This is a genomic window from Embleya sp. NPDC050493 (assembly GCF_044458105.1).
Taxonomy (GTDB): Bacteria; Actinomycetota; Actinomycetes; order Streptomycetales; family Streptomycetaceae; genus Embleya.
Genome location: NZ_JBITHP010000009.1, coordinates 55588 through 106225 on the forward strand (window position 1 = coordinate 55588; position 50638 = coordinate 106225).

The window sequence follows — 50638 nt, forward strand, 5'->3', positions numbered from 1 at the left end:
CCGCGCCGGGCCCGGGCCAAAGCCGCCCTGGTCACCGCGAGGCACGCGAGCACGTCGTTTCCGTCCACCCGAACCCCGGGAAAGCCGAATCCGGCGGCGCGCCGATACAGCGGCACCTTCGTCTGCCGTTCGGTGGGTTCGGAGATGGCCCATTGATTGTTCTGGCAGAAGAACACCACGGGCGCGTTGAACACCGCCGCGAAGGTGAATGCCTCGTTGACATCGCCCTGGCTGGAGGCGCCGTCACCGAAATACGTGACGACCGCGCCATCGCTGCCGTCGCGTTGCACGCCCATCGCGTATCCGACGCCGTGCAGGGTCTGGGCGCCGATGACGATCGTGTAGAGCTGGAAATTGTTCTCGCGCGGATCCCAACCGCCGTGGTTGACGCCGCGGAACATCCCGAGCAGATTCAGCGGGTCCACGCCGCGACACCAGGCGACGCCGTGTTCACGATAGGTGGGAAACACATAGTCGTCCGGACTCAGTGCCCGTCCGGACCCGATCTGCGCGGCTTCCTGGCCGAGCAGCGAGGCCCACAGGCCCAGTTCGCCCTGCCGTTGCAGCGCGGTGGCCTCGGCATCGAAGCGACGCACCAGAACCAGGTCGCGGTACAGACTCAGGTATTCGTCATCGGACAGGTCGATCGAGTAATCGGGATGCTCGACCCGCTCGCCCTCCGGGGTGAGCAACTGGATCAGTTCTGGACCGGCTCCGGAATCGGGCGGAAACAATGTTCCGTCCGTACTGTCCACTGCCACGTTCTCTCCTCCGTCTGTCCGGTCCGCGGGGTCGCCGTGGACCGGGTCCGGATCGCCGGGCCCGGTTCCGCGCGGGGTGTGCGCGGCTACCTTGATGTGCAGACACGGCGATTGGTGGCTGTACTTCCTAGGATTTCCTAGGAATTCCCGGGTGAATCCGGGAGGCACCTGCGCACAGGCATGCGGTTCGGAAACCGCACACCGCAACGTTACCCACCAGTCCCGCCGGCACGTAGTGGCGACCGGCCCGAACGTGGCGGCACTGTTTGTCGTTCCTCGACAAACAGCCGCGTGTCGGACCCGTCCGCCCCTTCCGGAGGCATCAACCGGGCACCCGGACGGTGTACATGCGAACCTGGACAAGTGAGCGATCAGGGAAGTATTCGGGTATTTCTCCTCGATGACCACGAGGTGGTCCGTCGCGGCGTCCACGAGTTGTTGTCGATCGAGGACGACATCGACGTGGTCGGCGAGGCGGGCACCGCCGCCGAGGCGCTGGCGCGCATCGCGGCGACCCGGCCACAGGTCGCGGTGCTCGACGTGCGGCTGCCGGACGGCAGCGGGGTCGAGGTGTGTCGCGAGATCCGGGCCCGACTGCCCGACGTGCGCTGTCTGATGCTCACGTCCTTCTCCGACGACGAGGCGCTGTTCGACGCGATCATGGCGGGCGCCTCCGGCTACGTACTGAAGGACATCCGCGGCTCCGACCTGGTCGGCGCGGTCCGCGACGTGGCCGCCGGCAAATCCCTGCTCGACCCGGCCGCCACCGCCCGCGTCCTGGAACGCCTGCGCGGCGGCACCCACGGCGACGAGCGCCTGGCGGCCCTGAGCGACCAGGAGCGCCGCATCCTCGACCTGATCGGCGAGGGCATGACGAACCGCCGGATCGGCACCGAGATGCACCTGGCGGAGAAGACGGTCAAGAACTACGTCTCCAGCCTGCTCGCGAAGCTGGGCATGGAACGCCGCACCCAGGCGGCCGCGTACGTGGCCCGGCAGAAGGCGGAGAAGCGGCGATAGGGGGCAGCGGGGGCCTCGGCGGCGGAGCGAGGATTCGCCCCGGCCCGGGTGCCGTCCGGCGTGGTCACGGGTGTCGGCGGGGTCTCGTCGATGTCGTGTCGGTGGCTCGGGGCAGGTGGGCGGGGGTCGCCGGCCGGGGCGGTCGGGGCGAGGGGCGCGCCGGTGAGCCCAGGGCAAGGGCGGTCATCAGGGCGGTACTTGCCCAGTGCGACGGGTTGGCAAGGGAGCGGTTCAGGGGCATGGCGGGGTCCCTTGAGCGGTCGCGGCGTCGGATGGTGGTGCGTCAGCGTGCGTCCGGGACCAGCACCACCTTGCCGGTGACCGTGCCCGACTCGGCCAGTGCGAGTGCGTCGGCGGCTCGGCTCAGCGGGATGCGGGCCGCGACCTGGGCGGTGATGGTGCCGGCGGCGAGCAGGGCGAAGACCTCGGTCAGGTCGGCGCGCAGGCGGGCCCGGAAGGTCGCCGGGCGGCGCTTGCCGGCCCAGATGTTGTAGAAGTGCGTGCGCCGGCCGTTGGGCAGCAGGTGCCACCACAGGAGACGGGCGATCAGCCGGAGCACGGGCAGCCGGGAGGAGCCGGGCTCGTTCTTGGTGGCGGCCGTCCCGTACGAGACGAGGGTGCCGCCGCGGGCGAGCAGCCCGAACGAGTCGACGATCCCCTTGCCGCCGACGTGGTCGAAGACGGCGTCGACACCGTGCGGGGCGTGCGCGCGGACCTGCGCGGGCAGGTCGGCGGCCCGGTAGTCCAGCGGGATCGCGCCCAGCGCACGGACCGCGTCGTTGTGGCGCGGCGAGGCGGTGCCGATGACCCGGACGCCGGCCTGCGTGGCCAACTGGACCAGGGTCGATCCCACGCCGCCGTTGGCGCCGTGCACCAGGATGGTCTGCCCGCGGCGGATCGCGGCCCGGCGGTGCAACATCTGCCACGCGGTGATCCCGTTGACGACCACCGTCTCGGCCTCGGCCGGGTCGATGCCCTCGGGTACCTCGACCAGGTCGGCGGCCGGAAGCACCGTCAGGCTCGCCCACCCGCCCACCTTGGTCAGCGCGGCGAACCGGCGGCCGACCAGCGCGGCATCGCCGCCGGGGCCGACCCGCAGGACCGTGCCGACCAGGTCGTAGCCGGGCACGAACGGGAAGGCCGGCTGGTCGTAGTACTTGCCGCGACGCATCTGCTGCTCGGCGAAGGAAACCCCCGACGCCTCGACCGCGAGCAGGACCTCCCCGACCGCCGGCTCCGGCGCCGGGCGCACCCGGACCTCCAGGCCGGAGGGCTCGACGATGCCCGGCAGCACGATCTCGGTGACCGAGTCGGCGGTGGTCTCGGCGGTGGTCTCGGTGGCGATGGCATTCATCACGACTCCAGGTGATTACCAGTAGTGTTTGTTATGCCCTCTAACTTAAGTGCATGCCACTAGCATGTCAAGCATCGATTCACGAACTTCCGGTCAGAGCGGTACCGACCAGGTCACCGTCGTCCCGCGGCCCCCCGGACCGGGCCCGAACTCCGCCCGGCCGCCCAGTTCCGTCGCGCGACCGGCCAGGTTGGCCAGGCCGCTGCGTCGACCGCCGGGCGGGATGCCCACGCCGTCGTCGGTGACCGTCAGGTCGACCGTGCCGCCGGCCACCGCCAGGTTCACCTCGACCCGGGACGCGTGCGCATGGCGCGAGGCATTGGAGAGGGCCTCGCGCAGTGCGGCGAGGAGTTGCTCGGCGATCTCGTCCGGCACGGTCGAGTCGACCGGACCCGCGAAGGTGACCGTCGGCTCGAAGCCGAGCGTGGCGGCCGACATGCTCGCCTCGCGCAGCACCCGGCCGCGGACCCCGACCGGCTCCTCGCGCGGCGAATTCTGCAACGCGAAGATGGTGCTGCGCACTTCGCGGATCGTCGCGTCGAGTTCGTCCACGGCCTGGTTGATCCGGACGGTCACGGCCGGCACCCGCGCCAAGCGGGCCGCGCCCTGGAGCATCATCCCGGTCGCGAACAGCCGCTGGATGACCAGGTCGTGCAGGTCTCGGGCGATCCGGTCGCGGTCCTCGAACACGGCCAGCCGTTCCCGGTCGCGCTGTGCGCTCGCCAGCATCAGTGCGATCGCCGCCTGACCGCCGAACGCCTGGGCCATCGAGCGCTCGGTCCGGTTGAACGGGACCGCGCCGATGCGCTTGTCCAACTCGAGCGCGCCCAGGATCCGCTCGCCGGCGATCAGCGGCACGAACAGGCCCGGCCCGAAGCAGCGGGACTGGTCCAGCATCACGTTCGGATCGGTGCTCATGTCCGCGATGAAGATGCTGCGACCGGTGTTGATCGCCTCCGCGATCGGGCTGCCCTGCGCGACCACCGTGCCGCCCAGCCCCGCGAGGTCCTCGCCGGAGGTGAACTCGACCAGGTAGGAGCCGTCCGGCTGGGGCAGGTACATCGCGGCGAAGTCCGCCTCGGCCAGGCTGCGGGCGTGCTCGGCCACCACGGCGAGTGCCTCGTCCGGGTCCTGCGTGGTCAGCAGCGCCGTGGTGACGTCCGCCGAGCCCATGATCCATTTCTCCCGGCGGGCCGCGCTCTCGAACAGGCGCGCGTTCTCGATGGCCACCCCGGCCGCCGCCGCGAGCGCCCGGACCACCTGCTTGTCCTCGACGCTGAAGTCCGGCCTGCCGCGCTTCTCGGTCAGGTACAGATTGCCGAACACCTCGTCGCGCACCCGGATCGGCACACCCAGGAACGAGTGCATCGCGGGGTGGTTCGGCGGAAATCCGTAGGACGCGGGATGCCGGCTCAGATCGTCCAGCCGCAGCGGCTCGGGGTGGTCGATCAGCAGACCCAGGATCCCCCGCCCGTGCGGAAGTTCGCCGATCCGCTCGCGGTCCTCCTCGGCGATGCCGACGGTGATGAAGTCGGACAGGTTGTGCTCGGTGCCGATCACCCCGAGCGCGGCGTAGCGCGCGTCCACCAGGTCGGCGGCGGCCTCGACGATCCGGCGCAGCGTGGTGTGCAGGTCCAGGTCGGCACCGACCGCGATCACCGCTTCGAGGAGGCCCTGGAGACGATCCCCGACCGCCGCCGCCGAGCCGAGCCGCTCGACCACCTCGGCCATCAGGTCGTCCAGACCGAGCGAGGCCCGGGCGGTTACGGCCGCTTCGGGCGTGCGGTCGGACCGATCCGTCCCGTCGGGCTCGTCGGCGCCGTCGGCACTGCTGCCGGTCGCGTTCACCATGGATGCAGCCTATGTGGGCAAATACTGATGAAAGCGACAAAACATCCCGGACACGCGTGCGGACCCCGCCCACGAATCACGGGTACCGGTCCGCACACGCAGATGCACGCGCATCCGGCCGCGCGTGCAACAAGCACACCTACGCGCACCCGAGCGGCACGCACCCGAAGCACCCGGACCCCGGACCCGCGTCCGGGCGTACCCGTTTCGGATCCGCGCGCCCGCCTCACGCCCCCGCCGCGACCGCCCCCACCGCGGACTCCCGGTCGAGCAGCGCCCGAAACGCCCCGGGCTCGGTACTCAACCGCCCCCACGTCCCGCGTTGCAGCACCCGCCCCTCGGCCAGCACGACGATCTCGTCCACCGCGTGCAACCCGGTGAGCCGATGGGTGACCAGCAGGGTGGTCCGTCCCCGGGTCGCGTCCAGCAGGTCGGCCGTCAGCGCGTCGGCCGTGGGCAGATCGAGGTGTTCGGCGGGCTCGTCCAGCAGCAGGATCTCGAAGTCGGCGAGCAGCGCGCGGGCCAGCGCGAGCCGTTGCCGCTGGCCGCCGGACAGCCGGGCGCCGTGTTCGCCGACCATCGTGTCCAGCCCCTGGGGCAGCGTGTCCACCCAGTCCAGCAGCCGGGCCCGGGCCAGCGCCGCGCGCATCGCGTCCTCGTCGCAGCCCGGTCGGGCCAGGCGCAGGTTCTCCCGCAGCGAGCTGTCGAAGACGTGCGCGTCCTGCGCACACAGCCCGATCACGCGCCGCACGTCGTCCCCGGCGAGGTCGGTGATCGGTACGCCGGCCAGGGTCACCGCGCCCGCCGCCGGGTCCAGGAAGCGCAGCAGCACGTGGGCCAGCGTGGTCTTGCCCGACCCGCTCGCGCCGACCACCGCGAGCCGCTTGCCCGGGGTGAGTTCGAGGTCGACGCCGGCGAGGGCGGGCGGGCCGTCCGGGGTCCAGCGCGCGTGCAGGTCGCGCACCAGCAACGGGCGCGGTGCGGCGGGCAGGGCGCGCGGCGCGGCGGGCTCGTGGACCGGCTCGGGCGCGTCGATCACCTCGAACACCCGGGCCGCGGCCCTACGCGAGCTCTCCAGATGCCGGCCGGCGGCGGGCAGCACGACGGTGGCCTCGAACGCGGCGAGCGGGGTGAGCACCACCAGCGCGAGCAACACACCGCTCAACCGGTCGGCGTGCACCGCCGCGACGCCCACCAGGGCGGATGCCCATACCGTCGCGCCGGACACCAGCGCCGCCAGCCCGGCCCCGACACCCGCGCCCCGGGCCTGCCCCGCCTCGGTCGCGCGCAACCGCGCGTCCACCTCGGCCACCTCGGCCAGCCGGGCGAGCGCACGGCCCGCCGCGATCAGTTCGGGCGTGCCGCGCAGCAGGTCGACCACGGCACCGGCGAGTTCGCCGCGGACCGCGGCGACCCGGCGTTCGGCCCGCCGGGCGACCCGGCCGGCCAGCCACGGCACCAGCACGCCTGCGGCGAGCAGACCGAGCAGCAACACCGCGCCGGCCTCGGGCAGCACCAGTGCGACGGTGAGCACCGCGCCCGCGCCGACCACGGCCGCCACACACGCGGGCAGGAGCGCGCGCAGGAAGAAGTCCTGTACCGCGTCCACGTCGGCGACCAGCCGGGAGAGCAGGTCACCGCGTCGGAAGGCGGGCAGACCGGCCGGCGCCAGCCGCTCCAGGCGTTCGTACACCCGCACCCGCAACCGGGCCAGGATCCGAAACGCCGCGTCGTGCCCGATCAGCCGCTCGGCGTAGCGGAACACCGCGCGGGAGACGCCGAAGGCCCGCACGCCGGTGACCGCGACCATCAGGGTGAGTACCGGCGGATGCTCGGACGCACGCGAGATCAGCCACGCCGAGGTGGCCATGAGGCCGACCGAGCTACCCAGCGCGAGTGCCCCGCACAACACCGCGAGCGCGAGTCGGGCGCGCAACGGCCGGGCCAGCGCGAGCAGTCGGCGGCCGGGCCCGGCCCCGGCGAGGACCGGCGGGTCCGCGAGGGCACGCTCGAAGGGTTGCTCCGTCGGCCGCTCGAAGGGCCGCTCCACGGCCGGGACGTCGTCCGCCGCCCGCGCCGCCTCGATCTCCGGTGCGGGCGCCCGGGCCGCGCCCGCCGGGTGTGCGCCCGCCGGATCCGACCCCGCCGCCCCCGCGCCCACGGCCACCACCCGATCGGCCAACGGCAGCAGCGCGGGCCGGTGTGCGACCAGCACGACCGTCCGCCCGACCGCCAGCCGGCGGACCGCCTCGACGATGGTCGCCTCGGCGTCGCCGTCCAGGTTCGAGGTCGGCTCGTCCAGCAGCAGGATCGGCCGGTCGGCCAGGAACGCCCGGGCCAGCGCGAGGCGTTGCCGCTGTCCGGCGGACAGGCCGGCGCCGTCCTCGCCGAGCGGCGCAGCCAGGCCCCCCGAGGCCGCCACGAAGTCCGCCGCACCGGCCGCGACCAGCGCGTCGTGCACCTCGGCGTCGCCTGCGTCCGGACGGGCCAGGCGCACGTTGGCGCCGATCGTGCCCGCGAACAGGTAGGGCCGCTGCGGGACCCACGCGATCCGGGCCCGCCACGCGTCGGGGTCCAGCTCGGCCAGGTCCACGCCGCCCACGGTGACCCGACCCGCCGTCGGCCGGGTAAAGCCGAGCAATACCGCGAGCACGGTGGACTTGCCGCACCCGCTGGGCCCGGTCAGCGCGATCGTCTCGCCCGGTCGTACGGTCAGATCCAGCTCGGCGGGCGCCGCGGCGGCCCGACCCTCGTGCCGCACGGTCAGGCCGGTCAGCACCAGCTCGGCCGAGCGCGGGTCGGGCACCGGCGCGGTCCCGGCGGGTGCGTCGGGGGTGGTCTCCAGGACGGCGAACACCCGGTCCGCGGCGCTCACCCCCTCGACGCTGGCGTGATACTCGGCACCGACCTGACGCAGCGGCAGATATGCCTCGGGTGCCAGGATCAGCACCACGAGCGCGGTCTCCAGGCTCAGCTCGCCGTCGACCAGGCGCAGGCCGACGCCGACCGCGACCAGCGCGACCGAGATGGTGGCGAGCAGTTCGAGCGCGAACGAGGACAGGAACGCGATCCGCAAGGTCTTGAGCGTGGCCCGGCGGTAGTCGTCGGTGATCGTGCGGATCGACCTCGCCTGGGCCTTGGCCCGGCCGAACACCTTGAGGGTGGGCAGTCCGGCGACCACGTCCAGGAAGTGCCCGGCCAGCCGGTTGAGCACCGTCCACTGCCGGTCCATGTACTTCTGGGTGGCCATCCCGATCAGCGCCATGAACAGCGGGATCAGCGGCAGGGTGACCACGATCGTCACCGCCGAGATCCAGTCGCCGAACACCACGCGCGCGAGCACCGCGACCGGCACGGTGACGGACAGGATCAACTGCGGCAGGTAGCGGGCGAAGTAGCCGTCGAGCGCGTCCACGCCGCGGGTGGCCAGCGTGGTCAGCTCACCGGAGCGCTCGTTGTTCGCCCAGGCCGGGCCGAGCCGGACCACGTGCGCGAGCAGTCGCGACCGCAGTTGCGACTTCACCGCCGCCGAGGTGCGGTGCGCGATCACCTCGGTGAGCCAGGAGATCGCCGAACGGGCCGCGATCACGCCGGCGAGCAGGCCCAGCTCCGGCCACAGGTCGTCGACCGCGGCCCCCTCCTCGAAGGCCGCCACGATCACCCGGGCGAGCAGGCCCGCCTGGACGAGCACGAGACCCGCGCCCGCCGTGCCCAGCACCACGGTCAGGGCCAGAAAGCCCCGGGTGGCACGGGCGTGGGTCAGCAGGCGCGGGTCTACAGGCTTCACGAGCCGCTCTTTCGTCGGTACGTCGTCGATGCGGTCCTACGCGGCGACCGGTGCCGGTCGCCGCGACGGGGTGAACGTCGCCGGGTGCGGCAACGGGTCCGCTACTTGCCGACCAGGTCGGCCGCGGCGGCACCGAAGGCCGGCTTGGTCGGGATGCTCCGGGTGCTGATCCGCTTGCGGAACACCCAGTACGTCCAGGCCTGGTAGCACAACACGATCGGGGTCATGAAGCCGGCGACCCAGGTCATGATCTTGAGCGTGTACGGCGTCGAGGACGCGTTGTGGATGGTCAGGTTCCACGCCGAGTCCAGGCTGGAGGGCATCACGTTCGGGAACAGCGACAGGAACAGCATCGCCACCGCGGCGATCACTGTCACGCCGGACAGGGCGAACGCCCAGCCCTCGCGGCCGATCCGGTTCATCCCCAGCGCGGCCACCAGGGCCACCACCGCGACGATCAGCGCGACCAGGGTGCGGCCGTTGCCGTGTTGCGCCTGGGTCCAGATCAGGAACGCCGCCGCCAGCACGGCGGTGGCCAGGCCCAGCCTCCCGGCCAGCGCGTTGGCCCGGACCCGGATGTCGCCGTTGGTCTTGAGCGCGACGAACACCGCACCGTGGAAGGTGAAGAGCACCGTGGTGACCACGCCGCCGAGCAGCGCGTACGGGTTGAGCAGGTCGAGCAGGTTGCCGACGTACTCCTTGTCCGCGTCGATCTTCACCCCGCGCGTGATGTTCGCGAACGCGACGCCCCACATGAAGGCGGGTACCAGCGAGCCCCAGAAGATCGCCTGTTCCCAGCCGCGCTTCCAGCGGTCCTCGTCGCGTTTGGCCCGGTACTCGAAAGCGACCCCGCGCAGGATCAGCGCGACCAGGATCAGCAACAGCGGCAGGTAGAAGCCGCTGAACAAGGTGGCGTACCACTCGGGGAACGCGGCGAAGGTGGCCCCGCCCGCGGTGATCAGCCAGACCTCGTTGCCGTCCCACACCGGGCCGATGGTGTTGATCAGCACCCGGCGCTCGGTCTCGTTCCGGGCCAGCACCCTGGTCAGGATGCCGACACCGAAGTCGAAGCCTTCGAGGAAGAAGTAGCCGATCCACAGGACGGCGATCAGCAGGAACCAGAATTCGTTGAGTCCCATGTCACTCTCCCCTCAGTACGCGAAGGCGAGCGGACGGTCGGCGTCCTCGCCCTCGTCCGACGGATCGTCGGGGTCCTTGCTCACGGGCACCTTGATCGGCTCGGGACCGGCCTTGACGTAGCGCCGGATCAGGCCCAGTTCGACCACCGCGAGCGCGCCGTACAGCAGCGTGAACACGATCAGCGAGGTCAGCACCTCACCGGTGGACACACTCGGCGACACCCCGGCCTCGGTCTTGAGCACGCCGAACACCAGCCACGGCTGGCGGCCCATCTCGGTGAAGATCCAGCCGAACGAGTTGGCCGCGAACGGGAACGCGATGGTCCACAGGCCGATCCGGTACACCCACGGGTTGGTCGGCAGCTCGCGCTTGCGCCGGGTCAGCCACAGGCCGACCAGGCCGATGCCCGCGGTGACCATGCCGACGCCGATCATCAGCCGGAACGACCAGTAGGTGACGAAGATGTTGGGCCGGTAGTCGCCGGGACCGAACTTGACCACCGACTGTTCCTGGAGGTCGTTGATCCCGGGCAACTCGGCGTCGAGATCGTTCTTGGCCAGGAAGGACAGCGCGCCGGGGACCTCGATGGCGACCTTGTTGTGACCCTTGTTGACGTCGCCGTAGGAGAAGATCGAGAACGGCGCCGGCTTCGAGGTCTCCCACAGGGCCTCGGCCGAGGCCATCTTCATCGGCTGCTGTTCGTACATCAGCTTGCCCTGCATGTCACCGGTGAGCGCCAGGCCCACACCCGCCAGCACCGAGACCCACAGGCCCAGCCGCAGCGACGGGCGGAACACCGCGACCTCGTTGCGCTTGCGCAGGTGCCAGCAGCTGATCCCGATCAGGAACCCGCCGGCGACCAGGAAGGCGGCCGGGAGGATGTGCAGGAAGGCGGCGATCGCGGTGTTGTTGGTGAGCACCGCCATGAAGTCAGTCAGCTCGGCGCGGCCGGTCTCCGGGTTGATCCGGTATCCGACCGGGTGCTGCATCCACGAGTTCGCGGCCAGGATGAAGTAGGCCGACAGGATCGTGCCGATCGCCGCGGCCCAGATCGTGGCCAGGTGGATCCTCTTCGGCAGCCGCTCCCAGCCGAAGATCCACAGGCCCAGGAACGTCGACTCCAGGAAGAAGGCGACCAGGGCCTCGATGGCGAGCGGGGCGCCGAAGATGTCGCCGACGAAGCGCGAGTAGTCGGACCAGTTCATCCCGAACTGGAACTCCTGCACGATGCCGGTGACCAGGCCGAGCGCGAAGTTGATCAGGAAGAGCTTGCCCCAGAACTTGGTGGCCCGGAGGTAGTGCTCCTTGCCGGTGCGCACCCACGCGGTCTGCAGACACGCGACCAGGATGGACAAACCCATCGTGAGCGGGACGAAGAGGAAGTGGTAGACGGTCGTGATGCCGAACTGCCACCGGGCTACGTCGAGTGTTTCGACGGCGAGGTCCATGGGCCCCTCATTCCTCCTGATCGCCGGACACGTCTCGCACGCGAGCGCACGTTTGGTTCACGATGCACACGGCGCTCCCGCGCACCCCGCCCGACACTCCGCCGGGCAAACCCGGAGGAACCGGGAGGGATGTTCGGCTTCACCGGGCTCGACTTTGTGAATGGGTTCACAAAGTCGAGCTTGTGCATCCGTTCACAAACACTAGCGAGCCCTCCCGGACACCCCTTGAGGGGGGTACCCGAGAGGGCTCGAAGTGGTCCGAACGGACCCAAACGACGACGGGCGACTCGGACCACGCGGCCGTGCGGGCGCAGTCGCCGACCGCACGTGCCCGCCGGGCGGCGCCGCCTACGCGTTCATGAACCGCGCGGCGGTCTCCAGGAAGATCGTGTTGGCCTCGGTCTCGCCGATGGTGATCCGGCAGCCCTCGCCCGCGAACGGCCGTACGGTGACCCCGGCCGCCTCGCACATCGCGGCGAACTCGTTCGTGCGCTCCCCCAGCCGCAACCAGACGAAGTTGGCCTGCGAGTCGAAGACCGTCCAGCCCTGGCCGATCAGCGTCTCCAGCACCCGCTCCCGCTCGGCGACCAACGCGTCGACGCGCTCCAGAAGTTCGCCCTCGGCGCCGATCGAGGCGATCGCCGCCACCTGGGCCAGCCGGTTCACCGAGAACGGCATCCCGGTCTTGCGCAGCTCGTCCGCGACCGGCTCGTGCGCGATCGCGAAGCCCACCCGCAGGCCGGCCAGACCGTACGCCTTCGAGAAGGTGCGCAGCACCACCACGTTGGGCCGGTCGCGGTAGATGTCCACGCCGTCCGGAACCTGCTCGTCCCGGATGAACTCGCGGTAGGCCTCGTCCAGCACGACCAGCACGTTGCGCGGCACCCGGTCCAGGAAACGTTCCAGCTCGGCACGGTGGATCACCGCGCCGGTCGGGTTGTTCGGGTTGCACACGAAGATCAGCCGGGTGCGCTCGGTGACGGCGGCGGCCATCGCGTCCAGGTCGTGGCTCTCGTCGGCGAGCAGCGGAATCTGCACCGGCGTCGCGCCCGCGAGCAGCACCAGGAGCGGGTACGCCTCGAACGAGCGCCACGCGAACACGACCTCGTCGCCCTCGCCGGCCGTCGCGTTCACCAGCTGCTGCGCGACGGTCACCGAACCGGTGCCCGCCACGATGTGCGACGCGGGCACCCCGAACCGCTCGGCGAGTGTCTGCGCCAACTCCGTGTTCGCCGGGTCCGGGTAGCGGTTCATCTCGCCGACGGCGTCCGCCACCACCTTGTGCACGCTGGGCAGCGGCGGGTACGGGTTCTCGTTGGAGGAGAGCTTGTACGCCGGTACGCCCTCCGCCGCCACCGGCGGTCGGCCCGCCTTGTAGACGGGCACCTCGGCCAGGACCGCCCGGAACCTCGGAATGCCGCTGTCGTCCGTGCCTGGGGCGTTGTGCTGGGTCACGCCCGTCCTCCTCGCATACTGGTCGGGGTGCCTGGGCGCACGTCCCGGTCGTCTCAACTCTATGGTCCGTCCGCTCGGGAGTGGACGGGCGGGCGGATCACGGCCTCCGCCGAACGTTCAGGGGCAGGTATGGGGGGATACGTTTCTTCGTAAAGCAATGACATGAACCGGGCCAGGGCGGCGCATTCGGCCTACTGTCGGGACGATGACAGCGCCAGATGTACCGCGTGTGGGGCGGCGGATCCGGGTGGGCATCCGGGACGTCGCAGCGGCCGCCGGGGTGTCGATCACGACCGTCTCCGACGCGCTCAACGGCAAGGGTCGGCTGCCCGACACGACCCGGCTGCACGTGCGCGAGGTCGCCGACCGGCTGGGCTACCGCCCCTCGGCCGCGGCCCGCACGCTGCGCACCGGCCGGTCCGGGCTGCTCGGGCTGACCACGACCATGCGCTCGACCGAGCCGTTCGCCCTCACCGAGTTCGCCTGGTTCGCCGAGCTGGTCCGCTCGGCCACCGCCACCGCCCTGGACCGGGGCTACGCGCTGGTGGTGTTGCCTGCCTCCTCGCCGCACGACGTGTGGGGCAACGTGGCGCTCGACGGCACGATCGTGGTCGACCCGGTGGACGACGATCCGCTCGTGCACGAGCTGCTGCGCCGGGGCGTGCCGGTGGTCAGCGGCGGCCATCCCGGCTCGACCCCGGTCTACGGCTGGGTGGACAACGACCATGTGGCCGCGGTGCGTTCCGTGCTCGACCACCTCGCCGAGGCCGGCGCCGGCCGGATCGCACTGCTCGCCGCCTCCGACGGGCCGGGCGCGGGCAAGGGCCTCGCGGGCTACCGCGCCTGGTGCGCGGACCGGGGTGTGGCGCCGATCACCGAGGAGTACGAGGCGCGCTGCCCCGGCGCCGGTCGGGCCGCCGCGACCCGGCTGCTGGATCGGGCGCCGGACGCGGTCTTCGGACTGCACGAGGGTTGTGCGGCGGAATTGCTCGCCGCGGCCCGGGCCCGCGAGCTGCGGGTGCCCGACGACCTGCTCCTGGCCTGCTGCGGCGAAGGGGCCGACCCGTCGGTGACCTCGCTGAGCCTGCAACCGGCACTGGCCGGCGCGTGGGCGGTGGAGCTGCTGGTGGGCGTGATCGAGGACGCCGGGGCGGGGTCGCTGCTGCCCGCCCAGCGCACCGTGCCCACCCGGTTGTCGGTGCGCGACTCCTCCACCCGACGCTGACCCGCGTGCGCCCGCCCGGCCCGGCCGGCCGCGGTCGGGGTCGCCGGGCGCGACCGGCACGGCGGCACGCACAATTGAGCGTGGTCCGTTCCGCCGTGCCCGCACGAGAGATACGGTCCAGGAATCATCCGAATCGGACCGGGTGAGCCGCAGCCGAACCCGGCTGTTGTGCGTCTTGGTTCACAACGGGTGTCGGCATCGCCGCCGTACGGTGGTGCGGATCGTGAAGAAAGGACCCTTCTGGTGAGCAACGTCTCGGCTACACCGGCCCCGATGGGCGCCGCAGCGGAGCAGGACGCCCCGCTGTACGTGGTCGGCGACGTCCACGGTCATCTGGAGGAGCTCAAGGCCGCCCTGCGCGCCCGGGATCTGATCGACGCCGACGCGCACTGGTGCGGCGGCCGGGCCCGGCTGTGGTTCCTGGGCGACTTCACCGATCGTGGTCCGGACGGCATCGGCGTGGTCGAACTGGCGATGGCGCTGGCCCGCGAGTCGGCCGAGGCCGGCGGCAGCACCCGGATGTTGCTCGGCAACCACGAGATCCTGCTGCTGGGTGTGTTCCGCTTCGGCGACCATCCGGTGCCGGTGGCCGGTGGGTCGACCACCTTCCGCGAGATCTGGCTGCGCAACGGCGGCATGCAGTCCGACCTGGACCGCTTCACCGACGAACAGGCCGACTGGCTGGCCGCACAGCCGGTCGCGGCCGTGGTCGACGGACACCTGCTGATCCACTCCGACAGCAACGCCTACCTCGAATACGGCGACACCATCGAGGAGGTGGACGGCGCGGTCGCGGACATACTGCGCGAGCCGGACCCGCTCGCGTGGTGGGACCTGTTCCGCAACCTGACCCGACGCGGCGCCTTCATGGGCGAGGTGGGCCCGTACGCGGCGGCCGACCTGCTCAGCGAGTTGGGCGGCCGACGGATCGTGCACGGTCACACCCCCATCCCGTACCAGACGGGCGAGGACCCCTCGACGATCGTCGAGCCGCGCGTGTACGCGGACGGACAGGTGGTCAACCTGGACGGCGGAATCTACCTGGGCGGCCCGTGCCTGGTCGCGCGCCTGCCGCTGACCGGCGCCCAACCGGGCGCGCTGCCGAGCGCGTTGGAGGAGACGCAGGGTCGGGTGTACGACCTGGGGGACCTCGGCGGAGAGCCGCAGTCGTAGCCGCAGCGGAGGGAACTCCCTGCCCAAAAGCCGGGGAAGCACCTTATCATCATTGGTATCCGCCTCGACACCGTCAGGTGCTTTTGCGGGTCGTTGATCCACCGACAGCTTGCACGGGTCCCCTGACGGGCCCGGCGGACGCGGGAAACGCCCGCGCGGCCTCATTCGGGGGATCCGATGCAACACTGGTTTGGAAGTGACGAGCACCGCCGTCAGTACGAGCAGTTCGTCGATGACGCACTGCACCTGGAGGAGACCCTCTCCGGTCTTGCGGCGGTACCCAACCTGAACGTCGAGCAGCTGCGGACGGCCACGTTGGACGCGACCCCGTCGATCGCGGACGCGGCACGCGACGAGTACGACCGCTACGAACGTACAGAGCAGCGTTTCGAGTCGGGGATCCGTCAGGACTTCGGCGCATCGATGATCGAGGCTGGCGAGAGCTTCGGCTGGTTCGCGCTCGCCACCGCGATGGCGGTGATCGTGGCCGGTATCTCGGCGGTCGTCTTCCTGATCGTGGGCTACGTGTTGTTGCCGCTCACGATGGACGACTCGACCATGCAGCACACGATGCAACTCGCCTCACTCGCGGCCGTGGGCATCTCGCTCGGGGCGGCGGCCATCGGGGGACTGGCGATGCTGGCGGTGGCCGCGCGCAATCGGGCCCGGCCGACCGGCGAGGTCGAGGTGTACCTGGCGCGCGAGGAATGGCGCCGGGCGATCCTGCACCGGGGCATCCTGCCGTTCATGCGCTCGCGCCTGCGTGAGGCATCCGACGAGGGCACCACCCTCCTCGGCTGACCGACGATCGGCGCCGGCTCTCCCCTCCGCTCGGGGTGGGAGGGCCGGATCACGCCGGCGGGATCCGGCTGGGCCACACAATGGGCGGCATGGGTGGCATGGTCGGCAAACGCGGGAAGGTCACCGGGGGAATCGGACCCGGGCTGGTGGGCGAGGTCATGATCGAGGTGCGCGGTGGGGTGGAGGCGTTCCTCGCGTACTCGGCATTGCCCGGCGAGGAGCATGCGGTGGGGACGTTGGTGGTGATCGTGGAGTACCTGCCGCCGCGCACGGTGTACGTGGCGGCGGCTTTCGGCTGAGGTCGAGCGGGGCGGCGGGGGCGGGCCGGGCCGCGACGGCGCGGGGGCGGAGGCGGGCGTGGGCCGGCCGGCGCGTGCGGACGGGCGGGTCGGCGCGCGTGCGGGTTCGGGGCCGCGCGGGCGGGTGTGGTCGGGTCTGCGCGGGGCCCGGGTGCAGGCCCGGATGCGGGCCCGGCGCGCGGGGGCAACCACCCCTGGGGAGCTCCCTCTTGGCGTCCACACCGGTGGCGAGGACACTCCGGAACAGGCCAAAGGGGGAATGCTCCGTGCTCTACACCGTGCTCGCCGTGCTCGGTCTGCTCGTGATCCTGATCGTGGTCTTCAAACTCATGTGGCGCGTCGCCGAGCCCAACGAGGCACTCGTCATCTCCGGCTCCCGGCACCACACCGAGGGCTTGGGCGAGGGCATGGGATTTCGCATCGTCACCGGACGCGGCACGCTCGTGTTGCCGTTCGTGCAGGCGGTACGCAAGCTCTCGCTCGATCTGAACGAAGCGGAACTCTCGGTCGAATGCGTCACGACCCAGGGCATTCCGCTGCGGGTGCAGAGCGTGGTGATCTTCAAGATCGGCGACGACTACGTCTCGATCGCCAACGCGGCCCGCCGCTTCCTGGACCAGCAGAAGCAGATGGAGTCCCGGGTCCGCAAGGTGCTGGCCGGTCATCTGCGCTCGATCGTCGGCGGGTTGACCGTCGAGGACATGATCCGCGACCGGGAGAAGCTGACCGCGCACGTCCGCGCCGCGTCCGGATCTGACATGGAGAAGCTCGGGCTGATCGTGGACAGCCTGCAGATCCAGGAGATCGAGGACCCGACCGGCTACATCAAGAACATGGCCGCACCGCACACCGCGGCGGTGATCCGGGACGCGCGGATCGCCGAGGCACTGGCCACCCGCAAGGCCACCGAGGCCGAGCAGGACGCCAAGGCGCGGATGGCCCAGGCGACCCGGGACAGCGAGATCCAGCAGGCCGGCTACCAGGCCGAGCGGGACGAGGCCACCGCGCGCTCGCGCCAGGCGGGCCCGCTGGCGGATGCCGCCGCCAAGCAGGAGGTGGTGGTCCAGGAGACCCGGGTGGCCGAGTTGGAGGCCATGCGGCGCGAGCAGCAGCTCCAGGCGGACGTGCGCAAGCCGGCCGACGCGCAGGCGTACGAGACCCGGACCCGGGCCCAGGCCGAGCGCGACGCGCGGATCTCGGCGGCCGAGGCGAGCGCCCGGGAGACCGAACTGGCCGCGATCGCCGACGCGGAGGCGACCAAGGTGCGCGGGCTGGCCGCGGCCGAGGCCACCCTGGCGACCGGCAAGGCCCAGGCCGAGGCGGCCAAGGCCAAGGGCCTCGCCGAGGCGGCCGCGATCGCCGCCCGGGCGGCGGCCCTGGCGGAGAACCAGGAGGCGGTCGTCGCCCAGCAACTCGCCGAGAACTGGCCGGAGATCGTCCGGGCCGGCGCCGAGGCCTTCGGCAACGTGGACCACATGGTCCTGCTCAACGGCGGCGACGGCATGGGCGACCTGTTCGCCAAGGCCCTGACCATGGGCGGCACGGGGTTGGGCATCGCCCGCCAACTCCTGGCAGGCGGCAACGCCAACACCAACGGCGCCAAGCCCGCGGCCGACATCGCACCCAAGGAGTCCGTCCGCATCGAAGTCGAGGTCGACCCGACCCCGGAACCGGAGCTTCGCCTCGCCAAGGACGCGGAGAACTGACCGCGCCGCATCTTCCGCAGCCGGCCCCGGGGACATGGGGGCCGGCTGCGGCCGAGGTTGTCGGGGCCAGCCGGGGGTTGCGGCTTCATCGGACCTTCGGCTATCGGTTTCCGGTCATCGTGAACGGCCTTGCCAATCCACGAGGTACCAGGTCGAAGCGGCACCAGACGGTCTTGCCGCCCGTGGCGACCGGCCCTCACGCAACGAGGTCCGACACCGCCTCGACCATCCGCAAGCCCCGCAACGAGCCCCCGATCCGCTCCGGTTCGGCCGGCGAGGGTCGCAACACCCCCGGCCCCGGCACCACCGGCAGACGGGGGTCGGCATCCCGCACCTCGATGGCCATCGCCCGCTTGGGCCAAAACGACAGCCGCACCGTGAACGTCCGCCACCACCAGTCCACATGCCGATCAGGCATCATCGCGTGCACGACGGCATTGGTCGCCAACTCCGACGCGCACAACATCGCCTCGTCGGTCAGTTCGAGCAGGTTCCGATCCGCCATGGCGGCCCACGTCAGCGCCCGCACTTCCCGCACGGCCGCCGGATGCGACTCCCACGCCCGCTGCCGAACCCACACCGGCTCCCACCCCGGCCCCCGGAGCACGGCCCCCAACCACCGCTCCCCCGGACTCACCCGCCCATCCGCCTTCGACCACGCCTCCGAAACGACGTCTCGCTCTTCCTTCGCCGGCGCCACCCGCCTGACCACGTGCCGTCGACCCGTTCGTCCTGTTTGTGTTCCAGCCATACACCGAGCATGGCCGGCCGAGATGTCCGTCATCAGCCCATGAAGGCGTACCTGCGATGGGTAGACTCGCGACATAGTGTGACGAGGCATGGACCAGGGGGTAGCCGGTCGTGACACGTGACGTATCACCGGCCGCGCTACCGCGCCGGGTGCTCGACCGCGACGACGTGCGCCAAGCCCTGCGTGATCACGACTTCGGCACCGTCTTCCGGCTGGCCCGCAAGTACGGCGGGATCAGCTACCAAAAGATCGCCGACGCCTGCGACATCAAGCCCGACCGAGTCGGCACACTCGCCCGAGGCGAAGGGCGTATCACCACCGTCGAGAAGGTCCGTCGGATCTCCGACGCCCTGCGTGTGCCGGGACTCATGGTCGGCATCGCGCCACGGGAGTGGGAATCGCGCTGCGATGCCGTGCACGGTGAAACGCCGACGCCCGTTTCGGCTGCCCACTCGGTGGAAATCCCGTCGATCGACGACGAAATGGATTCCCTGGAGTTGGGCCGACGTGCTGCGGCGAGCGATGTAGGAAACGAGACCCTGATCCGTTTGGAAAACGCCTTCGACACCTTGGCCGTCGACTACTCCAAGGTCCCCCCGCGCGACCTCCTCGCCCGGACGCGTCGCTTTCTGTCCTACACGACGCAACTCTTCGACGCCCGGAAGACACTGGCCGAGCATCGGCGGTTCGTGACCGTCGGAGGGCGACTCGCCCTGATGGGGGCGACGCTGCAGATCGATCTCGGTCGACAGGGTGCGGCGACGGCCGGCCTGAGAACTGCGGTGGGTCTGGCGAAACAAGCCGACCGGCCCGAACTCGAGGCGTGGTGCCATGAGACCGACGCGTGGAGATCCCTCGTGCAGGGGGACTACGCGCGATCGCTGGCACTTTCCGGTGCGGCTCGACGGCTTGCTCCAAAAGGGAGTTCGGTGGCCATCCAGGCAACCGCCCAAGAGGGAAGGGCATATGCCCGACTGGGCCGGTCGCGGGAAACCTACGACTCGATAGCGCGAGTGCACCGCTACGTATCGCGCCTGCCTGCGACGAACCGCCCGGAGCATCACTACCACTACGACCCCGACAAATCGACGTCGTATACCGCGACCACACTCTCCTGGTTGGGGGATCCGGCCGCCGAGGACTACGCCCGAGAGGTGATCGCTCGGCTCGCCCCCGCTCCCGGCGCGAGATTGACCCGCCGAGCGGCCGTGGCACATCTCGATCTGGCCCTGATCCTGCTCGCCCGCGACCACCTCGACGAGGCGTGTGGGACGGCTGAACGGGCAATCGGATCCCAGCGCGTCGTGCCCTCCAGCCATTGGCGAGCCCTCGAAGTCGTGAAGGCGGTCGAGAGCCGCCGCCTGCCGGAAGCCGCGAGCCTCAGAGCGGCGTACGAAAACCTGAGGCAACCCGGGACCACGATTACTTGATGGCCTGGCCTCGATCGGCTTCTCGGCTCCCGGCTCCTCCGCAAGTGGCAAGTCGGGTTTGATCCTTCGGTTGAAGACCGCGAGATCGGCGGCGCCGATGCTTGCGGCATGACTTCCGCGCCATCGAACACCGCAGCGATTGCGGTTCACGAGCTGACCAAGCGTTACGGGCGGACGACCGTGGTCGATCGGCTCTCCTTCACCGTGCGGGCGGGCGTGGTGACCGGGTTCCTCGGCCCCAACGGAGCCGGCAAGACGACCGTGTTGAAGGTCATCGTCGGGCTGGCCCGGCCCACCGCCGGTCACGTGTCCTTCCGGGGCGGCCCGGTGCCCTGCGACGCCCGAGTGCTGGGGGTGCACATCGAGCCGTGTGGGGCCCATCCCGGTCGCACCGGCCGCGCCCATCTCCGGGCGTTGGCGCTCCTGGCCGGGCTGCCGGCCGCCCGGGTCGACGAGGTGCTGGAGACCGTCGGACTGGAGCAGGCCGCCGGTCGGCGGGTCGGCAAGTACTCGCTGGGCATGCGCCAACGCCTCGGGCTGGCGGGCGCGTTGCTGGGCGATCCGGAGATCCTCATCCTGGACGAACCGGTGAACGGCCTGGACCCCCAGGCCATCCGCCACCTGCGCACGCTGCTGCGCGAACGCGCCGCACGCGGCCGTACCACCCTGCTCTCCAGCCACATGCTCGGCGAGGCCGCACAAACGGTCGACGACGTCGTCGTGATCGACAAGGGCCGACTGGTCCACACCGGCCCGATCGGAGATCTCGAACAGGGCGCCCTGTCGGTACGGACCCCCGAGCCCGAGCGGCTCTCGACCCTTGTCGAAAGCGCCGGCGGGCGGATCCGGCCCGCAGCCGCGGACGGCGGTCTGTGGATCGAGGGACTCCCGGCCGCGGAGGTCGCCCGCCTGGCCCTGCGCGAACACATCCCGCTGGAGGAGATCACCTCGCGGACCGCGTCCCTGGAGGACGTGTTCCTCGACCTGACGGAAGGCCGAAACGCATGAGCCGCCTGGTGCGAGGCGAGTTGCTCAAGACCCTCACCACCCGCTCGATCCACGCGTTCGTCGTCGGCGGAGTCGCCTACACCGTGCTCAACGTCATCATCGTCGCCGTCGCATCGGGCCGGCTGGACGAGGTGGGCGAGAAGGAGGAGGCCCTGTCCGGCCTGCCGGTCCTGTTGATGTTGTGGGGAATCGTGGGCGTGGCCGGCGAGTATCGCCACCGCACCGCCGCCCCGTCCGCGCTGGTGGCCCGGCGCGACCGCGGCACACTCCTGCTCGCCAGGATCGGCGCCTACGCGCTGACCGGCCTGCTGATCGGCGCACTCCTGGTCGCCGTATCGGTCGGACTCGCCGTGCCGCTGCTCGGCGACCATCCGGGAGCCGACCTCACCCCCGGCCAGGTCACCTCGGTCGCGACCGGCAACCTGGCCGCCTTCGTGCTCTCTGCGATCATGGGTGCCGCCGTCGGCGCGATGGTACGCAGTCCGGTCGTGGGGGTGGTCGTGGTGCTGCTGGTGAACTTCGCGGTGCTTCCGCTGGTCGCCGGCGTCGCCGAATCCGCAGCGAACCACACCCCGCTCGGAGCCGCCGGCGTGCTGTCCCGCTCGACCCATCACACGACGTCGTCGCCGGGTGCCGCCGCGGTGGTGCTGTCCGCCTGGGCGATCGTGTTCGTCATCGCCGCCGTCGCCGGCGAACGTCGGCGCGACCTGGCGTGAACGCGATATACCGAGCCGTCCGAGCGGCGCGCCGGTGGATCCACCCGCGCCGCTCGGCATTGTTCGACGCCATCGTCGCGGTGGTGACGACCATCGTCGAACTCGGTCTGACCTTCGACGACGCGACACCCGTTCGGCCGCACCTCGTCGTACTCGTCGTGTGCACCGGCGCGCTCCTGCTCGCCCGACGGCACGCACCACTCGCCGTGCTGCCGGCCGTCTGCGCAGTCGAGGCGCTGCTCGCGGCAACCGGCGGCAACCCCGGCGGCGCACCGGCATTGGCGGCCCTGTTCACCGTCGCCGAACTGCGCGAGCGACGGGTGTCGGTGGCCGCCCTCGTGCCGACGGCGGTGTTCCTGATGGTGGCGGACATCGTCTCGTTCCCCGTCACCGTCATCGCGTGGGCCCTGGGCAGCTACGCCCAGACCCGGCGCCGCTACACCGCCGCCCTGGAGGAACGCACCGCCCACTTGGAGCGCGAGCACGAGCAGCTCTCGGTCATCGTGGCCCAGCGCGAGCGCGCCGCGATCGCCCGCGAACTGCACGACATCATCGCCCACTCGGTCACCGTGACGCTGGTGGGCGTACGCGGCGCCCGCGACGTGCTGCGCACCACACCCGAGGTGGCCGACGACACGCTGGAGCGGGTCGAGACCAACGCCGAGCAGAGCCTGGTCGAGTTGCGCCGGATGTTGTTGCTGCTGCGCGAGACGGACCAGGGGGTACGGATGCGGCCACAACCCTCGCTGGCCCAACTGCCCTCGCTGGTCGCCTCGTACCGTGAGGCCGGGCTGCCGGCGCACCTGGAGGTCACCGGCACCTCCCGGCCGCTCGCCGGCGGCGTGGAGTTGTCGGTGTACCGCATCGTCGAGGAGGCACTGACCAACGTGCTCAAGCACGCCCGACCCACCCACGTCGCGGTGACCCTGGACTTCGGCCGTACCCACCTGCACATCACGGTCGCCAACGACGGCGAAAAGGTGCCCGAGCCCACCTCGGGCGGCCACGGCATCGTCGGCATGCGCGAGCGGATCGGCGTCCTCGGCGGCGAGTTGGCGGCCCGTCCCGGACCGGACGGCGGGTTCCGGGTCACCGCCCGGCTTCCCCTGGAGGACCCGAAATGAGCGCCCGGAGCATCCGCCTGCTGATCGCCGACGACCAGGAGCTGATCCGCACCGGCCTGCGCCTGTTCCTCCAGACCCAGGACGACCTCGTCGTCGTCGGCGAGGCCGAGGACGGCGACGAGGCGGTCGAACTGGCCGCCCGCCTGCGTCCGGACGTGATCCTGATGGACATCCGGATGCCACGCATGGACGGCGTCGAGGCCACCGCCCGAGTGCACGCGGAGGGCATCTCGCCGCCCCCGCGCGTGCTCATCCTCACCACGTTCGACCTGGACGAATACGTCTTCGGCGCGCTGCGGGCGGGCGCCGCGGGATTCCTGCTCAAGGACGCCTCGCGGGCCCGCCTGCTGGAGGCGATCCACGTGGTGCACGCCGGCGAGGCGCTGCTCTCGCCCTCGATCACCCGGCGCCTGATCGAGAACTTCGCCGCCCGTACCGAACCGCTCCGGCCGCCGCCGGCGCTCCTGACGGCCCTGACCCCGCGCGAACGCGAGGCCCTGTTCCTGGTCGCCCGCGGCCTCTCCAACAGCGAGATCGCCGCCCACCTGGTGGTCACCGAGGCAACCGTGAAGAGCCACGTGGGCAGCATGTTCGCCAAACTGGGCCTGCGCGACCGAGCCCAGGCGGTGGTCTTCGCCTACGAACACGGCGTCATCGTCGCCGGCGCGGGCGACCCGCCCGGACCGGCCTGACGACGTCCCGGGAACCGCCCGGTCCCCGAGACGTCGTCCCGTACCCGAACCTCAGTCGGCCAGTGGCAGGTAGACCCGGTTGCCCGCGGCGGCGAACTCCGCCGACTTGGCCCGCATCCCGGCCTCGACATCCGCCTCCGCCGCCACGGCAGCCGCCCCGTCGCCGTGCTCCGCCCGGATGTCGTGCGAGATGCGCATCGAACAGAACTTCGGCCCACACATCGAGCAGAAGTGGGCCGTCTTGGCCGGCTCCGCCGGGAGCGTCGCGTCGTGGTAGGCCCGCGCGGTGTCCGGGTCCATCGCCAGGTCGAACTGGTCCTGCCAACGGAATTCGAAGCGGGCATCGGAGAGCGCGTCGTCCCACGCCTGGGCGCCCGGGTGGCCCTTGGCCAGGTCCGCCGCGTGGGCCGCGATCCGGTAGGCGATCACGCCCGCCTTGACGTCGTCCCGGTCGGGCAGGCCCAGGTGCTCCTTCGGCGTCACGTAGCACAACATCGCGGTGCCCCACATGCCGATCATCGCCGCGCCGATCGCCGACGTGATGTGGTCGTAGCCGGGCGCGACGTCCGTGGTCAGCGGGCCGAGCGTGTAGAACGGCGCCTCGTCGCAGATGCGTTGCTGGAGGTCGACGTTCTCCTTGATCTTGTGCATCGGCACATGGCCCGGGCCCTCGATCATCACCTGCACGTCCATCGACCGGGAGATCCGGCCCAGTTCGCCCAGCGTCTCCAACTCGGCGAACTGCGCCGCGTCGTTGGCATCCGCGATCGAGCCCGGACGCAGTCCGTCGCCGAGCGAGTAGGTCACGTCGTACGCGCGCAGGATCTCGGTCAGCTCGGCGAAGTGCGTGTAGAGGAAGTTCTCCCGATGGTGCGCCAGGCACCAGGCGGCCATGATCGAGCCGCCGCGCGAGACGATGCCGGTCTTGCGCCGGGCGGTCAGCGGCACATAGCGCAGCAGCACGCCGGCATGCACCGTCATGTAGTCCACACCCTGCTCGCACTGCTCGATCACGGTGTCCCGGTACAGCTCCCAGGTGAGTTCCTCGGGCTTGCCGTTCACCTTCTCCAGTGCCTGGTAGAGCGGCACCGTGCCGATCGGGACCGGCGAATTGCGCACGATCCACTCGCGGGTGGTGTGGATGTCCTTGCCGGTGGACAGGTCCATCACGGTGTCCGCGCCCCAGCGGATCGCCCACACCAGCTTGTCGGTCTCCTCCTCGATCGAGGAGGACACGGCCGAGTTGCCGATGTTCGCGTTGACCTTGACCAGGAAGTTCTTGCCGATCACCATCGGCTCGATCTCGGGGTGGTTGATGTTCGCGGGCAACACCGCCCGACCGGCGGCGATCTCGTCCCGCACCAGCTCGGGCGTCAAGCCCTCGCGGATCGCCACGAACTCCATCTCCGGGGTGACCAGCCCGCGTCGCGCGTAGGCGAGTTGGGTCACCGCCTCGGATCCGGACGCCCGCCTGGGTCGGGCCCCCGCCCCGGGCACCGCGAACCCGGCCGGCGTCAGTGCGCCGATCCGGCCGTCGTAGCGGGCGGTGTCGCCGCGCTCCTCGATCCAGGCCTCGCGCAGCGCGGGCAGGCCGCGCCGCACGTCCACCTCGAAGGCGGGGTCGGTGTACGGGCCCGAGGTGTCGTACAGGCGAACCGTCTCGCCGTTGGTCAGATGCACCGTGCGGACCGGAACGCGCAGGTCCTCGCGCGATCCGGCGACGTAGCCGCGGTGGTGGGCGGGGGAAATCGGTCCGCTGGTGACCGTCCGCGCGGCGGCCGGATCGGCCGACGGGGCAGCGGGCAGCGAGGTGTCGTGCGAGGTCATGGAAGGCTCCCTACGCCGGCATTACCCGGTCAGGTTCTGCGGTCGGCGCGGCCTCAGCGCCCTCTCAGCCCGGTGCCCCGAGCTCCCGTGTATCTCCGTGTGGTGCGCCCCCACCCTGGCACACCACCGCCCGCACGACCAGCGCCGGATTCAGCCGAGCGGGTCGCGCGGCCCCCGGCCGACCACCGCGGTGCGCGCGAGCACGACCATGCCGACCGTGACGCACAGCCCGACGACGCCTTTGACGATGAGCATCAGGAAGGCCGAGAACAGCCAGATCAGCAACCAGCACAGCAACACCAGCACGAGCACCGGTACGCCGATACGCGCCCACCGCGGCCATGTCTCCATCGTCCAACCCCCAGTCACGCGAACTCCCGCGAGACGTGCACGCCCGGGGAGCACATTCCCCGGGAGGACACGTCGTACCCGGGCGCACCGGTTCCGGTCCGCCCGGGAACGATCCCGGTCGCCCGGACCCGTCAGACCGGCCAGCGCTCGCCGCGCCACGCGGCGTCCCAGAACATCCACTCGTAGCGTGCCGTGGTGGTGAAGTGCTCGATCATCCGCGCCCGTTCGCTCGCCGAGAGGTCCTCGCCGATCCGGTCCACCAGATCGAGCACCGCGCGCACCGTCGCCTGGAACTCCTCGGCGCCGTAGGTGGCGATCCAGCGTCCGTACAGCTCGTCGGGCGAGCCCTTGGCCAGCAGTGCGTCGCCCACTCGGGCGTAGATCCAGTAGCAGGGCAGCACCGCCGCCACCCCTTCGGCGAACGAGCCGTTGTGCACCGTGGCAAGCAGGTAGCTGACGTACGCCCGGGTGCTCGGCAGCACCGGTTCGGTCGCGGTGGCGTCGGCCACCGAGCTGCCGAAGTCGACCATGAAGCCCTCGTGCAGCGAACGCTCGGCGGCGATCGCACCGGCCGCGTCACCCGCGAACTGCACGGTCGTCGCCTCGTCCGGCGCCTTGGCCGCGCACACCGCGAGCGCCTTGGCGTAGTCGCGCAGGTAGTGCGAGTCCTGCACGACGTAGTGCCGGAATGCCTCGCGCGGCAACGTGCCGTCGGTCAGCCCGTGGATGAACGGGTGGTCCAGGATCGCCGCGTAGACGTCCTCGATCGCAGCCCAGAGTTCGTCGCGCAGCGCCATCAGATGTACTCCCGATCGTCGGATCCCGAGACCCGATCGCTGGATCCCAAGGTCCGATTGTCGTACACGGGTCCGGACCGCCCACCGCCCAGCCCACGCGGCCCGCGCCCGGCCCCACGCGCGCCCGCCTCGGTGCGGCCGGTCCTGCCGCTCAGCCCTCCGGCGGCGAGAAGAACACCAGGACCCGCAGCGGCTCGGTGATCCGATGGAAGCGGTGCGGCACCTGCGCCGGTACGTACACGACGCTGCCGCGCGCCACGGCGGTGGACTCCTCGCCGACGGTGAGCGTGGCCCGACCGCTGATCACCACGTACGCCTCGTCCTGGCCGTGCGGCTTCTGGGTGTCGCTCTCGCCCGGTTCCAGCGCGTACAGACCCATCGAGAAGTTCCGTTCACTGAGGAACTTCAGGTACGCGCCCTGTTCGAACGCGCGCTCCGCGTCCAGATCGTCGAGCCGAAAAACCTTCATGTGACCAACTCCTTACCGACACAATCCGACATTCCCCCCACGGCTCAAGCGGGAAGGACCTGCCGGATGCCAGCATCAGGATATGAAAAGCCTGATCATCAAGCTGGGTGCCAACGCACTGGCCATCTGGTTCGCCAGCTGGCTCGTATCCGGAATCGACCTCGCCGACGGCGCCTCGGCCGGCACCAAGGCCAAGACGATAATTTTCGTCGCGCTCATCTTCGGGATCGTCAACGCGATAATCAAACCGGTGGTGAAACTGTTCTCACTGCCACTCTTCGTGCTCACGCTGGGTCTGATCACGTTCGTGATCAACGCGCTGATGTTGTGGCTGACGGAGGCGATCGCCAACAAGCTGGATCTCGACTTCCACATCGACGGCTTCTGGGCCGCGCTGCTCGGCGCCTTGGTGATCAGCATCGTGAGCTGGTTCCTGAGCATGATCCTGGACCGCGATTGACGGCCACGCACCACGCCGGCTCGGTCGAGGTTTCACGTGAAACAGGCAGTGAGGGGAGTCGGGAATGTCCGCCGAATGGAGCGACGGGACCCGGGCGGTCCGGGCCGGCAGTCCGGGCCACGCGCCGGGCGACCCCTTCCTGCCCGGGCCGGTGTTCGCCGGCACGTACCACATGCCCGGCGAGGTGAACGGGCCCTACCAGTACGGGCGTTACGCGAACCCGACCTGGGTCGGCCTGGAGCAGGCGATCGGCGCGCTGGAGGGGGCCGCCGACACCGTCACGTTCGCGTCCGGGATGGCCGCCGTCTCGGCGGTCCTGCTCGGACTCACCGAGCCGGGTGACGTGGTCGTACTGCCGTCGGACGGCTACCCGGCCACCCGCGCGGTCGGCGCGCACCTCGCCGCGCGCGGGATCACCGTACGGCTGGTGCCCACCGCGGGCACCCAGCTCGAACAGGCCCTGACCGGCGCCCGCCTGGTGTGGCTGGAGACCCCGAGCAACCCGGGCCTGGACGTGTGCGACATCGAGCGGATCGCGACCCTCGCCCACGCGCAGGGCGCCCTGGTGGCCGTCGACAACACCCTGGCCACCCCGCTGGGCCAACTCCCGCTCGCCCTCGGCGCCGACATCTCGGCGGCGAGCGGCACCAAGGCGCTGACCGGGCACAGCGACGTGCTGCTCGGCTACGTCTCCTGCGCGAGCGCCGACCTCGGCGCCCGGGTGCGTTCCTGGCGCTCGCTCACCGGCGCGGTGCCCGGGCCGATGGAGGCCTGGTTGGCGCATCGCTCGTTGTCCACCCTGCAGTTGCGGGTGGATCGGCAGGCGGTCAACGCGCTGGCCGTCGCCCGGGCGCTGACCGAACGCCCGGACGTCACGGGCGTACGCCACCCCGCGCTCGAAGGCGATCCGGCCTACGATGTGGCCACCCGTCGGATGCGGCGGTTCGGCTGCGTCGTGGGCTTCACGCTCGCCGACGCGGACACCGCTCGTCGGTTCCTGGGTGCGCTCGAACTGGTCTCCGACGCCACCAGCTTCGGTGGTGTGCACAGCATGGCCGAACGACGTGCCCGGTGGGCCGGCAACGATGTGCCGGAAGGATTCGTCAGGTTCTCGGCCGGTTGTGAGGACACCGCGGATCTCGTCGCGGACATCCTGCGCGCCCTGGACCCCGCCTCTCCGGGCTGACCTGCGACTTCGGGCAAGATCACGTGATGTCCCCGACTCTCGGGAGTGGTCGGGGGACACGAGACGGGGGACCCGTGGACCTGACGCTGTTGCGCACTTTCCTGGCCGTACACCGCGCGGGTTCCTTCACCCGGGCCTCCGCGTCGCTGGGGCTCTCGCAGCCGGCGATAACCGCGCAGATCCGCACCCTGGAGAAGCAGGTCGGCAAGCAGCTGTTCGAACGGCTGCCGCGCGGCGTGGCACCCACCGGCCCCGCCGACGAACTCGCCCGCCGGCTCGCACCGCACCTGGACGCGATCGAGGAGATCGCGGCCCGCGAGGTGCGCGGCGTGGACCCGCTGCGGCGCACCGTGCACCTGGGCGGCCCGACCGAGCTGACCGCGCTGCGCGTGCTGCCGTCGCTGGCCGACCTGGTCCGGCGCGGCCTGCGGTTACGGGTGACCCTGGGCCCCGGCGACGTGCTGCTCGCGGGCCTGGCGGCGGCCCGGCACGACCTGGTGATCTCGGATGTGCGCCCGCGCGCGCGGGGCATAGTGGGCACGCCGCTCACCGACGAGGAGTACGTGCTGATCGGCGCTCCGCACTGGGCCGCGCGGCTGCCGTCGAGCCGGATCCTGGCCCGGGGCCCGGCCGCGCTGGAGGGAGTGCCGCTGATCGGCGAGGCCGAGGAGCAACCGCTGATCCGGCGCTACTGGTCGACCGTGTTCGACGCCAAACCCGTCACCCCGGCCGCGGTGACGGTGCCCGACCTGCGCGCCGTGCTGGAGTGCGTACGCGCCGGACACGGCATCGCGGTGTTGCCGCGCTACCTGTGCGCCGAGGCGCTGGACCGGCGCGCGGTGGTCGCCCTCCTGGAACCCGAACTGCCGCCGCTGCACACGGTGTTCCTCGCGGTTCGGGAGGGCACTTTGAGCCAACCGCACATCTCGCATCTGCACGGCGAGCTGATCGCGCGCGCCGCGCGCTGGGCGTGATCCCGAAGGTGGCGCCGCACAGGCATAAACCACCCGTCCGACCGGAAAGGGAGACTTCAGACGGGGGCAACGCCTGGCAAGGAAGCAGAGGGCACCGACGATGCGTTCAGTGGTGAAGCGGACGGCACGCGCGATCCTGCTCGACGACGAGGACCGGATGGTGCTGATCAAACGCACGAAGCCGGACAGCCCCCCGTACTGGATCACCCCCGGCGGCGGCGTCGAACCCGAGGACGCCACGGTGACCGAGGCGTTGCGCCGCGAGGTGTTCGAGGAACTCGGCGGCAAGATCGGCCGGCCGGTGCCCGCGTTCGTGGACACCGTGCCCGAGCCCGGCGGGGTCAAGATCCAGCACTTCTTCGCATGCCGGCTCGAATGGATGGACCCGGCGCTGCGGCACGGCCCCGAGGTGGACGAGCCGAACGGCGAGTACGACATCGTGCGGGTGCCCTTCACCCCCTCCGGGCTGGCCTCCGTCGGCCTGGTCCCGGCGAGCCTGGCCGCCTATCTCCAGGCCAACATCGAGGGCATCCACACCCTGCTGGCGAACGACCTCGGCTAGGGCGGGTCCGGGGCGCGGTGCTCAGCCGCGTCCCGGCCGGACCATGCCCGACTCGTACGCGATCACCACCAGCTGCGCCCGATCGCGTGCGCCGAGCTTGACCATCGCCCGGCTGACGTGGGTCTTGGCGGTCAGCGGCGAGACGAACAGGTGCTCGGCGATCTCGTCGTTGCTCATCCCGGCCGCGACCAGCGAGAGCACCTCGCGCTCGCGGTCGGTGAGCGCCTCCAGCCGATCCGGCGCGGCCACCTTGGGCTCGGGCTGGGACAGGAAGCGGGCCACCAGCGCCCGGGTGGCACCCGGCGAGAGCAGCGCGTCTCCGGTCGCGACGGTCTTGATCGCCTTGAGCAGGTCCTCGGGGTCGGTGTCCTTGACCAGGAAGCCGCTGGCCCCGGCCCGCAGCGCCTCGAAGACGTACTCGTCGACCTCGAACGTGGTCAGCACCAGCACCCGCACGCCCGCGAGGTCGTCGTCGCGGACTATCCGACGGGTGGCCTCCAGGCCGTCCATGCCGGGCATCCGGATGTCCATCAGGACCACGTCCGGTCGGGTCTCCTTGGCCAGCGCCAGTGCCTCGGTGCCGTTCGCCGCCTCGCCGACCACCTCCAGTTCGGGGTCGCTGCCGACCAGCACCTTGAAGCCCGACCGGACCAGCAACTGGTCGTCCGCGATCAGCACGCGCACCGTCATGAAGAATCTCCGTCCCGACGCGCGACGAGCGCGCCCTTGTGGTGCGGCAGCACCGCGTGTACCGAAAAACCGCCATGGGGGCCGGGCCCCACCGCGAGCGAACCGCCCACGGCGACCGCCCGTTCCCGCATGCCGAGCAACCCGTGTCCGGTGCCGTCGGCGCCCTTGACCGAGTCCGTCTCGGGGGTGCCCCGACCGTCGTCGAGCACGTCCACCTCCACCGCGTGCTCGCCGTACACGACCCGCACGATCGCCGACGCACCGTCGCCGCCGTGCTTCATCGCGTTGGTGAGCGACTCCTGGACGATCCGGTACAGCGCGAGGCCGACCGGCGCGGACGGGTTCCGGGCCTCACCGGACTCCTCCAGGAGCACCGGCAGGCCCGCGTTGCGGTAGGAGGCCACCAGGGCGTCCACGTCGTCCACACCCGGGGTCGGCTCGGTGGGCAGGTCGTTGTCGCCGTCCTGGCGCAGCACGCCCAGCGTGGTGCGCAGTTCGGCGAGCGCGTCCCGGCTGGCCACCTTGATGTGCACGAGCGCCTCCTTGGCCTGCGGCACGTCCCGGTCGATCACGTGCGCGGCCACGCCCGCCTGGATGTTGATCATCGCGATGCTGTGCGCGACCACGTCGTGCAGCTCGCGGGCGATGCGCATGCGTTCGGCGGTCACCCGGCGCCGGGCCTCGTCCTCGCGCTCGTGCTCCGCACGCGCCAGCCGGGCCTGTACCTCCGCCCAGTAGGCCCGCTTGGCGCGGACCGCCTCGCCGATGGCGACCGGCAGGTACATCCAGATGCCCGAGAGGTACTTCTCCGGCGAGAGGAACCCGTCCGGGGTGAGCCCTATCCGCATCCCCGTGTGCACCACCGCGACCGCCGAGGCGATCAGCACCGAGCGGCGCAGTTGCCCGCTGGCGGCCACCGTGTACAGCGCGACCATGGTCGGGATCAGGATCGGGCCGTCCAAGCCGTCCGCGGCCAGGTAGAACACCTGGCCCGCCTCGGTCAGCGCCAACACCGTCAGCGGCCACCGCAGCCGGCCCAGCAGCACCAGGCAGGTGATCCCGGCGATGACCAGGTTGAGCGCGTTCGGGTGTCCGGGGTTGTGATCCCTGGTGGACCCGCCGAGCGAGCCGCCGATCACGCACAGCAGCACCAGCGCGACCATCAGCAGTTCGCCCACCCAGGTCCGGCAGGGCAGCCAGCGCGCGAGCGGCTTGGGCACCGGCAGCAGCCAGGGCTCGACCGACTCGCTCGGACGGGAACCGTTCGCGGACGCGGGAAGGCCCCGCACGGCGACTCGCGCGGGGCCTTCCACGGACATCCGTACTCCTCGGGTACTCCCTGATCAGCGGTCCCCGGCCATTACCGGCTCCCGATCCCGCCCGCCTCGACCGACCGGGCCGGACGCACGGTCGGCGTGTCCGGGCCACCACGCCGCATGCCCGATCAGGGCGGTCACGGAGGGAACCAGGAACATCGACATCACGAAGGCCGAGATGCAGATGCCGACCGAGACAGCGAAGCCCATCTGGGTCATCATGTCGATGCCCGCCATCATGAGCGACGCGAACGTCCCTGCCAGGATGACACCCGCGGCGGCAATCGAGGGCCCCGCATGCTCCACGGCCAAAGCCGCAGCCTGCCTCGGCTCGTTGCCCGGCAACGTCCGGAAGGCGAAGACGGTCGCACCGATGGTCGAGACGAAGCCCGGGACCACCGCCGGCATCAGGTACACGGGGCCACCGCGGCTATCAGCCAGGCGGCGATGACCTTCCAGGGGTTGTGGACGACGAGCCTGCCGAGTCGTCCGAACATCGATGTCTCCTCCGTTGCGTACGCGATCCCGCGATGTGACCGGCCCCCGAGCACCCCTTGTGATCGAATTCACAAGGCACCGATCGCCGCATGAGCCGAAACAACGCTGGTGGTGTCGGCTTCGAAGGTAGGCAGGGCCGACCAGGCATTCCAAACGAAATCGGGGCCGGAGAGGCAAGTTCCGCCCCGGGTACTACAGGGCCGCACCCCCCTCGCAGACGCGAGTACCACGGCGTACTACAGCGGGAGTATCCACAGCTCGTGCGCGTGGGCGAACGACGCGCGGCGGGTCGAGGCGCCGAGCGCGGCAGGGAACGCCAAGCACGCGCCCAACGAATCCCAAGCGCGGCCCACCATGATCGACGACATGCGGCGGGCCCGGACGACCCCGTGATCGGGTCCGCCGCACCGGGACGGTTCGGAGCCTTCCGAGGGGGAGGGGCTCCGGACCGGACTCCCCGCCTTCGCCGCCCTCCGGCCCCGCCACGCGCGCCGCCGCCCGCCGGGACGGGGAGCGCCCCGGCGGGCGGCGGTGGTGCGGCCCCTGGACAGCGGCGTACCGGACCGACGTCACGCTTTCCCGCGCCGGCGCGACCGGGCCGAGCAGCGAGCGGGTCCACCGCCCGTGCACCCGCAGCAGCGCCGGGCCGGTCAGGAAGCCGACGACGACCAGGAACACCACGCCCAGCGACCCGGGGTTGGCCCAGAACCACCAGTGCGCACCCGTCCCCGGGCAGCAGGTGCGCGGGTCCGAGTCCGCGTTCGCGCCCGCGTCTGTGTCGAAAGTCCCGGGTGGGGTCTGTCGAACGAGCGATGCCGCACCCCGCGTCGCACTCCTAGCTTCGTCTCGGAGACGACGAAGGGGCACCATGATCACCTTGGAACGGCTGACCAAACGATACGGCGAACGCACCGCCGTCGACGGACTCACGCTCACCGTGCCGAACGACCTGGTGACCGGATTCCTGGGGCCCAACGGCGCCGGCAAGTCGACCACGATGCGGATGATTCTCGGGCTGGACCGACCGACATCGGGACACGCCCGGATCGACGGCCGACCGTACGCCCGGCTGCACCGGCCGCTGCACGAGGTCGGCGCACTGCTCGACGCCAAGGCGGTGCATCCCGGACGGACCGCGCGAGCGCACCTGCGCGCCCTGGCCCGAACCCACGACATCGCCCTCCGGCGGGTGGACGAAGTGCTGGACCTGGTCGGCCTGTCCGACGTGGCGAACCGCCGGACCGGCCAGTTCTCACTGGGCATGAGCCAACGACTGGGCGTGGCCGGCGCGCTGCTCGGCGATCCGCGGGCCCTGGTCCTGGACGAGCCGATCAACGGACTCGACCCCGACGGCGTGCGCCGGCTCCGCGAGTTGCTCCGTTCGCTCGCGGCCGAGGGACGCGCGGTGTTGGTCTCCAGCCACCTCATGAGCGAAATGGAACAGACCGCGGATCGCCTGGTCGTGATGGGCCGGGGACGGCTGATCGCCGACGCACCGATCGCCGAGGTGCTCGACGCGGCCGGCGCCTCCGGCGTACTGGTCCGCAGCCCGGATCGGGCGGGCCTGGTCCGGCTGACCGAGCACCTGATCGGGACCGGCGCGCGGGTCGTCGCGACGGGCAAGGGAACCAGCGGCTACGCCGACGTGTCGATCGAGGAGATCGGCCGAGCCGCCCACGCGCTCGGCGTACCGCTGTACGAACTCAGCCCCCGACGGGCCTCGTTGGAGCAGGCGTACCTGGAACTGACGGAAAAGGCGGTGGAGTATGCGGCCGGCTGAGGCGGCGAGTCGGGGACGGATCGGGCACCATTCCGGAGCCCTCCGCGAGGCCCGCCTCTCCCGGGAGCCGGCTCGGGGCAGGCCGCTCGCCCTGCGCGCGGCGGTGGCCTCGGAGTGGATCAAGCTGTGGTCGGTGCGCTCCACGTGGTGGGCGGTGGCCGTCTCGGTGTTGTTGATGAGCGCGAGCGCGGGAATCATGGGCATGGACTTCGCCGGCGACGTGCAGCGCGGCGAGACCAAGGACGGCCTGACCATGGCCGTGGGCGAACCCGCGACCGCGTCGACGCTGCTCGCGCAGTTCGCCGTCGTCGCCCTCGCGATGGCGGTGATCACGGCCGAGTTCGCGACCGGATCCATCCGCACCACGCTGACCGCCGACCCGCGTCGGGGCCGGGTGTTGTTCGCGAAGACGACGGTGGTGGTCGCGGTGACCACACCACTGGCCGCACTGCTCGCGTTGACGGGCGTGGGCATCGGCGGGTTGGCACTCGGTTCGTACGGGGTCGCCGGCTCCGCCGCGGTGGCCGGCGATATCGCCGCGATCACCGCCTACCTGGTGCTCACCGCGATCCTGACCCTCGGCCTGGGTGCGCTCCTGCGCAGCCCGGTGGCCACGCTGAGTGTGGTGCTGACGGTGATGCTCGCGCTGCCGATGCTGATCGCCGTCTCGGCCGCCGACTTCCTTCCCGGTCGGGCCGGGATGAACCTGCTCGACGGCAACGCCGCCGGCGGCCCGATCCTCGCCGGGTGGGCCCTGGCCGCCCAACTCGCAGGCTGGGCAGCCCTGCGCCGGCGCGACATCTGACCGAGCGGCCGGCCGGCCCCGTCTGTAGGGTCTCGCCGCCGATGACGTGTCGATCTGCCGTGACCTGCCGGTTCTCTGTTGGCTCACCGCGATGTCACCCGGGATCAGCCCGCGATCGATGCCTTTTCCGCGGCGAAACGACGAGCCTGCGGCTGGACCACCGAGCACGAGAACCCTGTGGGTTCGGATCGCGCACCGATGAGTTTCCCGCGCCGCGCCGGTCCGTACGCGTGAGACCGACACACGAAAGGCCGGCACCATGCGGAAACTGATCTACGGGATGAACCTGAGCCTGGACGGCTACATCGCCGCGCCCGGCGACGACATCGGCTGGGGCGTGCCGAGCGACGAGCTGTTCCAGTTCTGGTCCGACCGGTTGCAGGCGACCGACCTGGCGCTGTACGGGCGCAAGCTGTGGCAGGCGATGAGCTCCCACTGGCCGACCGGCGACCAGCGGCCCGGCGCCACCCCGGCGGAGATCGAGTTCGCGCGCCGCTGGCGGGACATGTCGAAGGTGGTGTTCTCCTCGACGATCGACAGCGTCGACTGGAACACCCGCCTGGTCACCGGCGACGCGGTCGCCGAGATCACCCGGCTCAAGGCCGAGGACGGCGGCCCGATGGAGATCGGCGGCGCGACGCTCGCCGGGGCGGCCATGCGGGCCGGGCTGATCGACGAGTACGTGCTGGCCACCGCGCCGGTCCTGGTGGGCGGCGGCACACCGTTCTTCACCGCGCTGGACAACCGGGAGAACCTGAACCTGGTGGAGACGCGGACGTTTCCCGGCGGCGTGATCCTGACCAGGTACGAGACGCGGCGCTGAGCGCCCGTCCGGCCGCGCTATTCGACACGTCGGTGGACCGAGCAGGAGCCGAGCAGCCGGAGGGCCCGGACCCGGCAGTTCGGGCCCTCGGCTTCAGCGGACGGTGAGCAACTGCAACAAGCCGCTCAGCTCTGCGCCATGTCCACGAAGCGCGAGTAGTGCCCCTGAAACGCCACGGTGATCGTCGCCGTCGGCCCGTTGCGGTGCTTGGCCACGATCAGATCCGCCTCCCCGGCCCGCGGCGACTCCTTCTCGTAGGCATCCTCACGATGCAACAAGATGACCATGTCGGCGTCCTGCTCGATGGAGTTGTGGATGTTGATCCCGTTGGCGATGAAGTTGTGTGTACCGAGCACGGTGGCGTCATAGACCTCCTGCTCGCCGAGGCTCTCGATCTCGGTGACCCGATCCCAGAACACGTCGCTGGTAGCGAGCAGTTCCAGGTCCGCGTGCTCCAACACGCTCGCGACATTGGCGAGTCTGGTCCTGCTCGGCGCCGCCTTGTACAGGGATGAGCCGCAGTATCTGGTACCCAGGGCCGCCTGAAAGGCCCGCGTGGTCATCCGTCGACCCAGCATGGCCGCCTTGACGGCATCCCAGACCTCCCGCGGGACGGTGTCCAGGTTCGTGTTCGCCATCACCCCGTCAAGCCGGTTCAGGGCCTTTGTCACGCACTCCCCACGCGCGCCATGCACCCCGACTTCGGTCAGGAACCGACGCTGGTCCTCGACCCCGGAGATATCCACGGTCCAGCCCGGGCGTCCCTTGGTGTTGCCCACCCTGCGCAGCCTCGCGCGAAGGTCCACCCGCAGGAGCAAAAGCTGCAGGTCTCGGGCGAGGCGCTCGCTCGTACTGGCGTAGTACACGCGAACCGCACCCGCCGCCGAAACCGTGACCGAGCCATCCGTCGCCCACAGGTGCCGCAGGAACAGCCGTACCTGATCGTCGGGCAACCCGAAAATCTCCGGGGGCAGGAACTTCTCATGCGAGCGCTTGCCGTACAAACCGAATCGGTCGAGCCATGCCGCAATCGGGTTCCGCCGGCCTCGGGCAAGGCGCTGAGGGGCCGGGAGGTAGACGTGCCACCAAGCTTGCTGCTGTTCACGGCGCGGGGTGATCCCGAAGTGAACCGCCGCCTCCTCCACTGCACCGAGGTTGGCCTCATCGTTGCTCGTGTAGTGAATGGGCTGCCCCGGGGCGACACAACCGTCGCCGAGAAGGTGCGCCAACATGACCACTTCGGCCTCGGGCCAGGCAACCGGACAGGCGGGAGCATCGATTCGTCGAGGCACGGCGACACGTGCGCCCACGGTCAATTCCCCGAGCGGCTTCCACCCGTCGTAGGTCTGGAAAGGGTGATTCGCGGTGGCCTCGATCTCCCGTCCGGATGCCAGTCGCAGGCGGAAGACCTCCTTGACCCCGTTCGGAAAGACGTGGGTCATGGTGCGCGGAACAAGCCGCAAGTGCTCGTCCAGGGACCAAACGGGAATGTCCCGCTCGCCCGTTGCCAGCAGTTCGCCCATGGAGACCTCGGCACCGGTATCGGCCCGCAACACCCGGGTCGCCGCCGTGACACAGCCGGACTCACGAAGATCGGAAACCATCGGTTTCTTGTCCGTGCGCTGCTCCGGGCCACGGTTCAGCTGGGACATCGCAACGACCGGGACCTCGAGTTCCTTGGCCAGGAGCTTGAGGTTTCGCGACATCTCGGAGACCTCCTGCTGGCGGTTCTCCGCCCGGCGCGAGCCGCCCGACTGCATCAGCTGGAGGTAGTCGATGATCACCAGCCGCAGATCGTGCTTCTGCTTGAGCCGGCGACACTTGGCCCGGATCTCCATCATCGACAGGTTCGGCGAGTCGTCGATGTACATCGGCGCCGCGGTGACCTCGCCCATCTTGCGGGAGAGCCGCGTCCAGTCGTCGTCGGTCATGCTCCCCGACCGCATGTGATGCAACGCGACCCGAGCCTCCGCCGACAACAGCCGCATCATGATCTCGTTGCGGCCCATCTCCAGCGAAAAAATCACACTGGCAAGCCCGTTCTTGATCGAACACGCCCGCGCAATGTCCAATCCGAGCGTTGATTTGCCCATGGCCGGGCGGGCTGCGATGACGATCATCTGGCCGGAGTGGAGGCCGTTGGTGAGGGAGTCGAGGTCGGTGAAGCCGGTGGGGATGCCGGACATCTGGCCGCCGCGGGAGCTGATCGCCTCGATCTCGTCGAGCGCGCCCTCCATGATGTCGGCCAGCGGCGCGTAGTCCTCGGTGGTGCGCTGCTCGGTGACCTTGTAGACCTCGGCCTGGGCGTTGTTGACGATGTCGTCGACCTCGCCGTCGGCAGCGTAGCCCATCTGCACGATGCGGGTGCCCGCCTCGACCAGGCGGCGCAGCACCGCCTGTTCGCGCACGATCCGGGCGTAGTACTCGGCGTTGGCGGCGGTGGGCACCGACGAGATCAGGGTGTGCAGGTACGGGGCGCCGCCCACCCGGCCGATCTCGGTGCGCTTGGTCAGCTCGGCGGCGACGGTGACCGCGTCGGCCGGTTCGCCGCGCGCGTACAGGTCCAGGATCGCGTTGTAGACGAGTTCGTGGGCGGGCCGATAGAAGTCGATCGGCTTGAGGTTCTCCACGACGTCGGCGATGGCGTCCTTGGACAACATCATGCCGCCGAGCACCGATTGCTCGGCCGCGATGTCCTGGGGCGGGGTCCGCTCGAATCCTTCGCGGGCCGGCTCGGGCCTGGCCTCTTCGAACTCGGAGACGCTCATGCCCGGGGTCTCCTTTCACAAAGGCTCGCGCGAGGTCGCACCGCAGTACACCGTGTCCTTCATACGCCACACGGCCGACAGATCCACCGCGCGACGCGGCGTGCGGCCCTTCACCGTACGGGTGGACCGGGGGACGACCAAGACGGTCATACACAGGGCCTGTGGATAACTGTGGACAACCTGTGGAGAGAGGTGGGTCCAGCTGTGCACAAGCTGTGTGCAGTCAGCCGCCAACGCTTCGCAATCATGTCCACAAACCCACCCTGACCTGCGGTTTCTCTATCCACCGGCTGTGTATGTGAAAAACTGTTGGGCGAATCATGCGGCTATCGCCCCACGTGTGCACCCGCGTACGCCCCGCGCTCGCCGGTAATGACCAGGAGCGCATTGTGACCCTTACCTGTGGATGACTACGGTGGACGGGTGCCGTCCACGGTCCCGTCCCCGCCCCCAGAGCCGCCCGTCCCGGAGCCGGCCACCAAGCCCGCAGAGCCCAACGCCGAGCCGAACGCCGAGCCCACCGGCAAGCCCACCGCCCGGCCCGCCTCACCGCCCACCGCCCGGACGCAGCGCCGCGCCCACGACCGCGACATCCTGCGCCTGGCGATACCGGCCTTCTTCGCCCTCGTCGCCGAGCCGCTGTTCGTGCTCGTCGACTCGGCGATCATCGGCCGGCTCGGCACACCCCAGCTGGCCGGCCTGGGCGTCGCGGGCACGATGCTGACCACCCTGGTCAACCTGTGCGTGTTCCTCGCCTACGCGACCACCGCCGCGGTCGCCCGACTCATGGGCGCGGGCGATCCGCGCGCCGCGATCCGCCAGGGCCTGGACGGCGTCTGGCTGGCCGCGCTGCTGGGCATCGGGCTGCTCGTGGTCGGCCTCGTCGGCGCCCCGTGGATCGTCGCGGCGTTCGGCACCTCGGACAGCGCGACGCCGCATGCGGTGACCTACCTGCGGATCGGCTCGCTGGGCATCCCCGCGATGCTGATCGTGCTCGCCGCCACCGGCGTGCTGCGCGGCCTCCAGGACACCCGGACCCCGCTCGTGGTCGCGGTCCTCGGCTTCGGCGCCAACCTGCTGCTCAACGTCGGGTTCGTGTACGGCCTGCACTGGGGCATCGCCGGTTCCGCGTGGGGCACGGTGCTCGCCCAGACCGCGATGGCCCTGGTCTACCTGGTCACCGTCGTCCGCGGCGCCCGCCGACACGGCGCCTCGCTGCGCCCGGACACGGCCGGCATCCGGGCCTCGGCCTCGGCCGGCGCGCCGCTGTTCGTCCGTACGGTCAGCCTGCGGGCCATCCTGATCGTCGCCACCGTGGCGGCCACCCACATGGGGGATACCTCGATCGCCACCCACCAGGTCGCCTGGCAGGTGTGGACGTTCCTGGCCTTCGCGATGGACGCCCTGGCCATCGCGGCGCAGGCGATCGTCGGCCGGGCCCTGGGCGCGGGGGACGCGAGCGGCGCCCGCGCGGCGACCCGCCGGATGCTGGTGTGGGGGATGTGGACGGGCGTGCTGTTCGCGATCGTGGTGATCGCCGCCCGCCCGCTGTACATCCCGCTGTTCACCACCGACCCGGCGGTGCGGGACCTGCTCGCCGGCACCCTGCTCGCGGTGGCCGCTCTCCAGCCGACGGCCGGCGCGGTGTTCGTGTTGGACGGGGTGCTGATCGGCGCGGGCGACGGCCGCTACCTCGCGCTGACCATGCCCATCGTGCTGGCCGCCTTCTGCGCGGCGCTGGGCACCGTACTGGCCCTGGGCGGCGGGCTGATCGCGGTGTGGTGGTGGGCGATCGGCACCTTCATGGTCACCCGGTTGCTCCTGCTCGGCAGCCGAGCGTACGGGGACGCCTGGCTGGTGACCGGCAGGCGCTGAAGCACCGGGGTGCGGCCTGCGGAAGGCCGCATCTCACCGGACCACGACCTCCCGCGCCCTCGGCCGCGTCCCGTCGGCCGGGCCGACGGGACGACGACGACTCACGCCCCGACGACCTGGTAACCCGCCTCGACGACGGCCGCACGCACCGCCTCCGCATCCACGGGCTGCTCGGACGTCACGGTCACCAGACCCGAGGCCAGCTCGACCTTGACGTCGGTCACGCCGGACACCTCGGAGACCTCCTCGGTGACGGACGAGACGCAGTGGCCGCAGGTCATCCCGCTGACGGTGAAGGTGGCGGTGCTCATGACGGTGATCCTTTCGTCGACACGAGGACCATGATCGGCCCCACGAGGACGAATTTATACCCCCCTAGGGTATCGAGGCAACCCGATCCGCCCACCCGTTCGAGGGACCCGGCACCGACCCCGTGCTCAGTGGACCCGGCGCCGAGCCCGTGCTCAGTCCGTCCACCGTGCGGAACGCACCGGCTCGGCCACCGGCCGCCCGACCCGGAACACCGCGAGCGCCGTGGCGCCCACCATGGCCTCCACCTCTCCCGCCGTCCGCGCACAGTCGATCACCTGGCTGAGCGGATGCGTCGCGTAGCCGTGCCGGGCCAGCGTCAACCAACAGCGCAGCAACCCCCGCCCCGACTCCAGCAGGTCCACCGCACCCACCGGCCCGCTCGGCGCGGTCAGCACCAGCACACTCCCGTCGTACCGCAACACCCCCCGCGACGCCGCCGCCAGCCCCCGCGCCAACCCGAGCCGCCGCAACACCCGATACGCGCCCGGGCGCAGCACCGTGTGCAGCGCCCGCTCCTCGAACCGGGACAGCGCCAACGCGGGCCCGGTCAGCCCGTCCCGGGCGGCCGGACGTCCGGCGGGCGCGGGCCGCAACCGCAACCACCGGCGCAGCTCGGCGACCAGTGCCGGGTCCGCGAACAGCCGGCGATCCGCCTCGTCCAGCAACGGCGCCAATGCCCGGGTGCCACCCCGCCACAGACCCGCCGACCCGGCAAGCGCCTCCGTGGCCTCGGCGAACAGCGGGTCCGGCAGCGTCCCCGGCACGTATGCCCCGCGCGCACTGCGCCGCCCCGCCAACTCCGCCGCGGTGAACGGCGTCGGATAACACTCCTCCGCCCGCACGAACCGGGCCACCGCACCCCGCTCCGGGGCCTCGCCCCACTCCACCCGCAGCGGCACCTCCAGCGCCGCGGACGCGATCAGGAACGCCTCCGTGAACGCGCCGAGCGCCAGGAACAGGTCCCGCCGCGTCGGGTCCCCGACCGGCAGCTCGCGCTCGGCGTCCCAGGACAACGCGTAGCCCAGCGCGCCGCTCGGCCTCACGGTCCAGGGCTGCGTGTTGTGTGCGCTGGGTGCCCGCCCGGCCGATCTCAGCAGCTCCGCGAGTCGGGTACTCACCCGGTGACCCCCACTGTTCGCTGGTAGAACGTGTGCCCGTGCAGCTCGTGGCCACCGATCCGGCGATACTGCGCGGCCGACGCCTTGTTGTCGTCCTCGACCCACGTGCTGCGCAACGTGTCGTAGCCGCCCGCCCGCAGCGCCCGATACTGCTCGCGGGCCAGCAGCGTCAGATAGCCGCGCCCCTGGGCGGCCGGCACCGTACCCTTGATGATCAGCACCGCCTCCCGGCGATAGCGTCCGCGGGTGGCCAACAGCCGCAGCTGGTTGGCGAGATGCAGATCGCCACCGATCCGGATCAGGAACTCCGAGATGTCCGGCACCGCGAGGGTGAACGCGATCGGCTCGCCCGCCCGCTCCAGCCACAGCAGCAGCGACTCGTCCAGCAGATGGGCCAACCCGTCCGTCTGTGCCCGCAGTTCGTCCAGCTCGATCGGGGTGTAGTAGCCCAGCTGCCCGAAGCTCGCGTTCAACATCGTGTGCAGGATCGGCAGTTGCTCGGCCAACCGACGACGCGAGCCGCGCCGGATCACCAACTTCTCGGCGGCGATCCGCGCGTCGTCGAACACATATGTCGTGTCCGGATCGTCGGTGCGCCCTCGCAGGTCCGGGCAGATCCAGGTGGACGCGGCGAATCGCCGGGCGAATCCGGACCGCTCGTACGTCTCCGGATACCGCGCCGGATTCCACGCCGAGTCCACGAAGCCGCGCTCGGTGAACCCGGAGGTGATCACCCCACCGGTCTGGTTCGGCAGCAGCGCGACCGGCCCGAACAGGGTGCCGCGGCCGGCCCGCGCGGCCTGCCGCTCCATCAGCTCCACCAGGGTCGCGAACACCGCCGGTTCGTCGGCGAATTCGGTGAGCCCGAACAACTGGTGCCGGCCGCGCAGCTTGGCGTCGAAGCGCCCGTCGGTGTGCAGACAGGTTCGGCCCACCGCGCGGCCGGCCCGGTCGCGCACCACGTACAACTCGATCCCGGCCCGTTGCCATTGCTGCACCTGCCCGTGCAGCACCGGCACGTAGCGGTCCTTCGGGTGCAGCCGCAACGGGAGTGCGCAGAAGTCGCGCAGCGCGCGACGGGAGGCGACCCGCTCCACGGTGAGCGTCACGACTTCGCCTTCCGGTGCACCGGCGCGCCGCTCGGCTCGGATCCGATCGGGGTGAACTCCTCGATGTGCGCCATCTCGTTGCCCTCGGCCCGCCACGTGCCGTTGCTGTAGCCGGCCGGCTGCGCGTCGAAGAGCCGGATGAAGCCCGCCGTGCCGTTGCGGTCGCCGTGATCGGTCATCCAGCACATCAGGTCGCGGTGCGCCTTGGAGCGGGCGAACCGCAACAGCGCGTCCCGGTCCGCGAACACCGCGACCGTGCCGAGCGTGAACGGCCCCTGCCGGTACACCTTGTGCCAGCGGTAGCCGTCCATCCGCTTCATGGTGCGCACCATCCGCAACCACGGCCGGGCCAGCGAGAACAGCGAGCGCAGTCCGCTGTAGTGCGTGGCCCCGATGAACAACGCCTCGCCCTGTGCCTGCGGCGGTGCCGCCGAGAAGTCGGTGGTCCTCATCGCTGCTCCCCCTCCACGAGGTAGACGTTCTTGATCCTGCTGGTGCCGCGCAGGAACGGCCCGGTCCCGAAGTCGTGCACGAGCACCCGCACATCGGCCGACGTGGGGTCCTCCGCGAGCGATTGGGCGAAGTCCCGACTGACCCGGGCCAGGTGCCGCACCACACCCTCGCGGCACACCCGGGCGAGCTTGTCCCGATCCACGTCGCCCGGCGAAGTCCCGTCGCGCAGCTGGAGATTGACCACGGGCCGGCTCTCCAGATCGGCGTACTCGTCGACGGTCAGGCAGAACCCCTCCAGGTGCGCCGCCATCGGGTTGTCCTGATACAGCCCGTACTCGACGTCCTGCGGATAGATGTTGGCGCCCATGTACGAGATGGTGCTGTCCTTGCGTCCGAACAGCAGCAGCAGCGGCAGCCGCATGCCCTCCACCCGGGCCGCGCGCTCCCAGTCGACCCATGCCCGGGCGTCCGGCCGGATCATCTCCTCGACCTGCGCGAAGGTCAGCAACCGGCCCTCGTCGCCGATGTTGTAGCGCACCTTCGGGCTCATCACCGCGGTCGAGTTGATCGTGCAGATCACCTCGTCCTCGGCGTTGGTCTCCAGGTACGTCTCCAGCGGGTTGTACTGGAACACCATCGGCACCCGGCCCTCGTCCGGCCCCAGCAGTTGCGCCCGCAGTCGCTCGTCGGTCAGCAGCCGCTTGCGCAGCCACACCGTCGCGTCGCTCTCGCCGGCCATCCCGATGGTCAGGTCCGAGGCCCCGTAGCCGGACCGCACCTTGACGAAGCGCTCCTCCAGGTAGTCGCGCAGCGCCTCGGTCATGCCCTCACCGCCGACGAAGCCGTACATCGCATGCCGACGCCAGTCGAAGCCTTCGGCGTCCAGCCGGTCGCGCAGGTGCTTGAGGAACGGCGGGTACGCGGTGACCAGGTAGGTGAAGCGCGGCCCGAAGTGGCGCAGCGTGTCCACGATCTTGTCGATGTCCGGACCGGTGTTCTTGACCATCGCCACCCGGGCCATCGCGATCCCGGTGTTGGTCCCGGTGGCCCACGCGCCCATCGAGTACGCGTTGATCACGAACAACTTGCGCCGGGGGAAGACCAGCGAGGTGTAGCCGGCCACATTGCGGTGCACCGACTTGAGTTCGCGCCGCGACCGCAGCCAGTTGTGCGGCGTCCCGGAGGATCCGGACGACTCGTCCACCACCGTCCCGGCCACCTCCAGGGTGCCCAGCCAGCAGCGGGTGTCCTCGGGGTACGCCTTGACGTAGTTCTCCTTGGACGTCTCCGGGTACGAGGTGAGGTCGAACCAGCGGAAGCGCCACCGGTGCCGGCGCAGGAAATCGCGGTAGGCGGGGACGTCGAGCGCGGCGAACTGGCAGGTCATCCACGCGTGTCGGCGGGCGAACCGCTGCATCCACGGCCGGTAGTTGCGCGCGGTCCAGCGCCACACGACGGGATGGACGCGGTAGAGCTGATACAGACCGGTCAGCGCGAAGCTGACCACACGCAGCAACCACTGTCGGATGAACCTGGCCATGACCGTCCGCCCCTTTGCCCCGCCGGCCCACCCGGCGTGTGTCTCCAGCCTGCGGCGACAGGGGTGTTCGGGACATGAGTACCGCTACTCAGTCGGCTACTCGAAACGCCGAACGGCCCGACCCCCGGGAGGGGTCGGGCCGTTCGGGTGCTTCAGGTCAGGCAGGCACGACGTCGAGGTCGAGCGCGGCCGAAACCTCCTGGTGGAGGCGGACCGTGATGCGGTGCGACCCGACGGTCTTGATCGGCGTGCCGATCTCGACGCGACGCTTGTCGATGTCCGGACCGCCGGCGGCCTTGATGGCCGACACGACGTCCGCGACGGTGACCGAGCCGAAGAGTCGGCCCGTCTCGCCGGCGCGCGTCTGGAGCGTCACCTTGAGACCCGCGAGCTGACCCTTGACCTCGGCGGCCTGGTCGAGCGTGCGGATCTCGCGGACCTTGCGGGCGCGACGGATGGCCGCCACGTCCTTCTCGCCGCCACGGCTCCAGCGAATCGCGTAGCCGCGCGGGATGAGGTAGTTGCGGCCGTAGCCGTCCTTGACCTCGATGATGTCGCCGGGCTCACCGAGACCGGTCACCTCGTGGGTGAGGATGAGCTTCATGACAAGATCACCCTTTCTCAGCGAGCAGTGCTGGTGTACGGCAGCAGCGCCATCTCGCGGCTGTTCTTGACAGCCACGGCGACGTCACGCTGGTGCTGCGTGCAGTTACCGGTCACGCGACGAGCGCGGATCTTCCCGCGGTCGGAGATGAACTTCCGCAGCAGGTTGGTGTCCTTGTAGTCCACATAGGAGATCTTCTCCTTGCAGAACACGCAGACCTTCTTCTTAGGCTTGCGCGCAGGCGCCTTCGCCATTGTGCTCTCCAGATCGTTTCAGAAGTCTTCAGCTCGGGGTGCGAACCGATCCCTCGGCCGTGCGGCCTAGAAGGGGGGTTCGTCCGAGTAGCCGCCCGGCGGGGGACCCCAGCCCCCCGCGCCGCCGCCGCCCTGCTGCTGGCCGCCCCCTGCGGGAGTGGCCCACGGGTCGTCGGCGGGTGCGCCACCGCCCTGCTGGGGACGGCCGCCGTAGCCACCGCCGCCCTGCTGTCCGCCGCCCTGCTGACCGCCGTAACCGCCGCCGCCCTGCTGCTGACCGCCGCCGTACCCACCCTGACCGCCGCCTCCGCGGCTGGTCTTGGTGATCTTGGCGGTGGCCCACTTCAGGGTCGGGCCGATCTCGTCGACCTCGAGCTCCACGACGGTGCGCTTCTCGCCCTCTTTGGTCTCGTAGGACCGCTGCTTCAGCCGGCCCTGGACGATGACGCCCGTGCCGCGCTGGAGGGATTCCGCGACGTTCTCCGCCAGCTGCTTCCAGGCCGAACACCGAAGGAACAGCGCTTCGCCGTCCTTCCACTCGTTCGTCTGACGGTCGAACGTGCGCGGCGTGGACGCCACGGTGAAGTTCGCGACAGCGGCACCGCTGGGCGTGAAGCGCAGTTCCGGGTCGGCAGTCAGGTTTCCGACAACAGTGATGATGGTCTCGCCTGCCATGCTGACCCCTTCGCTGATTTCAGCGCAGTGCTGCGTTTCGACGTGCGGTGCGGTTGGTGGTGCGCGCGAGCTCGGACTAGCGCTGGTCGGGGCGCAGGACCTTGGTCCGCAGCACCGACTCGTTGAGGTTCATCTGACGGTCGAGTTCCTTGACGGTCGCGGGCTCCGCGGCCAGGTCCACGACGGCGTAGATGCCCTCGGACTTCTTCTTGATCTCGTACGAGAGCCGGCGACGGCCCCACGTGTCGATCTTCTCGACCTTGCCACCGTCGTTGCGGATGACATTGAGGAACTGCTCGAGCAGCGGCGTGACCGCGCGCTCTTCGAGGTCCGCGTCGAGGATGACCATGAGTTCGTAGCTACGCATGTGAACACCCACCTCCTGTGGACTGATCGGCCACGGAATCTCCGTGGCAGGAGGGCTTGCGTAATGCCGCCACGCCAAGGCGGCCCCCGATTCGTGAACACACGGGGGTGCCGAGAGTGCAGCGGACGGTACAGCGTACCCGGCCCCGGTCACAGTCTTGAAATCCGAGCATGACGCCGGTCGCCGCGGGGGATGTTTATACGGACAAAACGTCCGTCCCGCAGTCACTCACCGGAGGTGCGTGATGGCACATACGATCCGCCGTACGGGAACCGCGGCCACCGCGGGAGCGCATCGGCCCCGGCTGACCCTCAACTCCGACGGCCGTGCCCATCCGCGCGAGAACGCGCTGGTGGCCACGGTGGTGCTGTTCGCGCTGGTGGGGGGCATCTGCGCGATCTTCGAGAACATGCACATCCTGGGCGCGTGGACCGCGCTCGCGGGCGTGGTGACCGGCCTGGTCAGCCAGATGTTCTCCGCGACCACGGGTGAACGGGTGGTCACGATACTCGCGCTCGGCGTGTCCGCCGTGGCCCTGTTCATGAACATGTTCCACGGCGGACTGTACTGACGGCTCCACCCGCCCCACCTGCCAGACCTGTTTCACCCGCGCACGCGCCCCGACCGACTCGGCCCGCCGGACAGGAAACCGGCGGGCCGAGTCGAGTGTGCGTCCGGGTCGGGCGCGAGCCCGCGGGAGCACCCGTTTCGACAGGTAAGGTCCGCCTCGTCCTCGTACGGTCCGACTCGGGTCGCCGGGCACGATCCATAGCGCCCAAAGGCGCAGTAACCTCTGTCACGGCCGAACCGATTTCGAGGAGCTCTTACATGTCTTTGCGCCTGAGGACGCTCACCGCCGAGGAGCATCTCGCCTTCATCAAGGGCAGGCCCTCCGTGAGCTTTCTTCAGTGCCCTTCGTGGGGCGCGGTGAAGAGTGAGTGGCGATCCGAGAGCATCGGTTGGATCGACGAGTCGGGCGCCGTCGTGGGCGCGGCACTCGTGCTGTACCGGCAACTGCCGAAGATAAAGCGATATCTCGCGTACATGCCGGAGGGCCCGGTCATCGACTGGTTCGACGGCGACCTGCGCAAGTGGCTCGACCCGATGCTCGCGCACCTCAAGAGCCGCGGCTCGTTCTCGGTCAAGATGGGCCCGCCGGTGGTGATCGCCCGCTGGGAGGCGGACACGATCAAGAAGGCGATCGCGGCCAAGTCGGCGAACCGGCTACGCGATCTGACCCCGGACTGGACCGACGACCGGAGCGCCGAGCTGGAGCGGCAACTGCGCGGCCTGGGTTGGCAGCAGGACGCGTCGGGCGGAGCCGGCTTCGGCGACGTGCAGCCGCGCTACGTGTTCCAGGTGCCGCTGGTCCGGCGCAGCCTGGACGACGTGCACGCGGGCTTCAACCAGCTGTGGCGACGCAACATCAAGAAGGCCACCAAGGCCGGCGTGGACGTGGTCCAGGGCGGCTACGACGACCTGCCCGTCTTCCACGAGGTCTACAAGGTCACCGCGGTACGCGACCACTTCACCCCGCGGCCGTTGGCCTACTTCCAGGGCATGTGGAAGGCGCTCAACGCCGAGGACCCCGAGCGCATGCGGCTGTATCTGGCCAAGCACGAGGGCGAAGTGCTCGCCTCCACCACGATGGTCACCGTCGGCGACCACGTCTGGTACTCGTACGGCGCATCGGCCAACCACAAGCGCGAGGTCCGGCCCTCGAACGCGATCCAGTGGCGGATGTTGCGGGACGCGTACGCACTCGGCGCCTCGGCCTACGACCTGCGCGGCATCAGCGACACGCTGGACGAGAACGACCACCTCTTCGGGCTCATCCAGTTCAAGCTCGGCACCGGTGGTCAGGCCGTCGAGTATCTCGGCGAGTGGGACTTCCCGCTCAACAAGATGCTGCACAAGGCACTGGACATGTACATGTCACGTCGCTGACGCAACGCCGTCGGCACCTGTGTCGTCGGCTCCATACGTGCTCGTCGCGACGCACCCGGCGTCGTGTGTTCCCCGCCTCCGCCCTGCGTTCCCCAAGGGCAAGTCCCGCACACGGAAGGCCCCGAAACGCCCATGTCGCTCACGCTCTACGTCGACGCCGCCCGCTGGCGCAAGCACCAGGACGAGGTACGCGACACGTTCCCCGGTCTCGTACCGGTGATGAAGGGCAACGGGTACGGGTTCACCAATCCCAGGCTGGCCGAGGAGGCCGCCCGGATGTGCGTGGACACCGTGGCCGTGGGGACCACGTACGAGGCCGCGGTGGTCAAGGACCACTTCGACGGCAAGGTTCTGGTGCTCACGCCGTACCTGCGCGGCGAGGAGGCGGTCCCGCTGCCGGATCGCACCATCCGCACGGTCTCCTCGGTGCAGGCCGCCCGGGACCTGGTGGGTTGCCGGGTGGTGGTCGCGTGCATGACCACGATGAAGCGCGACGGGGTCACCGAGGAGGAGTTGGTCAAGCTCCGCACCGGGATGGACGACGTGCGCCTGGAGGGCTTCTCGCTGCACCTGCCGCTGGACCACCCGGACGGATACGACCCGGTGGCCGAGGTGGTGGGCTGGGTCGAGCGACTGCGCGCGGCCCGGCTGCCGGTGCGCACGATGTACGTCAGCCACCTCACCGCGCCCGAGCTCGCGGTGCTGCGCGAACGGCACCCGGACACCGAGTTCCGGCCGCGGATCGGCACCGACCTGTGGCTGGGCGACCACGACGCGCTGGCCAGTCGGGGCACCGTGCTGGACGTGGTGCGGATCGCGCGCGGCGAGCGGTTCGGCTACCGCCAGCGCAAGGCGCCCAGTGACGGACACCTGGTGGTGGTCAGCGGCGGCACCGCCCAGGGGGTGGGCCTGGAGGCCCCCAAGACCGTGCGCGGGGTGATGCCGCGGGCCAAGGGCGTCGCCCGGGCCGGCCTGGCCACCGTCAACCGCTCGTTGTCCCCGTTCACTTGGGCGGGCAAGCAGCGCTGGTTCGCCGAGCCGCCGCACATGCAGGTCAGCCTGCTGTTCCTGGCCAACGACGTGGCCCCGCCCAAGCCCGGCGACGAGCTGGAGGCCGCGCTGCGGCACACCACGACGCACTTCGACCGGATCGCCCTGCGCTGACCCGAACAACGCAGCGCCGACCCGAACGGCGAAGGCTGATCGGACCAAGAAGAAAGCGGCCCCGGGGGGGGGGGGGGGGGGGGCGCGCGGGGGGCGGGGGCGGGGGGGGCGCGGGGGAGGGGCGGGCGCGCCCCCCCCGGAGGGGCACGTCGGCGGCCGCGCGGCGCGCCGGC

Annotated in this window: 47 protein-coding genes and 1 riboswitch (1 of these 48 cut by a window edge); of the genes, 22 read left to right on the top strand and 25 right to left on the bottom strand. The window is 70.6% G+C overall.

The window, feature by feature from the left end:
• Window positions 1-761, bottom strand: the 5' portion of a protein-coding gene (gene pdhA, locus ACIBM5_RS19300) for a pyruvate dehydrogenase (acetyl-transferring) E1 component subunit alpha (protein ID WP_391587201.1). Its footprint begins 367 nt before the window's first position; only the first 761 of its 1128 coding nucleotides appear in the window; it begins with the start codon at window positions 759-761; its stop codon lies off the left edge, out of view.
• Window positions 762-1124: 363 nt separating this feature from the next.
• Here pdhA and ACIBM5_RS19305 point away from each other — a divergent pair, with 363 nt between their 5' ends.
• A complete protein-coding gene (locus ACIBM5_RS19305) occupies window positions 1125-1781 on the top strand; it encodes a response regulator (RefSeq protein WP_396007984.1) in 657 nt (218 codons plus the stop codon).
• Between the two features lie 283 nt (window positions 1782-2064).
• Here ACIBM5_RS19305 and ACIBM5_RS19310 read toward each other — a convergent pair whose 3' ends face one another.
• From ACIBM5_RS19310 to hisC, 6 genes are all read right to left on the bottom strand, one after another.
• On the bottom strand, window positions 2065-3135 hold the full coding sequence (locus ACIBM5_RS19310) for a medium chain dehydrogenase/reductase family protein (RefSeq protein ID WP_396007985.1): 1071 nt from the start codon (window positions 3133-3135) through the stop codon (window positions 2065-2067).
• A gap of 93 nt (window positions 3136-3228) precedes the next feature.
• Window positions 3229-4986, bottom strand: coding sequence for a GAF domain-containing protein (locus tag ACIBM5_RS19315; protein ID WP_396007986.1), 1758 nt, complete (start codon window positions 4984-4986; stop codon window positions 3229-3231).
• 226 nt (window positions 4987-5212) lie between these two features.
• Window positions 5213-8773, bottom strand: a complete 3561-nt coding sequence (gene cydD, locus ACIBM5_RS19320) for a thiol reductant ABC exporter subunit CydD (protein ID WP_396007987.1) — start codon at window positions 8771-8773, stop codon at window positions 5213-5215.
• Between the two features lie 101 nt (window positions 8774-8874).
• Window positions 8875-9912, bottom strand: a complete 1038-nt coding sequence (cydB, locus tag ACIBM5_RS19325; RefSeq protein ID WP_396007988.1) for a cytochrome d ubiquinol oxidase subunit II — start codon at window positions 9910-9912, stop codon at window positions 8875-8877.
• A 12-nt stretch (window positions 9913-9924) separates the two neighbouring features.
• Window positions 9925-11361: a cytochrome ubiquinol oxidase subunit I gene (locus tag ACIBM5_RS19330; RefSeq protein WP_391587207.1), complete on the bottom strand. Its 1437-nt coding sequence runs from the start codon at window positions 11359-11361 to the stop codon at window positions 9925-9927.
• Between the two features lie 348 nt (window positions 11362-11709).
• The gene (gene hisC / locus ACIBM5_RS19335; RefSeq protein WP_396008156.1) at window positions 11710-12777 is read right to left on the bottom strand and encodes a histidinol-phosphate transaminase; all 1068 of its coding nucleotides are present in this window, start codon (window positions 12775-12777) and stop codon (window positions 11710-11712) included.
• Between the two features lie 244 nt (window positions 12778-13021).
• On the opposite strand from hisC, the gene ACIBM5_RS19340 reads away from it, so the two are divergent.
• The 5 genes from ACIBM5_RS19340 to ACIBM5_RS19360 all read left to right on the top strand — a co-directional run bounded on the left by ACIBM5_RS19340 (window position 13022) and on the right by ACIBM5_RS19360 (window position 18020).
• Window positions 13022-14041, top strand: a complete 1020-nt coding sequence (locus tag ACIBM5_RS19340; RefSeq protein ID WP_396007989.1) for a LacI family DNA-binding transcriptional regulator — start codon at window positions 13022-13024, stop codon at window positions 14039-14041.
• 243 nt (window positions 14042-14284) lie between these two features.
• A complete protein-coding gene (locus tag ACIBM5_RS19345) occupies window positions 14285-15214 on the top strand; it encodes a metallophosphoesterase family protein (RefSeq protein ID WP_396007990.1) in 930 nt (309 codons plus the stop codon).
• Window positions 15215-15391: 177 nt separating this feature from the next.
• Window positions 15392-16015: a hypothetical protein gene (locus ACIBM5_RS19350; protein ID WP_391587210.1), complete on the top strand. Its 624-nt coding sequence runs from the start codon at window positions 15392-15394 to the stop codon at window positions 16013-16015.
• Window positions 16016-16104: 89 nt separating this feature from the next.
• On the top strand, window positions 16105-16314 hold the full coding sequence (locus ACIBM5_RS19355; protein WP_391587211.1) for a hypothetical protein: 210 nt from the start codon (window positions 16105-16107) through the stop codon (window positions 16312-16314).
• A 329-nt stretch (window positions 16315-16643) separates the two neighbouring features.
• The gene (locus tag ACIBM5_RS19360; RefSeq protein WP_396008157.1) at window positions 16644-18020 is read left to right on the top strand and encodes a flotillin family protein; all 1377 of its coding nucleotides are present in this window, start codon (window positions 16644-16646) and stop codon (window positions 18018-18020) included.
• A 196-nt stretch (window positions 18021-18216) separates the two neighbouring features.
• Here ACIBM5_RS19360 and ACIBM5_RS19365 read toward each other — a convergent pair whose 3' ends face one another.
• Window positions 18217-18525, bottom strand: coding sequence for an ATP-binding protein (locus ACIBM5_RS19365; RefSeq protein ID WP_396007991.1), 309 nt, complete (start codon window positions 18523-18525; stop codon window positions 18217-18219).
• A 395-nt stretch (window positions 18526-18920) separates the two neighbouring features.
• On the opposite strand from ACIBM5_RS19365, the gene ACIBM5_RS19370 reads away from it, so the two are divergent.
• The 5 genes from ACIBM5_RS19370 to ACIBM5_RS19390 all read left to right on the top strand — a co-directional run bounded on the left by ACIBM5_RS19370 (window position 18921) and on the right by ACIBM5_RS19390 (window position 23741).
• Window positions 18921-20201 carry a transcriptional regulator gene (locus ACIBM5_RS19370; RefSeq protein WP_396007992.1) on the top strand — a complete coding sequence of 427 codons (1281 nt, stop codon included), beginning with the start codon at window positions 18921-18923 and terminating at the stop codon, window positions 20199-20201.
• Between the two features lie 108 nt (window positions 20202-20309).
• Complete coding sequence (locus tag ACIBM5_RS19375; protein WP_396007993.1) at window positions 20310-21209, top strand: ABC transporter ATP-binding protein; 900 nt, start codon at window positions 20310-20312, stop codon at window positions 21207-21209.
• Window positions 21206-21925, top strand: coding sequence for an ABC transporter permease (locus ACIBM5_RS19380; protein WP_396007994.1), 720 nt, complete (start codon window positions 21206-21208; stop codon window positions 21923-21925). The genes ACIBM5_RS19375 and ACIBM5_RS19380 overlap by 4 nt, the downstream gene beginning before the upstream one ends.
• Before the next feature lie 83 nt (window positions 21926-22008).
• The gene (locus ACIBM5_RS19385) at window positions 22009-23049 is read left to right on the top strand and encodes a sensor histidine kinase (RefSeq protein ID WP_396007995.1); all 1041 of its coding nucleotides are present in this window, start codon (window positions 22009-22011) and stop codon (window positions 23047-23049) included.
• The gene (locus ACIBM5_RS19390) at window positions 23046-23741 is read left to right on the top strand and encodes a response regulator (protein ID WP_396007996.1); all 696 of its coding nucleotides are present in this window, start codon (window positions 23046-23048) and stop codon (window positions 23739-23741) included. Before ACIBM5_RS19385 ends, ACIBM5_RS19390 begins: the two co-directional genes overlap by 4 nt.
• A 51-nt stretch (window positions 23742-23792) precedes the next feature.
• Here the strand turns inward: ACIBM5_RS19390 and thiC are convergent, their stop codons facing one another.
• The 4 genes from thiC to ACIBM5_RS19410 all read right to left on the bottom strand — a co-directional run bounded on the left by thiC (window position 23793) and on the right by ACIBM5_RS19410 (window position 27185).
• Window positions 23793-25568: a phosphomethylpyrimidine synthase ThiC gene (gene thiC, locus ACIBM5_RS19395; protein ID WP_396007997.1), complete on the bottom strand. Its 1776-nt coding sequence runs from the start codon at window positions 25566-25568 to the stop codon at window positions 23793-23795.
• Window positions 25559-25667, bottom strand: a riboswitch (TPP riboswitch). It overlaps the preceding gene by 10 nt.
• Window positions 25668-25718: 51 nt before the next feature.
• Window positions 25719-25919 carry a hypothetical protein gene (locus ACIBM5_RS19400; protein WP_396007998.1) on the bottom strand — a complete coding sequence of 67 codons (201 nt, stop codon included), beginning with the start codon at window positions 25917-25919 and terminating at the stop codon, window positions 25719-25721.
• Window positions 25920-26050: 131 nt separating this feature from the next.
• Window positions 26051-26716, bottom strand: a complete 666-nt coding sequence (gene tenA, locus ACIBM5_RS19405; RefSeq protein WP_396007999.1) for a thiaminase II — start codon at window positions 26714-26716, stop codon at window positions 26051-26053.
• 151 nt (window positions 26717-26867) lie between these two features.
• A complete protein-coding gene (locus ACIBM5_RS19410; RefSeq protein WP_396008000.1) occupies window positions 26868-27185 on the bottom strand; it encodes a cupin domain-containing protein in 318 nt (105 codons plus the stop codon).
• An 82-nt stretch (window positions 27186-27267) separates the two neighbouring features.
• On the opposite strand from ACIBM5_RS19410, the gene ACIBM5_RS19415 reads away from it, so the two are divergent.
• From ACIBM5_RS19415 to ACIBM5_RS19430, 4 genes are all read left to right on the top strand, one after another.
• Entirely contained in the window at window positions 27268-27645 is a 378-nt protein-coding gene (locus ACIBM5_RS19415; RefSeq protein ID WP_391587223.1) for a phage holin family protein, read from the top strand.
• A gap of 64 nt (window positions 27646-27709) precedes the next feature.
• Window positions 27710-28831 carry a cystathionine gamma-lyase gene (locus tag ACIBM5_RS19420; protein WP_396008001.1) on the top strand — a complete coding sequence of 374 codons (1122 nt, stop codon included), beginning with the start codon at window positions 27710-27712 and terminating at the stop codon, window positions 28829-28831.
• A 74-nt stretch (window positions 28832-28905) separates the two neighbouring features.
• Window positions 28906-29805: a LysR family transcriptional regulator gene (locus ACIBM5_RS19425; RefSeq protein ID WP_391587225.1), complete on the top strand. Its 900-nt coding sequence runs from the start codon at window positions 28906-28908 to the stop codon at window positions 29803-29805.
• A 100-nt stretch (window positions 29806-29905) separates the two neighbouring features.
• A complete protein-coding gene (locus ACIBM5_RS19430) occupies window positions 29906-30367 on the top strand; it encodes an NUDIX domain-containing protein (protein WP_396008002.1) in 462 nt (153 codons plus the stop codon).
• 21 nt (window positions 30368-30388) lie between these two features.
• On the opposite strand, the gene ACIBM5_RS19435 is transcribed toward ACIBM5_RS19430, so the two are convergent.
• The 3 genes from ACIBM5_RS19435 to ACIBM5_RS19445 are packed head-to-tail and all read right to left on the bottom strand — an operon-like array spanning window position 30389 to window position 32781.
• Window positions 30389-31057 carry a response regulator gene (locus ACIBM5_RS19435; RefSeq protein WP_391587227.1) on the bottom strand — a complete coding sequence of 223 codons (669 nt, stop codon included), beginning with the start codon at window positions 31055-31057 and terminating at the stop codon, window positions 30389-30391.
• Window positions 31054-32376, bottom strand: a complete 1323-nt coding sequence (locus tag ACIBM5_RS19440) for a sensor histidine kinase (protein ID WP_396008003.1) — start codon at window positions 32374-32376, stop codon at window positions 31054-31056. The genes ACIBM5_RS19435 and ACIBM5_RS19440 overlap by 4 nt, the downstream gene beginning before the upstream one ends.
• Before the next feature lie 24 nt (window positions 32377-32400).
• Window positions 32401-32781, bottom strand: a complete 381-nt coding sequence (locus ACIBM5_RS19445) for an MMPL family transporter (RefSeq protein WP_396008158.1) — start codon at window positions 32779-32781, stop codon at window positions 32401-32403.
• 958 nt (window positions 32782-33739) lie between these two features.
• On the opposite strand from ACIBM5_RS19445, the gene ACIBM5_RS19450 reads away from it, so the two are divergent.
• The 3 genes from ACIBM5_RS19450 to ACIBM5_RS19460 all read left to right on the top strand — a co-directional run bounded on the left by ACIBM5_RS19450 (window position 33740) and on the right by ACIBM5_RS19460 (window position 36279).
• Window positions 33740-34651, top strand: a complete 912-nt coding sequence (locus ACIBM5_RS19450; protein ID WP_396008004.1) for an ATP-binding cassette domain-containing protein — start codon at window positions 33740-33742, stop codon at window positions 34649-34651.
• The gene (locus ACIBM5_RS19455) at window positions 34638-35456 is read left to right on the top strand and encodes a hypothetical protein (RefSeq protein WP_396008005.1); all 819 of its coding nucleotides are present in this window, start codon (window positions 34638-34640) and stop codon (window positions 35454-35456) included. Before ACIBM5_RS19450 ends, ACIBM5_RS19455 begins: the two co-directional genes overlap by 14 nt.
• Before the next feature lie 259 nt (window positions 35457-35715).
• A complete protein-coding gene (locus ACIBM5_RS19460) occupies window positions 35716-36279 on the top strand; it encodes a dihydrofolate reductase family protein (RefSeq protein ID WP_396008006.1) in 564 nt (187 codons plus the stop codon).
• 125 nt (window positions 36280-36404) lie between these two features.
• On the opposite strand, the gene ACIBM5_RS19465 is transcribed toward ACIBM5_RS19460, so the two are convergent.
• On the bottom strand, window positions 36405-39047 hold the full coding sequence (locus ACIBM5_RS19465; RefSeq protein WP_396008007.1) for a replicative DNA helicase: 2643 nt from the start codon (window positions 39045-39047) through the stop codon (window positions 36405-36407).
• A 591-nt stretch (window positions 39048-39638) separates the two neighbouring features.
• On the opposite strand from ACIBM5_RS19465, the gene ACIBM5_RS19470 reads away from it, so the two are divergent.
• Window positions 39639-40922 carry an MATE family efflux transporter gene (locus ACIBM5_RS19470; RefSeq protein WP_396008159.1) on the top strand — a complete coding sequence of 428 codons (1284 nt, stop codon included), beginning with the start codon at window positions 39639-39641 and terminating at the stop codon, window positions 40920-40922.
• A gap of 101 nt (window positions 40923-41023) precedes the next feature.
• On the opposite strand, the gene ACIBM5_RS19475 is transcribed toward ACIBM5_RS19470, so the two are convergent.
• The 9 genes from ACIBM5_RS19475 to rpsF all read right to left on the bottom strand — a co-directional run bounded on the left by ACIBM5_RS19475 (window position 41024) and on the right by rpsF (window position 47354).
• Window positions 41024-41233: a heavy-metal-associated domain-containing protein gene (locus ACIBM5_RS19475; protein ID WP_396008008.1), complete on the bottom strand. Its 210-nt coding sequence runs from the start codon at window positions 41231-41233 to the stop codon at window positions 41024-41026.
• A gap of 153 nt (window positions 41234-41386) precedes the next feature.
• A complete protein-coding gene (locus ACIBM5_RS19480) occupies window positions 41387-42352 on the bottom strand; it encodes a hypothetical protein (protein ID WP_396008009.1) in 966 nt (321 codons plus the stop codon).
• Window positions 42349-43461: a hypothetical protein gene (locus ACIBM5_RS19485; protein WP_396008010.1), complete on the bottom strand. Its 1113-nt coding sequence runs from the start codon at window positions 43459-43461 to the stop codon at window positions 42349-42351. Before ACIBM5_RS19485 ends, ACIBM5_RS19480 begins: the two co-directional genes overlap by 4 nt.
• A complete protein-coding gene (locus ACIBM5_RS19490) occupies window positions 43458-43913 on the bottom strand; it encodes a DUF4188 domain-containing protein (protein WP_396008011.1) in 456 nt (151 codons plus the stop codon). Before ACIBM5_RS19490 ends, ACIBM5_RS19485 begins: the two co-directional genes overlap by 4 nt.
• Window positions 43910-45454 (bottom strand): phenylacetate--CoA ligase family protein, encoded by a 1545-nt coding sequence (locus ACIBM5_RS19495; protein ID WP_396008012.1) that lies wholly within the window; start codon window positions 45452-45454, stop codon window positions 43910-43912. Before ACIBM5_RS19495 ends, ACIBM5_RS19490 begins: the two co-directional genes overlap by 4 nt.
• 157 nt (window positions 45455-45611) lie before the next feature.
• Window positions 45612-46058 carry a 50S ribosomal protein L9 gene (gene rplI, locus ACIBM5_RS19500; RefSeq protein ID WP_020557175.1) on the bottom strand — a complete coding sequence of 149 codons (447 nt, stop codon included), beginning with the start codon at window positions 46056-46058 and terminating at the stop codon, window positions 45612-45614.
• Window positions 46059-46075: 17 nt separating this feature from the next.
• Window positions 46076-46312 carry a 30S ribosomal protein S18 gene (gene rpsR, locus ACIBM5_RS19505; protein WP_020557174.1) on the bottom strand — a complete coding sequence of 79 codons (237 nt, stop codon included), beginning with the start codon at window positions 46310-46312 and terminating at the stop codon, window positions 46076-46078.
• Window positions 46313-46378: 66 nt separating this feature from the next.
• Complete coding sequence (locus ACIBM5_RS19510) at window positions 46379-46987, bottom strand: single-stranded DNA-binding protein (RefSeq protein WP_020557173.1); 609 nt, start codon at window positions 46985-46987, stop codon at window positions 46379-46381.
• Between the two features lie 76 nt (window positions 46988-47063).
• Window positions 47064-47354: a 30S ribosomal protein S6 gene (gene rpsF, locus ACIBM5_RS19515; protein ID WP_020557172.1), complete on the bottom strand. Its 291-nt coding sequence runs from the start codon at window positions 47352-47354 to the stop codon at window positions 47064-47066.
• A 244-nt stretch (window positions 47355-47598) separates the two neighbouring features.
• On the opposite strand from rpsF, the gene ACIBM5_RS19520 reads away from it, so the two are divergent.
• The 3 genes from ACIBM5_RS19520 to ACIBM5_RS19530 all read left to right on the top strand — a co-directional run bounded on the left by ACIBM5_RS19520 (window position 47599) and on the right by ACIBM5_RS19530 (window position 50465).
• On the top strand, window positions 47599-47925 hold the full coding sequence (locus tag ACIBM5_RS19520; protein ID WP_396008013.1) for a hypothetical protein: 327 nt from the start codon (window positions 47599-47601) through the stop codon (window positions 47923-47925).
• A gap of 257 nt (window positions 47926-48182) precedes the next feature.
• On the top strand, window positions 48183-49301 hold the full coding sequence (locus tag ACIBM5_RS19525; RefSeq protein ID WP_391587241.1) for a lipid II:glycine glycyltransferase FemX: 1119 nt from the start codon (window positions 48183-48185) through the stop codon (window positions 49299-49301).
• A 132-nt stretch (window positions 49302-49433) separates the two neighbouring features.
• Window positions 49434-50465 (top strand): alanine racemase, encoded by a 1032-nt coding sequence (locus ACIBM5_RS19530; RefSeq protein ID WP_391587242.1) that lies wholly within the window; start codon window positions 49434-49436, stop codon window positions 50463-50465.
• The last annotated feature ends 173 nt before the right edge of the window (window positions 50466-50638 follow it).

What these genes read in the sequence shown, in the direction of transcription:
- ACIBM5_RS19310 (WP_396007985.1), bottom strand. Translation starts at nt 3,135, where the DNA reads ATGAATGCCATCGCCACCGAGACCACCGCCGAGACCACCGCCGACTCG.
- ACIBM5_RS19315 (WP_396007986.1), bottom strand. Translation starts at nt 4,986, where the DNA reads ATGGTGAACGCGACCGGCAGCAGTGCCGACGGCGCCGACGAGCCCGAC.
- cydB (WP_396007988.1), bottom strand. Translation starts at nt 9,912, where the DNA reads ATGGGACTCAACGAATTCTGGTTCCTGCTGATCGCCGTCCTGTGGATC.
- ACIBM5_RS19330 (WP_391587207.1), bottom strand. Translation starts at nt 11,361, where the DNA reads ATGGACCTCGCCGTCGAAACACTCGACGTAGCCCGGTGGCAGTTCGGC.
- ACIBM5_RS19340 (WP_396007989.1), top strand. Translation starts at nt 13,022, where the DNA reads ATGACAGCGCCAGATGTACCGCGTGTGGGGCGGCGGATCCGGGTGGGC.
- ACIBM5_RS19350 (WP_391587210.1), top strand. Translation starts at nt 15,392, where the DNA reads ATGCAACACTGGTTTGGAAGTGACGAGCACCGCCGTCAGTACGAGCAG.
- ACIBM5_RS19355 (WP_391587211.1), top strand. Translation starts at nt 16,105, where the DNA reads ATGGGTGGCATGGTCGGCAAACGCGGGAAGGTCACCGGGGGAATCGGA.
- ACIBM5_RS19360 (WP_396008157.1), top strand. Translation starts at nt 16,644, where the DNA reads ATGTGGCGCGTCGCCGAGCCCAACGAGGCACTCGTCATCTCCGGCTCC.
- ACIBM5_RS19365 (WP_396007991.1), bottom strand. Translation starts at nt 18,525, where the DNA reads ATGGCGGATCGGAACCTGCTCGAACTGACCGACGAGGCGATGTTGTGC.
- ACIBM5_RS19375 (WP_396007993.1), top strand. Translation starts at nt 20,310, where the DNA reads ATGACTTCCGCGCCATCGAACACCGCAGCGATTGCGGTTCACGAGCTG.
- ACIBM5_RS19380 (WP_396007994.1), top strand. Translation starts at nt 21,206, where the DNA reads ATGAGCCGCCTGGTGCGAGGCGAGTTGCTCAAGACCCTCACCACCCGC.
- ACIBM5_RS19390 (WP_396007996.1), top strand. Translation starts at nt 23,046, where the DNA reads ATGAGCGCCCGGAGCATCCGCCTGCTGATCGCCGACGACCAGGAGCTG.
- thiC (WP_396007997.1), bottom strand. Translation starts at nt 25,568, where the DNA reads ATGACCTCGCACGACACCTCGCTGCCCGCTGCCCCGTCGGCCGATCCG.
- ACIBM5_RS19400 (WP_396007998.1), bottom strand. Translation starts at nt 25,919, where the DNA reads ATGGAGACATGGCCGCGGTGGGCGCGTATCGGCGTACCGGTGCTCGTG.
- tenA (WP_396007999.1), bottom strand. Translation starts at nt 26,716, where the DNA reads ATGGCGCTGCGCGACGAACTCTGGGCTGCGATCGAGGACGTCTACGCG.
- ACIBM5_RS19410 (WP_396008000.1), bottom strand. Translation starts at nt 27,185, where the DNA reads ATGAAGGTTTTTCGGCTCGACGATCTGGACGCGGAGCGCGCGTTCGAA.
- ACIBM5_RS19415 (WP_391587223.1), top strand. Translation starts at nt 27,268, where the DNA reads ATGAAAAGCCTGATCATCAAGCTGGGTGCCAACGCACTGGCCATCTGG.
- ACIBM5_RS19420 (WP_396008001.1), top strand. Translation starts at nt 27,710, where the DNA reads ATGTCCGCCGAATGGAGCGACGGGACCCGGGCGGTCCGGGCCGGCAGT.
- ACIBM5_RS19430 (WP_396008002.1), top strand. Translation starts at nt 29,906, where the DNA reads ATGCGTTCAGTGGTGAAGCGGACGGCACGCGCGATCCTGCTCGACGAC.
- ACIBM5_RS19435 (WP_391587227.1), bottom strand. Translation starts at nt 31,057, where the DNA reads ATGACGGTGCGCGTGCTGATCGCGGACGACCAGTTGCTGGTCCGGTCG.
- ACIBM5_RS19440 (WP_396008003.1), bottom strand. Translation starts at nt 32,376, where the DNA reads ATGTCCGTGGAAGGCCCCGCGCGAGTCGCCGTGCGGGGCCTTCCCGCG.
- ACIBM5_RS19445 (WP_396008158.1), bottom strand. Translation starts at nt 32,781, where the DNA reads ATGCCGGCGGTGGTCCCGGGCTTCGTCTCGACCATCGGTGCGACCGTC.
- ACIBM5_RS19450 (WP_396008004.1), top strand. Translation starts at nt 33,740, where the DNA reads ATGATCACCTTGGAACGGCTGACCAAACGATACGGCGAACGCACCGCC.
- ACIBM5_RS19455 (WP_396008005.1), top strand. Translation starts at nt 34,638, where the DNA reads ATGCGGCCGGCTGAGGCGGCGAGTCGGGGACGGATCGGGCACCATTCC.
- ACIBM5_RS19460 (WP_396008006.1), top strand. Translation starts at nt 35,716, where the DNA reads ATGCGGAAACTGATCTACGGGATGAACCTGAGCCTGGACGGCTACATC.
- ACIBM5_RS19465 (WP_396008007.1), bottom strand. Translation starts at nt 39,047, where the DNA reads ATGAGCGTCTCCGAGTTCGAAGAGGCCAGGCCCGAGCCGGCCCGCGAA.
- ACIBM5_RS19475 (WP_396008008.1), bottom strand. Translation starts at nt 41,233, where the DNA reads ATGAGCACCGCCACCTTCACCGTCAGCGGGATGACCTGCGGCCACTGC.
- ACIBM5_RS19490 (WP_396008011.1), bottom strand. Translation starts at nt 43,913, where the DNA reads ATGAGGACCACCGACTTCTCGGCGGCACCGCCGCAGGCACAGGGCGAG.
- ACIBM5_RS19495 (WP_396008012.1), bottom strand. Translation starts at nt 45,454, where the DNA reads ATGGCCAGGTTCATCCGACAGTGGTTGCTGCGTGTGGTCAGCTTCGCG.
- rplI (WP_020557175.1), bottom strand. Translation starts at nt 46,058, where the DNA reads ATGAAGCTCATCCTCACCCACGAGGTGACCGGTCTCGGTGAGCCCGGC.
- rpsR (WP_020557174.1), bottom strand. Translation starts at nt 46,312, where the DNA reads ATGGCGAAGGCGCCTGCGCGCAAGCCTAAGAAGAAGGTCTGCGTGTTC.
- ACIBM5_RS19510 (WP_020557173.1), bottom strand. Translation starts at nt 46,987, where the DNA reads ATGGCAGGCGAGACCATCATCACTGTTGTCGGAAACCTGACTGCCGAC.
- rpsF (WP_020557172.1), bottom strand. Translation starts at nt 47,354, where the DNA reads ATGCGTAGCTACGAACTCATGGTCATCCTCGACGCGGACCTCGAAGAG.
- ACIBM5_RS19520 (WP_396008013.1), top strand. Translation starts at nt 47,599, where the DNA reads ATGGCACATACGATCCGCCGTACGGGAACCGCGGCCACCGCGGGAGCG.
- ACIBM5_RS19525 (WP_391587241.1), top strand. Translation starts at nt 48,183, where the DNA reads ATGTCTTTGCGCCTGAGGACGCTCACCGCCGAGGAGCATCTCGCCTTC.
- ACIBM5_RS19530 (WP_391587242.1), top strand. Translation starts at nt 49,434, where the DNA reads ATGTCGCTCACGCTCTACGTCGACGCCGCCCGCTGGCGCAAGCACCAG.